At 67.6% G+C, this 56413-nt stretch carries 50 protein-coding genes, 2 tRNA genes and 3 rRNA genes (1 of these 55 cut by a window edge); 25 read left to right on the forward strand and 30 right to left on the reverse strand.

What is annotated here, in order from left to right:
* Window positions 1-35: 35 nt before the first annotated feature.
* From queC to ABJD39_RS14145, 3 genes are read right to left on the reverse strand one after another with little or no spacing between them, the layout of a single operon-like run.
* Window positions 36-818 (reverse strand): 7-cyano-7-deazaguanine synthase QueC, encoded by a 783-nt coding sequence (gene queC, locus ABJD39_RS14135; protein ID WP_431357886.1) that lies wholly within the window; start codon window positions 816-818, stop codon window positions 36-38.
* A gap of 59 nt (window positions 819-877) precedes the next feature.
* Window positions 878-1705, reverse strand: a complete 828-nt coding sequence (locus ABJD39_RS14140; RefSeq protein WP_348610018.1) for a 7-carboxy-7-deazaguanine synthase QueE — start codon at window positions 1703-1705, stop codon at window positions 878-880.
* Between the two features lie 4 nt (window positions 1706-1709).
* Window positions 1710-2201 (reverse strand): 6-pyruvoyl trahydropterin synthase family protein, encoded by a 492-nt coding sequence (locus ABJD39_RS14145; protein WP_348610020.1) that lies wholly within the window; start codon window positions 2199-2201, stop codon window positions 1710-1712.
* Window positions 2202-2333: 132 nt separating this feature from the next.
* Here ABJD39_RS14145 and ABJD39_RS14150 point away from each other — a divergent pair, with 132 nt between their 5' ends.
* Window positions 2334-2708, forward strand: a complete 375-nt coding sequence (locus tag ABJD39_RS14150; protein WP_348610022.1) for a 2Fe-2S iron-sulfur cluster-binding protein — start codon at window positions 2334-2336, stop codon at window positions 2706-2708.
* Window positions 2709-2718: 10 nt separating this feature from the next.
* Here the strand turns inward: ABJD39_RS14150 and ABJD39_RS14155 are convergent, their stop codons facing one another.
* Window positions 2719-3486 (reverse strand): sensor domain-containing protein, encoded by a 768-nt coding sequence (locus ABJD39_RS14155; protein WP_348610025.1) that lies wholly within the window; start codon window positions 3484-3486, stop codon window positions 2719-2721.
* A 166-nt stretch (window positions 3487-3652) separates the two neighbouring features.
* Here ABJD39_RS14155 and ABJD39_RS14160 point away from each other — a divergent pair, with 166 nt between their 5' ends.
* The 4 genes from ABJD39_RS14160 (at window position 3653) to ABJD39_RS14175 (ending at window position 5396) form a co-directional block, all read left to right on the forward strand.
* A complete protein-coding gene (locus ABJD39_RS14160; protein WP_348610028.1) occupies window positions 3653-3997 on the forward strand; it encodes a helix-turn-helix domain-containing protein in 345 nt (114 codons plus the stop codon).
* Entirely contained in the window at window positions 3994-4344 is a 351-nt protein-coding gene (locus ABJD39_RS14165; RefSeq protein WP_348610031.1) for a hypothetical protein, read from the forward strand. Before ABJD39_RS14160 ends, ABJD39_RS14165 begins: the two co-directional genes overlap by 4 nt.
* A complete protein-coding gene (locus tag ABJD39_RS14170) occupies window positions 4331-4615 on the forward strand; it encodes a DUF7521 family protein (RefSeq protein WP_348610034.1) in 285 nt (94 codons plus the stop codon). The genes ABJD39_RS14165 and ABJD39_RS14170 overlap by 14 nt, the downstream gene beginning before the upstream one ends.
* Window positions 4616-4709: 94 nt before the next feature.
* Entirely contained in the window at window positions 4710-5396 is a 687-nt protein-coding gene (locus ABJD39_RS14175; RefSeq protein ID WP_348610037.1) for a sensor domain-containing protein, read from the forward strand.
* Between the two features lie 238 nt (window positions 5397-5634).
* Here the strand turns inward: ABJD39_RS14175 and ABJD39_RS14180 are convergent, their stop codons facing one another.
* Window positions 5635-6513, reverse strand: coding sequence for a DUF4097 family beta strand repeat-containing protein (locus tag ABJD39_RS14180; protein WP_348610039.1), 879 nt, complete (start codon window positions 6511-6513; stop codon window positions 5635-5637).
* A gap of 210 nt (window positions 6514-6723) precedes the next feature.
* Window positions 6724-6797: transfer RNA gene (locus ABJD39_RS14185), tRNA-Tyr, on the reverse strand.
* A 116-nt stretch (window positions 6798-6913) separates the two neighbouring features.
* Between ABJD39_RS14185 and ABJD39_RS14190 the strand changes: the two genes are divergently transcribed.
* Window positions 6914-7693 carry a hypothetical protein gene (locus ABJD39_RS14190; protein ID WP_348610042.1) on the forward strand — a complete coding sequence of 260 codons (780 nt, stop codon included), beginning with the start codon at window positions 6914-6916 and terminating at the stop codon, window positions 7691-7693.
* A 31-nt stretch (window positions 7694-7724) separates the two neighbouring features.
* Here ABJD39_RS14190 and ABJD39_RS14195 read toward each other — a convergent pair whose 3' ends face one another.
* The 3 genes from ABJD39_RS14195 to ABJD39_RS14205 form a co-directional block, all read right to left on the reverse strand.
* Window positions 7725-9668 carry a DEAD/DEAH box helicase family protein gene (locus ABJD39_RS14195; RefSeq protein ID WP_348610045.1) on the reverse strand — a complete coding sequence of 648 codons (1944 nt, stop codon included), beginning with the start codon at window positions 9666-9668 and terminating at the stop codon, window positions 7725-7727.
* Between the two features lie 86 nt (window positions 9669-9754).
* Window positions 9755-10387 carry a hypothetical protein gene (locus ABJD39_RS14200; RefSeq protein ID WP_348610048.1) on the reverse strand — a complete coding sequence of 211 codons (633 nt, stop codon included), beginning with the start codon at window positions 10385-10387 and terminating at the stop codon, window positions 9755-9757.
* A gap of 132 nt (window positions 10388-10519) precedes the next feature.
* Window positions 10520-11080 (reverse strand): TATA-box-binding protein, encoded by a 561-nt coding sequence (locus tag ABJD39_RS14205; RefSeq protein WP_348610051.1) that lies wholly within the window; start codon window positions 11078-11080, stop codon window positions 10520-10522.
* A gap of 443 nt (window positions 11081-11523) precedes the next feature.
* Here ABJD39_RS14205 and ABJD39_RS14210 point away from each other — a divergent pair, with 443 nt between their 5' ends.
* On the forward strand, window positions 11524-12660 hold the full coding sequence (locus tag ABJD39_RS14210; protein ID WP_348610054.1) for a hypothetical protein: 1137 nt from the start codon (window positions 11524-11526) through the stop codon (window positions 12658-12660).
* Window positions 12661-12714: 54 nt separating this feature from the next.
* On the opposite strand, the gene ABJD39_RS14215 is transcribed toward ABJD39_RS14210, so the two are convergent.
* Window positions 12715-13053, reverse strand: coding sequence for a hypothetical protein (locus tag ABJD39_RS14215; RefSeq protein ID WP_348610057.1), 339 nt, complete (start codon window positions 13051-13053; stop codon window positions 12715-12717).
* A gap of 183 nt (window positions 13054-13236) precedes the next feature.
* On the opposite strand from ABJD39_RS14215, the gene ABJD39_RS14220 reads away from it, so the two are divergent.
* Window positions 13237-13518 (forward strand): ubiquitin-like small modifier protein 1, encoded by a 282-nt coding sequence (locus ABJD39_RS14220; RefSeq protein ID WP_348613656.1) that lies wholly within the window; start codon window positions 13237-13239, stop codon window positions 13516-13518.
* A 41-nt stretch (window positions 13519-13559) separates the two neighbouring features.
* On the opposite strand, the gene ABJD39_RS14225 is transcribed toward ABJD39_RS14220, so the two are convergent.
* The 4 genes from ABJD39_RS14225 to ABJD39_RS14240 all read right to left on the reverse strand — a co-directional run bounded on the left by ABJD39_RS14225 (window position 13560) and on the right by ABJD39_RS14240 (window position 18168).
* Window positions 13560-15266, reverse strand: coding sequence for an aldehyde ferredoxin oxidoreductase C-terminal domain-containing protein (locus ABJD39_RS14225; protein WP_348610060.1), 1707 nt, complete (start codon window positions 15264-15266; stop codon window positions 13560-13562).
* Window positions 15267-15327: 61 nt separating this feature from the next.
* Entirely contained in the window at window positions 15328-15630 is a 303-nt protein-coding gene (locus ABJD39_RS14230) for a hypothetical protein (protein ID WP_348610063.1), read from the reverse strand.
* A 370-nt stretch (window positions 15631-16000) separates the two neighbouring features.
* Window positions 16001-17482, reverse strand: coding sequence for an MATE family efflux transporter (locus tag ABJD39_RS14235; protein WP_348610066.1), 1482 nt, complete (start codon window positions 17480-17482; stop codon window positions 16001-16003).
* Window positions 17479-18168: a TetR/AcrR family transcriptional regulator gene (locus tag ABJD39_RS14240; protein WP_348610069.1), complete on the reverse strand. Its 690-nt coding sequence runs from the start codon at window positions 18166-18168 to the stop codon at window positions 17479-17481. Before ABJD39_RS14240 ends, ABJD39_RS14235 begins: the two co-directional genes overlap by 4 nt.
* Before the next feature lie 212 nt (window positions 18169-18380).
* On the opposite strand from ABJD39_RS14240, the gene ABJD39_RS14245 reads away from it, so the two are divergent.
* On the forward strand, window positions 18381-19694 hold the full coding sequence (locus ABJD39_RS14245; protein WP_348610072.1) for a phosphoribosylamine--glycine ligase: 1314 nt from the start codon (window positions 18381-18383) through the stop codon (window positions 19692-19694).
* An 80-nt stretch (window positions 19695-19774) separates the two neighbouring features.
* The gene (locus ABJD39_RS14250; RefSeq protein ID WP_348610075.1) at window positions 19775-20635 is read left to right on the forward strand and encodes an aldo/keto reductase; all 861 of its coding nucleotides are present in this window, start codon (window positions 19775-19777) and stop codon (window positions 20633-20635) included.
* Between the two features lie 78 nt (window positions 20636-20713).
* On the opposite strand, the gene ABJD39_RS14255 is transcribed toward ABJD39_RS14250, so the two are convergent.
* From ABJD39_RS14255 to ABJD39_RS14270, 4 genes are all read right to left on the reverse strand, one after another.
* Window positions 20714-20908, reverse strand: a complete 195-nt coding sequence (locus ABJD39_RS14255; protein ID WP_348610078.1) for a hypothetical protein — start codon at window positions 20906-20908, stop codon at window positions 20714-20716.
* Window positions 20909-20980: 72 nt separating this feature from the next.
* Window positions 20981-21709 carry an energy-coupling factor transporter transmembrane component T family protein gene (locus ABJD39_RS14260; protein WP_348610081.1) on the reverse strand — a complete coding sequence of 243 codons (729 nt, stop codon included), beginning with the start codon at window positions 21707-21709 and terminating at the stop codon, window positions 20981-20983.
* The gene (locus ABJD39_RS14265) at window positions 21703-22482 is read right to left on the reverse strand and encodes an energy-coupling factor ABC transporter ATP-binding protein (protein ID WP_348610084.1); all 780 of its coding nucleotides are present in this window, start codon (window positions 22480-22482) and stop codon (window positions 21703-21705) included. Before ABJD39_RS14265 ends, ABJD39_RS14260 begins: the two co-directional genes overlap by 7 nt.
* 8 nt (window positions 22483-22490) lie before the next feature.
* Window positions 22491-23072, reverse strand: coding sequence for a biotin transporter BioY (locus tag ABJD39_RS14270; protein WP_348610087.1), 582 nt, complete (start codon window positions 23070-23072; stop codon window positions 22491-22493).
* Window positions 23073-23259: 187 nt separating this feature from the next.
* On the opposite strand from ABJD39_RS14270, the gene ABJD39_RS14275 reads away from it, so the two are divergent.
* Complete coding sequence (locus tag ABJD39_RS14275; protein WP_348610090.1) at window positions 23260-24243, forward strand: winged helix-turn-helix domain-containing protein; 984 nt, start codon at window positions 23260-23262, stop codon at window positions 24241-24243.
* Between the two features lie 67 nt (window positions 24244-24310).
* Here ABJD39_RS14275 and ABJD39_RS14280 read toward each other — a convergent pair whose 3' ends face one another.
* From ABJD39_RS14280 to ABJD39_RS14290, 3 genes are all read right to left on the reverse strand, one after another.
* Window positions 24311-25099 (reverse strand): N-acyl homoserine lactonase family protein, encoded by a 789-nt coding sequence (locus ABJD39_RS14280; RefSeq protein ID WP_348610093.1) that lies wholly within the window; start codon window positions 25097-25099, stop codon window positions 24311-24313.
* Window positions 25100-25198: 99 nt separating this feature from the next.
* Window positions 25199-26347, reverse strand: a complete 1149-nt coding sequence (locus ABJD39_RS14285; RefSeq protein WP_348610096.1) for an SDR family oxidoreductase — start codon at window positions 26345-26347, stop codon at window positions 25199-25201.
* Window positions 26344-27939 carry a succinic semialdehyde dehydrogenase gene (locus ABJD39_RS14290; RefSeq protein ID WP_348610099.1) on the reverse strand — a complete coding sequence of 532 codons (1596 nt, stop codon included), beginning with the start codon at window positions 27937-27939 and terminating at the stop codon, window positions 26344-26346. The genes ABJD39_RS14285 and ABJD39_RS14290 overlap by 4 nt, the downstream gene beginning before the upstream one ends.
* A 420-nt stretch (window positions 27940-28359) precedes the next feature.
* Between ABJD39_RS14290 and ABJD39_RS14295 the strand changes: the two genes are divergently transcribed.
* Both ABJD39_RS14295 and ABJD39_RS14300 read left to right on the forward strand, forming a co-directional pair.
* Window positions 28360-29112 (forward strand): MBL fold metallo-hydrolase, encoded by a 753-nt coding sequence (locus ABJD39_RS14295; RefSeq protein WP_348610102.1) that lies wholly within the window; start codon window positions 28360-28362, stop codon window positions 29110-29112.
* 1162 nt (window positions 29113-30274) lie between these two features.
* Complete coding sequence (locus ABJD39_RS14300; protein ID WP_348610105.1) at window positions 30275-31564, forward strand: Cdc6/Cdc18 family protein; 1290 nt, start codon at window positions 30275-30277, stop codon at window positions 31562-31564.
* Window positions 31565-31771: 207 nt separating this feature from the next.
* Here the strand turns inward: ABJD39_RS14300 and ABJD39_RS14305 are convergent, their stop codons facing one another.
* On the reverse strand, window positions 31772-33427 hold the full coding sequence (locus ABJD39_RS14305) for an HTTM domain-containing protein (protein ID WP_348610107.1): 1656 nt from the start codon (window positions 33425-33427) through the stop codon (window positions 31772-31774).
* A 322-nt stretch (window positions 33428-33749) separates the two neighbouring features.
* Here ABJD39_RS14305 and ABJD39_RS14310 point away from each other — a divergent pair.
* From ABJD39_RS14310 to rrf, 3 genes are all read left to right on the forward strand, one after another.
* Window positions 33750-35221, forward strand: a 16S ribosomal RNA gene (locus ABJD39_RS14310).
* A 350-nt stretch (window positions 35222-35571) separates the two neighbouring features.
* A 23S ribosomal RNA gene (locus tag ABJD39_RS14315) occupies window positions 35572-38490 on the forward strand.
* A 116-nt stretch (window positions 38491-38606) separates the two neighbouring features.
* Window positions 38607-38728 (forward strand): 5S ribosomal RNA (rrf, locus tag ABJD39_RS14320).
* The 16S, 23S and 5S rRNA genes sit together here, the layout of an rRNA operon.
* Before the next feature lie 125 nt (window positions 38729-38853).
* Here the strand turns inward: rrf and ABJD39_RS14325 are convergent.
* From ABJD39_RS14325 to ABJD39_RS14350, 6 genes are all read right to left on the reverse strand, one after another.
* Complete coding sequence (locus tag ABJD39_RS14325) at window positions 38854-39075, reverse strand: DUF1328 domain-containing protein (RefSeq protein ID WP_348610110.1); 222 nt, start codon at window positions 39073-39075, stop codon at window positions 38854-38856.
* Between the two features lie 166 nt (window positions 39076-39241).
* Window positions 39242-39316 (reverse strand) — tRNA-Glu (locus ABJD39_RS14330).
* Between the two features lie 103 nt (window positions 39317-39419).
* Window positions 39420-40760 (reverse strand): amidase, encoded by a 1341-nt coding sequence (locus ABJD39_RS14335; protein ID WP_348610113.1) that lies wholly within the window; start codon window positions 40758-40760, stop codon window positions 39420-39422.
* 99 nt (window positions 40761-40859) lie between these two features.
* A complete protein-coding gene (locus ABJD39_RS14340) occupies window positions 40860-41015 on the reverse strand; it encodes a DUF7563 family protein (RefSeq protein WP_348610116.1) in 156 nt (51 codons plus the stop codon).
* Between the two features lie 151 nt (window positions 41016-41166).
* Window positions 41167-42315, reverse strand: a complete 1149-nt coding sequence (locus tag ABJD39_RS14345; protein ID WP_348610119.1) for a metal-dependent hydrolase family protein — start codon at window positions 42313-42315, stop codon at window positions 41167-41169.
* A 147-nt stretch (window positions 42316-42462) separates the two neighbouring features.
* A complete protein-coding gene (locus tag ABJD39_RS14350) occupies window positions 42463-43815 on the reverse strand; it encodes an ABC transporter substrate-binding protein (RefSeq protein ID WP_348610122.1) in 1353 nt (450 codons plus the stop codon).
* A gap of 121 nt (window positions 43816-43936) precedes the next feature.
* On the opposite strand from ABJD39_RS14350, the gene udk reads away from it, so the two are divergent.
* Window positions 43937-44614: a uridine kinase gene (gene udk, locus ABJD39_RS14355; RefSeq protein ID WP_348610126.1), complete on the forward strand. Its 678-nt coding sequence runs from the start codon at window positions 43937-43939 to the stop codon at window positions 44612-44614.
* Window positions 44615-44788: 174 nt separating this feature from the next.
* Here the strand turns inward: udk and ABJD39_RS14360 are convergent, their stop codons facing one another.
* On the reverse strand, window positions 44789-45118 hold the full coding sequence (locus ABJD39_RS14360; RefSeq protein ID WP_348610129.1) for a DUF5785 family protein: 330 nt from the start codon (window positions 45116-45118) through the stop codon (window positions 44789-44791).
* A gap of 123 nt (window positions 45119-45241) precedes the next feature.
* Here ABJD39_RS14360 and ABJD39_RS14365 point away from each other — a divergent pair, with 123 nt between their 5' ends.
* From ABJD39_RS14365 to ABJD39_RS14390, 6 genes are all read left to right on the forward strand, one after another.
* On the forward strand, window positions 45242-46576 hold the full coding sequence (locus ABJD39_RS14365; RefSeq protein ID WP_348613657.1) for an MFS transporter: 1335 nt from the start codon (window positions 45242-45244) through the stop codon (window positions 46574-46576).
* A gap of 103 nt (window positions 46577-46679) precedes the next feature.
* Window positions 46680-48812 (forward strand): ribosome rescue protein RqcH, encoded by a 2133-nt coding sequence (rqcH, locus tag ABJD39_RS14370; protein WP_348610132.1) that lies wholly within the window; start codon window positions 46680-46682, stop codon window positions 48810-48812.
* An 84-nt stretch (window positions 48813-48896) separates the two neighbouring features.
* Complete coding sequence (locus ABJD39_RS14375) at window positions 48897-49616, forward strand: DUF4013 domain-containing protein (protein WP_348610135.1); 720 nt, start codon at window positions 48897-48899, stop codon at window positions 49614-49616.
* An 83-nt stretch (window positions 49617-49699) separates the two neighbouring features.
* Complete coding sequence (locus ABJD39_RS14380; protein WP_348610138.1) at window positions 49700-50767, forward strand: mRNA surveillance protein pelota; 1068 nt, start codon at window positions 49700-49702, stop codon at window positions 50765-50767.
* Between the two features lie 2 nt (window positions 50768-50769).
* Window positions 50770-51375, forward strand: coding sequence for a GNAT family N-acetyltransferase (locus ABJD39_RS14385; protein WP_348610141.1), 606 nt, complete (start codon window positions 50770-50772; stop codon window positions 51373-51375).
* Window positions 51376-51489: 114 nt separating this feature from the next.
* Window positions 51490-52821, forward strand: coding sequence for an MFS transporter (locus ABJD39_RS14390; RefSeq protein WP_348610144.1), 1332 nt, complete (start codon window positions 51490-51492; stop codon window positions 52819-52821).
* Between the two features lies 1 nt (window position 52822).
* Here ABJD39_RS14390 and ABJD39_RS14395 read toward each other — a convergent pair whose 3' ends face one another.
* Window positions 52823-53821, reverse strand: coding sequence for an ornithine cyclodeaminase family protein (locus ABJD39_RS14395; protein WP_348610146.1), 999 nt, complete (start codon window positions 53819-53821; stop codon window positions 52823-52825).
* Between the two features lie 135 nt (window positions 53822-53956).
* Here ABJD39_RS14395 and ABJD39_RS14400 point away from each other — a divergent pair, with 135 nt between their 5' ends.
* Entirely contained in the window at window positions 53957-54919 is a 963-nt protein-coding gene (locus tag ABJD39_RS14400) for a mechanosensitive ion channel family protein (RefSeq protein ID WP_431357853.1), read from the forward strand.
* 66 nt (window positions 54920-54985) lie between these two features.
* Window positions 54986-56413 carry the 5' portion of a hypothetical protein gene (locus tag ABJD39_RS14405; protein WP_348610148.1) on the forward strand. Its footprint extends 198 nt past the window's final position, so 1428 of the gene's 1626 nt are visible here — the first part of the coding sequence; it begins with the start codon at window positions 54986-54988; its stop codon lies beyond the right edge, outside the window.

Consider the following 56413-nt stretch of genomic DNA (forward strand, 5'->3'; position numbering starts at 1 on the left):
GGGCAGACGCTCCCGTCGTTCAGCCGCCGGTCGCGTTACGACTCGGCGGGAGTGTCCGCCTCGCCGGTGTAGTCGGGCCGAGTCTCGTACGCTATCGGGTCCTCGATCCCGAGTCGCTGAAACGCTTGTAGGCGGAACGCACAGGCGTCGCAGGTGCCGCAGGCGGGTGCCTCCTCACGGTAGCAGCTCCACGTCAGGTCGTAGGGAACGCCCAATTCCGCGCCACGGGCGGCGATGTCGGTCTTCGAGTCCTCGACGAACGGGACGACGATCCCGATGTCAGTCTCCGGCTTCGTGCCGACGTCGACCATCCGGTCGAACGCCTCGAAGAACTCCGGCCGGCAGTCGGGATAGCCGGAGTAGTCCTCCGAGTGGGCGCCGACGAAGACGGCCTCGCAGTCGTTCGCCTCGGCGTAGGAGACGGCCATCGAGAGGAGGTTCGCGTTGCGGAACGGGACGTACGAGGAGGGGATCTCGTTCTCGTCGGCGTCGAGATCGGCGTCGTCGACCGCCATCGACGAGTCGGTAAGCGAGGAGACGCCGATGCGCGCGAGATGGTCGGTCTCGATGTGGAGGAAGCGGTCGGCCGGTACGTCCAACTCCTCGCGCAGCGCCTCGGCACACTCTCGCTCCTTCGTCTCGGTGTTCTGGCCGTAGGAGGTGTGCAGGAAATGGAGGTCGTAGCCGCGCTCTCGGGCCTCGTAGGCGGTCGTCGCGGAGTCCATCCCGCCGGAGACGAGGACGACGGCGCCGGGGCGGTCGGACTGGTTGGCGGTCGATACCACGGTGTCGGTAGGGTCGGTGGAGTCGCTGGGCATGGTGTCGGTCGGGTCTGTGGAATCGGTCGGATCCGTGGGGTCGGTGTCCGATATGGGGTTCACGTCTCGGGGGCGTCGTTCCAGATGTCGACGTGGATGCGCGGCGTGTATCGAAAGCCGTACTCGACGGCCAACTCCGCGACCGTCTCGCGTGTGCCGGCCAATTGTTCGCGGGTCCGCCCCTCGGGCATGAGCAGCACCTCGTCGTTGGGCACGTCCACGCTCGCGGCGTCGCGAACGCGGTCGACGAGTTCCGTGATCTCCGCCATGTCGTCGCGCCCGGTGACGACGAACTTCAATTGGCTCTCGTAGCGCTCCACGAGGGTGGCGAGCGCGTTGATATCGATCCGGTTCGCCTCGTGGCGGTCGGCCCAGTCGTCCGCGAGGTCGACATGGCCGTCACCGCCACCGTCGCGGTCGCGGTCGTCGGCACCGAGTGCTGCCTCGGGGACGCGCTCCGGCGTCGGCGTCGACGAGGCAAGCTTCGGGCTGATGCTGACGAGGTCGATCGGCGTTCCCTCGGGCGGGACGACGGTGCCGTTCGTCTCGACGGTGAGGTGGTGGTCGTCGGCGAGGCGATCGAGGAGTTCGAAGCTCTCCTCGTGGATCGTCGGTTCGCCGCCCGTGAGTACGGCGTGGTCCGGGTCGCGGGCGCGCACCTCCTCGACGATCTCGTCGACCGCCATCCACGCGTGCGTCGGATCCCAGGAGGTGTGATACGAGTCGCAGAACCAACACCGGAGGTTGCAGCCGCTCGTGCGTACGAACGTACTCGGGACGCCGACGAGCCGGCCCTCGCCCTGCAGGGACGCGAACAGCTCGTTAACCGGGAGCACCGAGCCCTCTGGCGCGGCGTCCGTGGCGTGGACCTCGCTGGTGACGGGCACGGCTTCAGACCCCGCCCGCGCACAGCTCGGCGGTCTCGCGCACCTCGACGGCCACCTCCGAGACGCGGTCCGGGAGCCGTTCGCGGAGCCGTTCCTCCAGCACGACCGACAGCACCTCCGCCGTCGGCGGCGCGTCCAGGACGACCAGCGCGTCGTCGTCGCCGGCGGTCTCGAACGCCTCGATGAGCGGGTCGCCCGACTCCAGGAGGAACCGATGGTCGAACTCGCGGACCGCGTCGGTCACCTCGCCCTTGTCGACGACCCACCCTTCGGCACCGAGGCCGCCGACGATCCTGACGGTCACTTCGTAGTTGTGACCGTGCGGCCGGCTGCATTTTCCGTCGTGGCGGAGCAGGCGATGCCCCGCGGAGAACCGGACCGGCCTGTCGCCGCCGACGACGAGTTCCCGCTCGCCCGCCTCGGCGAGCCGCTCGACGACCGCGCGGTCGTCGGGGGCTGTCCGCCCACTATCTTCTTCAAATATGCTTCCAGTCATACCTCAAGAATATCAAGTGGTACGTAAATAGCTATCCGAACGGACGCGGTATCGACGGTCGGGGTACTGCGGGGCCACCGTAGACACGACGCGTCGGCGACAGTTTTTGTTCGCGACGGTCGAAGGACGCTCGTGAGGTCGGACGACGACGAGACCGACAACTCCCCCAGCAGTGTTCCGGTCCGGGTTCGCCACGGCGACGACGAGGTGACGCTGCACGTCGAGCACGGCGCAAGGCTCCGGGACGCGCTGCTTGCCGCCGACAGAGACGACGCGGATCTGGATCTCTCTCCGTACGCGACGGCGACCGAACGGATCAACTGTGGCGGGCGCGGCCTCTGTGCCACCTGCGGCGTCCGCGTCATCGACGGCCCCGAGGCGTCCCACTGGCACGACCGTCTCGCCGAGCGGTTCGGGTACGCCCGGCTGTCGTGTCAGATCGTCGTCTCGGAGCCGATGACGGTCGAACTCCTGACGGAGAAGCGGGTGTGGGGCGGCCGCGAGTAGTCGTCCGAAGTCACGTGCGACTGCCGACTGTCCGCCGAACCGCCCCCGCGACGTCGTACGTTCCGTCGAGCATGAGGCGGGTGTACCATCCCGACAGACGCGCGAGCCAGTTCAGCAGTTGGAGTCCGACGAGGAGGACGAACACGCCGACGAACGCGACCGCTGCCGCCTCCACGAGGGTCGTGACACGCCAGGCATCGAGCCAGAATACCGTCTCGTAGCCGACGAGCAGGCGGTTCCAGCCGACGTACAGCGCGGGATGGAACTCCACCGGCCGATCGGCGACTACGCCGACGTATAGCCCCGGCTGATCGTAGTACAGCGGGACGAGCAGAAGGCTGACGCCGGTCGTCAGGGTGCTCGTGATCAGGGTGAACGCCGCCGCTCCGAGGATCAGTTTGGTCGGGAGGTACACAAGCGCCGTCCACGTGGTGCGGTCGGTCGCAAGCGACACGAGTCGCTCGCGGCGCGAGTCTCCGGGGAGCTCGGGCCCGGAGCGGTCTATCTCCACGTCGAGGAGCGCCGTCGCGAGCCATCGCTCGACCCCCGCCAGGCCGAGGGCGAACGCGACGAGGAGCGCGAGCAGCGGGATCCCGACGACCACGAACGCCAGCCCGATCCCCAGCGGGACGCCGACCGCGACGAGGAGGAAGTACGCGAACCCGAGCGGGACCGCCAGCGCGAGATACGTCAGGTTGCGATACGTCTGTCGGCGAAACGGCGACAGGAGAAACGAGGCGATCCCGCGCCGGGCGCCGACGCTCGCTCGGTGGGACATACACGCGAAACAGTCCGATTTGAGAACATAAACGTTCGGGTCGATCTGGAGGCGCTGCAACCGTGTGCTCGTCGTTTTGGACGTTGTCCGGGTATGTGGAGACGATGTGTCGACACCGATCGTGGATTCGGGACGCTTTTGCCGGCTGCTCGACACGACAGTGATCATGGCCGGGGACGACGGGGACGGGATCGTCGACCTCCTCGGCGACGACTACGCCCGGACGATCCTCCGGGAAACGTACGGAGATACGAAGTCCGTCGAGTCGCTCACGGAGGCGTGCGACGCCGACTCCTCGACCGTCTATCGCCGGGTTCAGCGGCTCCAGGACGCCGGCCTGCTGGAGGACGAACAGCAACTCGATCCGGATGGCCACCACTACAAGACGTATCGCGCCAGTGTCAGGGCTGTCCACCTCGAACTGTCCGACGACGGCTTCGAGGTGACGGTCGACCGACCCGAGCCCGACGCCGCGGACCGGTTCACGCGACTGTACGAGGGATTCAAATGACGGGTACGCTCGCAGCCCTGGCTACGCTCTCGGCGCTCCCGGCGCTCCAGACGGCGACCGGCGGGTCGCCGACGGTCGTCCTGCTGGTGTTCGCCATGCTGTTCGTGGCCGTCGTGCTCTCGCTGTACCTCGCCCGCCGCCTGTACGACGGCTACAGGGCCAGCGGCGGACGACGGCGGCTCCTGCTCGGCATCGGACTGGTGCTCGTGACGACGGTTCCGATCCTCCTGCGCCTGCTGCTGTCGAACGTTCCCGGAACCGACCCGGCGGTCCGCTCGCTCGCAGTGACAGCCAGCCAGCTTGTCGGGCTCCTCATCGTGCTGGGGGTGATCTATGACCGCCGTTGACGCGGGAACCCTGCTGTTCCTGACAGCCGCGGCGACGGCCCTCGCCGGTACCGCGGTCACCCTGACGGCGTACCGTGGGTATCACCGACACGACAGCGCCATGATGCGTTACCTCGCCGTCGGTATCGCCCTCGTCGCGGTCGCGCCGTTCCCCATCACGTACGGCGTCGCGCCCCTCGTCGGATTCGACGACGCGACGACGCTCCTCGCGGTGCTGTGTGCGAACGTCGCCGGCCTGCTCGCGCTGATCTACTCGCTTGACGGCACCTGACCGGGAACCCCTACTTGTACCCTTCGACGGTCCGGCGGGCGAACAGCCGGCGGTCCCGTTTTACCGGCCCTCGGACCGCAGTATCCGCCGTCGCATGACGACGACACCCTACCGGGACGCGCTCGCCTCGTTCGCCGGCGCGCCCCTCGATCCCCGCACGTACCGAAGCCTCCTGTATCTCGCGCTGGCGGTCCCGCTCGGGTTCGGCTACCTGATCGCGTTCTCGATCGCCGGGTCGCTTTCGCTGGGACTGAGCGTCACGATTCTCGGCCCGGTGGCGGTGCTGGGAACGCTGCTGCTTGCGGTCGCGGTTGTCTGGGCGGACGCGAAGCTGACAGCGGGCCTGCTCGGCGTCGAGGTGTCGCCGTGGTTCCCGTCGCGGGACCTCGGTGTCGTGGAGTTCTGCAAGCGGCTCGTGTTCGCCCGGCCGACGTGGACCGGCCTGCTGTACCTCTGCTGGCGGATGGTGCTGGCCGTGATCGCGCTCGTCGTGTTGACGACGGGTCTGTCGTTGGCGTCGGGGCTGCTGGTCGCGCCGCTCGCGTACGGCGAGTTCCTGCTGATCGACTATCAGATCGGGGTGTACCGCGTGAACACGCTGCCGCGAGCGCTCGGGGCCGCGGGGCTCGGCGCGCTCGTCGGCCTGCTCACGCTGTACGCCGCGAACCTCCTCGGACGCGTCGCCGCGGCGGTCACGTCGACGCTCGTCGGCGACGGACCCGTCGACACGAAGGACAGCGGAGACTCCGGCTCGGACGAGAACACCCGAACCGACGCCTGATACCCTGCCACGCTCTTTTCGGCTTATCGTTCCAGACGATCCACCCGTCGACCCGCACGGTCCGCCGTGGCGACCTCGACGTATGGCAGCTCGCGATCTGTGGAGACGGACGAGCGCGGATGCGACACAGTCGGCCGTCAAATGAATGCGATCAGCCCCGACGGAGAGCCATCGGCGAATCGATCGAAAACGAGGGGGAGGGCCGAAGCGAGGGGACCGCGTTCAGTTCAGCGGGGATTCAGTTCAGCGGGGAGACCGACGCGTCGCCGGTCCGGGTCTCGATGGCGAGGGCGGGGCCGCCGTCGCCGAGCGTGCCGGTCACGAGGTCGTCGCTCCGGGCTGCGTCCGACAGCGACACCCCGCTGACCGACACGTCGCCGGTGCCGGTGGTGACCCGCAAGTCGGCGTCAACGGCATCGCCGACCGCGACCGCGACGTCGCCGGTTCGAGACTCGACCCGAACGTCGCCGTCGAGATCGGGAACGTCGGCGGTCACGTCGCCGGTCTGGGTCCGGGCGCCCCGGATCGCGTCGGGACCGGTCACCGTCACGTCGCCGGTCGACGCCGCCGCCCGCACCGCCCCCGAGACGCCACGGAGGCGGACGTCGCCGGTGTCCGTCTCGGCGTCCACGTCGCCGTCGACGCCCTCGACGGAGACGTCGCCGACCGAACTCCGAACGGACGACACCGGGAGCGACCGGGGCAGCGTCACGTCGAACGACATCGACGGGCGGCCGCCGAAGAACTCCGTGTCCCCGGTGAACTCCGAACGGAGGACGAGGTCGCCCCCCGACCGTTCGACCCGAAAGGTGAGATCTGAGAGCTCGGCCGTGACGCTACTTGCTTGCTTCGTGATCCGAACGCCGATATCGTCGCGCTCTTCCGCACGGAGCGTCACGTCGCCCAGATCCGTTCGGGCGACGAGTCGCTCCGCGCCGTCGACGGGGACCGTCTCGGCGCGCTCGGTTCGCTTGCCGACGAACGGCGTCGCGCCGCTGCAGCCGGCGATCGATGCCAGGAGGGCCGTTGCGCCGCCCGCGAGGACGCGGCGACGCGTGAGGTGTCCGCTCACGTTCTCGCGTTCGACTGCCCACTCCTTCAAGCGATGACGAACCATGTTCGCTCGACAACTCGTGGCAACGTTTATATATAATCGTGATCAGCGAGCGCGAGCGACATACCGCGAGAAGTCCGGGTTCCCCGATTTGAACTCCTGCGGACGTGCTCGCTCCGCTGCGCGCGTCTTCCGTGCCCAAATCGGCTCACTGATCGCCTGCGTTGCTGCCGGCTCACTCACTTCGTTCGCTCGCGACGGCAGCAACAGAAGTCCGGGTTCCCCGATTTGAACGGGGGGCAAGCCGATCTACAGTCGGCTGCTCTACCAGGCTGAGCTAAACCCGGATACATGAACAGATACCCGCCGATTCGGACTTAAGGGTTCTCATTCGACCCCGCCTCGTCACGTCGAGTCACGGTTCCGTCGCGGGGTTTATCGCCCGCGCGAAACACCCGCAGCTATGGCCGATGACGAGAGCCGACAGGCGACGTTCGGCGCCGGCGGCGACCTCTCCGAGCGCGACCCCGACGCCGACGGCGCGAACGACTTCGGCGAGCCGAAGGGGGCCGACGAGACCGACGGCGGATACAACCGGTATGCAGTGTCGAGTCTGCTTCAGAAGGCGGTTCGGCGCTCGGACGAGGAGGTCGCCGCGTGGGCCGCGTGGGAGCTCGCGCGCTCGGGGTTCGCGTGGAACCTCTGGGACCGCCTCCACCTGTACGTCGTCGAGGACCTCCGCGCCGGGCAGGAGGTCGCGCTGCTCGTCGAGCGCTACGAGGAACTCGCGACCGAGCGCTGGGAGCCCGGCGAGTGGCGCGGCCGGATCTGTGCGGTCCACGCCGCCCTCGCGTGTGCCCGGGCGACCTCCTCGCGGGAGTCGCCGAACGCCGACGAGTTCTTCCGTAACGCCGCGGGGGCACGGACGGAGGCCCGCGAACGCGGCGAGGAACCGCAGATCGACTTCCCGGTCGGCGAGTTCGAACCCGGCGGAGAGTACGACGTCGCCTTTGACAAGCACACCGGCGAGGGCAGTCGGTTGGGCCGCGGCGGGGAGTTCTTCAAGACCCACGGCGCCCGAGTCGGTCCGGAGGGCGAGGACGACCGAAGCGCCCGCTGGCAGCGGCTGAACATGGCGCTCCACGAGGTGGACTTCTCCGAGGAGCAGATCGAGCACGCGACCGACCCGGTCGACTCGGACGCGAAGTGGGAGGAACCGTCGTTCGAGGACGGCGGGAACTAACTCGCGCGTCGAGTGGCCGGTCGGCGATGGCCTACTCGACGGTGCGCTCGTGGACGCGGACGCCCTTCTCCGCGAGGTGGTTCATCTGCCGCTGGGCGAAGTCCTCCTCGCTGGTCCCGCGGGTGGCGAGCACGTACACCAGCGCTGAGCCGGTTGGGCGCATCGTCCGGCCGGCGCGTTGGGCTCCCTGGCGGCGACTCCCGCCCAGTCCCGACGCGACGATCGCGAGCCCGGCGTTCGGCAGGTCGATCCCCTCGTCGGCGATCCGCGAGACGACGAGGGTGTCGCGCTCGCCCTGCCGGAACTCCTCGAACAGGCGCTGCCGGACGTGGTGGCGCGTCTCCCCGGAGACGAACGGGACGCCAAGCGCCGCCGCGAGCGCCTCGCCCTGGTCGAGGTAGTCGACGAACACGAGCGCCCTCGCGTCGCCGTGGCGCTCACGGAGGCGACGCACCTCGTCGGCCTTCGCGGGGTTGCGTGCGGCGGCCATGTGACGTTCACGGCCGTCGGCGCTGGCCCACTCGTTCTGTGCCTCGTCGTCGCGCCACGGCACGTACCGGATCTCGACCTCCGGCTCCTGGACGAAGCCGGCGTCGAACAGCGCACCCCAGTCGGTGCCGATCGGCGGGCCGATCAGCGTGAAGATCTCCTCCTCGTTGTCGTCCTCCCGTATCGGAGTCGCCGACAACCCGAGGCGGTGTTTGGTCTGAAGATCCGCGGCCCGACGGAATATCGGGGCGGGAATGTGGTGTGCTTCGTCCATGATCACGAGCCCCCACTCGCGGGAGTCGAACAACGAGCGGTGGCGGTCCATCCCCGCCGTCTGGTACGTCGCGATCGTTACCGGGGCGATCTCCTTTTCGCCGCCGTGGTACTCGCCGATCTGCTCGTCGTCGAGGTCGGTGTGTTCCAGCAGTTCGGCGTGCCACTGTCCCGCGAGTTCCCGCGAGGGGACGAGGATCAGCGTCTCGCCGCCGACCGCCTCCAGGGCACCCAGCGCGGCGACTGTCTTGCCCGACCCGGGCGGTGCGACGAACACTCCCGCCCGCTGCTCGATGAATCGGTCGACCCAGTCCGCCTGGTACGCCCGAAGCTCCGCCTTCAGCGTCACGTCGAGCGGGTCGCCCGACTCCAGGTCACGCTCGTCGATCACGGGGTAGCCCGCCTCGTACAGCACGCGCTTCACGTGGCCGATCTCGTGTTCGTTCACCCACGACTCCGTGTCCGAGAGGTCCGCCTGTAACACCGTCTCGTCGAGCTTCTGGCGGGCGACGTTGCCCATCAGCTCCTCCCGGTCCGCCTCGAGGATCACGTAGCCGTCCTCGTGGGTTCGCAGGCGGAACTGCCGGGCCCGCTTCCACTGGTTCTCGGCCCACTCCTCCAGATGCGGCGAGCGCCGCGGCAGCACCGACCGCATCCGCGCGAGCAACCCCGAGAACTCATCGAACGGCGCGGCCCAGACGTCCTCCTGCCGGATCTCATAGAGGTAGCCGCGGGTTCCCGGCTCCGTCCCCGTGGAGTCGACGAGGTGCGCGAAGTCGGCGAGCATCGCACGAGTGTACTGCGTCGGCTGATCGACCACGATCTGGCGCCGCGTCGGGAACATGACCACCCGCTCGCGCTCGGCGAGGTCGCCCCACGAGGTCGGGTAGTACACCACCGGATCGGGCTCCACGTCGACGCGCTCGACGGTCCCCTCCTCGGCGAGCGCGTCGAGGTGCTCGCGCGCCTCCGCCTGCGTTCGGTCGGTCTCTCGGGCGACCTGTGAGGCAGTGAGCACCGGACGCCGGGCCGCCTCGATCGCGTCGTAGAAGCCGCCGATCGTGAGGTCGGTGGCGGTCCCGTCAAGAGCGGTTTCATCGGGAACGGCCTCGTCGTCGGTCCCGTTGGCGACGCCGTCATCGACGATGTCGCCGTCCGCGCCGACGCCACCGTCGTCATCGCCCACGGGCGGCTCATCGCCGTCGTCAGTCATCACTCGCGGTTACGTCGCCGGCGCGTAAAGGAACCGTGCCTGGCGGCCGGCTTCGGATGGAAGCCGTGAAGTGGTGCTCCCCGCCGTCAGCGCGCGTCGCAGGGGAGCTCGCACAGTTCGCGTTTCGAGCGGAAGCGCGCGCCGCAGTCGACACACCCGACGTACCCGTCGCCGGCGGCGGTGCGGACGCGGTGGCCCCCGACCGCGAACGAACGGGTGACGACGCGCGGGCGGATCCGGCCGGGGATCTGTCGTTCCTTGTGCTCGGAGAGGTCCGCGCGCAGTTGGATCGTGTTGACGTCGGCGTCGTCCCAGCGGTCGGACGCCGTCGCGGCGTCCCAGTCGGCTATCTCCGTCCAGCCGGTGACGAGCACGGGAGAGGGAGTGTCCGTGTCGCCGATGACGATCACGAACCTGACGCCGTCGCGAACGATCGCGAACCGCCACCCGTCCGTGGAGTTCCACCGGAGCTGGCCGTTCCTGATCGCGTCGCCGGCGACGGGGAGCGTGATGTAGCGACCCTGCTGGCGCAGGCGATATCGGAAGTGGTCCGTCTGCGCGTACTGTCCGGGGTCGCGTTCGGGCGGGGCCGAGACGCCACGCGCCCGTTCGGGGGTCTCCGGCGTGTGGGTGCGTGCCCGGGTGTTCGTGGACGAGCCGCCGCGACCGGTGTGCGCCGACGCCGTGGGAACGTCAGCGGCGCCCTGTCGGGAAGCCACTATGTCGGGCACTGTGCACTCCGAGTATATACTTATTTCCCCGACAACACGGCGTTCCGACGCCGGTCGCGACGCGGACCGATCGGTATGGGGTCGCTAATCGCGGCGACGGGAACCAGTGGAGGGGAGGCGTTAGCCGAGGAGACCGAGCGCCTCGATGCGCTCGACGATCTCCTCGACCGCTTCCTCGGCGTCGTCGGTGCGCTTGCCGCCGGTGATGACGATCTTCCCCGAGCCGAACAGGAGGATCACCACGTCCGGCTCGTCCATCCGGTAGACGAGGCCGGGGAACTGCTCGGGCTCGTACTCGACGTCCTCGAGCCCGAGGCCGATCGCGAGGGCGTTGAGGTTGAGCTGGTGGCCCAGATCGGCCGACGAGACGATGTTCTGGACGGTGATGTCCGGGTCCTCCTCGACCGGAATCTTCAGCCCGCGGAGTTTCTCGAAGATGATCCCGAGGGCCTCGTGCACGTCGTCGATGCTCTTGGCGCCCGTACAGACGATCTTCCCGGACCGGAAGATGAGCGCGGCCGCCTTCGGTTCCTGCGTTCGGTACACCAGACCGGGAAAGTTGTCCGGGTTGAAGTCCGCGCCCGGAAGGTCCTCGGCCAGGGCTTCGAGGTCGAGCTCTTGCCCGATCCCCGTCGATGCTACAACGTTCTGAATCTCGATGGATTCTGCCGGGTCCGTCATGCGTCGTCGTTCCTCTGCGTTCCTTTATAAACCGTGGGGTTATAAAGCCGGGTGTCTCCGCGGTCGCCGCCTCCCGGTCATCGGTCGCTCGGAGGGTCGTTCGCCGAGCCGCCCGCGCCGCCACGCTCGACGAGCACCTGTCGGACCGCCGATACCCCACAGTCCGCGAGCGATGCCGCGTACGCAGGGGACAGATCGAATCGCTCGCAAGCGACGACGGCGCCGACGACGACCGGCGGCGCGCTCGCGTCGTCGCCAACGCCCTCGCCTGGGACGTGTGGTTCCGTCGCTGCCGGAGACGGTACCGGAGCCGAGCGGTCCCGCGTCGACTGCACATGGAGCCCAGTCAACGCAGTGAGCACCGCCGAGAGCGCCATCGAAGGCACACTCCGGGGCGAGTGAGAACGAGAGCGAGGCGACAGATCCGACGCGGACCCCCAGTCGTGACTGTCATCGAGCCGACCGAGTCCGCCGTCGGAGCCGGGCGGTCGTGCCCGGAGCGGCTCGAGCGCGCCGACGAGCGCGAGCGCGTCGCGCGACTCGCCGGCCGTCAGTGCGTGTTCGACGGCGGCGTTCTGCACGGCCGCGATCGGGCGTTCCGGGTCGTGCTCGCGGTTCATCGCTCGCGGACTGTGGGGAGCTCGGCGACGTGTGACATCACTTCCGAGGTCGTTCCCAGTAAATTTATGTCTGGCGCGTGTGCCGTTGATGGTAACATGTCCGGCGAGGCCGTCGAGCGTTCTGTCGGCGCGATCCACGCCGACGAGGCGTCGCTCGCGAGCGCGGCCGCCGCCGTCGGGGGCGTTCACGTCGCCCTCCTCGCCGACCGGTCGGTCGACGGGTGGCACCGCGCCGTCGAGGCGGCGGGGCCGTCCTCGTCCGGACGATCGTACCTCATCAGCGTCGAGGAGACGGTCCGCGGCGGTGCAGTCTCCCCCTCGCCAGGATCCGCCGGCCAGCCGATCGCCGGCGGAGTCGCCATCGGCACCGTCGAGGCCCCCCTCTCCGATCCGATCCAGTACCTCGAGACGGTGCTGTCCGACCTCGGCGACGACCCCGGCGCCGGCGGCACGGTCGTCGTCGACGACGTCGGCGCGCTTGTTCCCAGTGACGCCGACGTCGAGTCGATCATCTCGGGTCTCGTCGAGGCGGCCGCGGCATCGGGGCTGGAGTTCCACACGTCGACCGCGACCAACGACGACGACGCCGTCCTCTCGGCACTGTCTCGCCGGGTTCCGGCCGACGACGACGCCGAGCGGGCGCTCACGGAGCGGTTGATCGCGCACCTCCGCCGCAGCGACCCGACCAACTTCGGATACCTCCGAACCCACTGGCGCGAGGCGCGCCGGGGACTGACCGCGGTGGAGATGAGCTACCCGCAGTCGAAACAGATCCACGCGAGCATCCACGATCCGGAGACGACGCCCCGAACGCTCGGGGCGACGCTGCAGGCGCTCGTCACGCTCGGCGCGCTCGACGTGTGGGGCGACACCGTCGCGGCCAATCGGTACGACCTCACCCGGTACGACCCGACCCGCGTCGACACGATCGGGTCGCTTCTCACGAAGCCTGACGACTAGCTGACCGGCTGACGCGGCTCGTTACCGCGCACCGGCGAGGCGGTTTCCGTCGACTCACTCCTCCGGCGGGGCGAGCGAGTGGTCGACCACGTCGCCGCCGGGACGCATCGTCACCGTTCCCAGCGTCACCGTCTCTCCCTCCGCGGTCGTCCGCGCGACCGCGCGAAGCGTCTCCCGTTGGTCGAGTCGTTCCCAGGTAGCCACCTCGATCAGCCGCTGGAACTCGTCGGGGTCGCGCCATCCGGAGTCGATGTCGGAGGGGACGTGGACGACGAACCGGAACTCGTCGTTGGTCACGTGGATGCCGACGCCGAAGGTGTCGCCCTCGTCGTCGGCGGATCCCGGGGCTTCGGGGGCGGTCGGGTCGGCGTCGCCGGCGCCGTCGTCGCTCATCGATCCGAGGTTCTCAGCGGGGCCGCAAGAGTCCGTCGGGTGGGCGGCGACGCGTCGGAAGGGTGACGCGTCTGCAGTGACGGCGGCGACGCGTCTGCAGCGACGGCGGCGACGCGTCTGCAGTGACGGCGGCGACGCGTCCGAAGCTACATACCCGTTCGCGACCGACGCCGGAGTATGGCGATCGAAGTCGAGTGTCGGCTGTTCGGCCCCTTCCGCGAGGACGCCGGCGTCGAGACGGTCGTCCGTGAGACGGACGCTGCCACCGTCGGCGACCTCCTCCGGGAGCTCGAGCGGACCTACCCGGAACTCGGGAGACGGCTGGTCGACGAGGATCGGGAGACGATCGCCGGATCGACGGTGGTGACGAAGGCGAAAACGGACGTCCGCCACCTCGACGGCGTCGACACCGCGCTCGACGACGGCGACGTGATCCGGCTGGTTCCGTCCGTGTACGGGGGCTAACGCGGACGGCACCGCCGCGGCGAGTCGGCCTCGTCGCCGCCTCAGTCGTCGGCGGCGGCTCGGAATCCGACGGCGGCGTCCGAGGGCGAATCGAGCGCGTTCTCCGGGACGGTGCCGTCGGCGTTCCACCCGCGGGCCCCGTAGTACTCCGCGATCGCGGCGTCGAGGTCGGGCACCTCGTCGGCGTACGGAAGGCCGTCGTCCGCGGCGTCCGTCCCGCGCCGGTTGTTGAAGTGGCGCTCGCGGGCGACGACGCGGGCACCGATCTCTAGCAGGTGCTCGTAGTCGGTCTCCAACAGCGCGGCGAGGCGCTCGTCGGTGATATAGTCGCCGGCGAACGCGCAGACGATACCCGAGTCGCGGACGACGTTTCGGTTCTCCTCGTGGACCAGCCGTTCGGCCTTCCCGAGCGTGCCCTCGGGGTCGAGTTCGCCCGAGTACTCCAGCCCCAGCATCCCCGCGTACATGTGGTCGGCGCCGCGGTTCGCGACGGCGTACGAGAGCCCCTGCCCGTGGAGGACGCGGCCGTCGTGGGCGGCGAACTCCATCCCCTTCACCGTGTAGTCGGTCACGCCCAACTGCTCGTGGGCGCGGTGGACGCCCTCCGCGAGGAGGTCGCCGCGGTCGGTCTCGCGGGTCGCGATCTCCCGGAGCACCTCCCGTGCCAACTCGGCGTCCCCGAACGCCTCCTCGCTCTTGAGGTAGGCGGCGACCGTGACGCCCGCGGAGATGGTGTCCATCCCGAGTTCGTCACACAGCTCGTTGGCCTCCATCACGTCGACGATGTCGCCGACGCCCTGACACGAGCCGAACGCGTAGACGGTCTCGAACTCCGGCCCCTCGGTCTCGATACCGCGCTCCTCGTCGCGGGTCGGGAGCTTACACGCGTACGCACACTGCGAGCAGGCGCCCTTCCTGTACTTCTTCTCCTCGACAGCGTTCCCGCCGATGGCCGCCGCGGACTCGAACTCGTACTCGTCGAAGTAGCGCGTCGGGAGCGCGAAGTTGTCGTTGATGAACTCCGTCCCCCCGGTCGTCCCCTGGCGCTTCATCCGGTCGTCCGAGGTCGCGGCCTCCCGATGAACGTCCATCGCGGGCGGGTTCGACACCTCGATGTCGGGGCGGGCGCTGCCGTCGCCGGCGAACGTGACGCACTTCACGTTCTTGCTCCCGAGGACGGCGCCGAGGCCGCCGCGACCGAACGCCCGGGAGTCGAACGTCATCACCGAGGCGAACCGGACGAGGTTCTCGCCGGCCGGCCCGATCGTGATGCAGTGTTCCGGGCCGAGGTCGTGTTCGTCGGCCATGTACTCGGACACCGCGGACACCTCAGCGCCCGACAACTCGGGCACGCTCTCGAAGGAGACGCCGTCGTCGCGGACGTGGATCGCGAGCGGCTCGTCGCTCGCGCCGACGAACTCGACGACCGAGTACCCCGTGTCCGCGAAGTTGCGCGAGAGGTAGCCGCCGGCGTTCGTCGACGCGAGCCCGTCCGTCAGCGGCGACAGCCCCGTCATGTTCATGCGGCCGGTGAAGCTCATCCGGCTCACTTGGAGCGGTCCGGTCGAGAGGTACGCGCGGTTCTCGGGGCCGAACGGGTCGGCGTCGGCGGGAATGCGCTCGTGTGCCAGCGCCGTCGCGGCCGCGCGACCGCCGATGAACTCCGAGAGCGTCTCCGAGATGTCCGTCTCCTCGACGGCGCGCTCGGTTACGTCGACCGTCAAAAGCGGTCCCTTCGCGGTGAGCATACACGCCGGTTTCGGCGCTCGGAATAAAACGGTACCTCTGTCGACGGGGCGAGACGACGCTTCAGACGGTGTCGGTGGGGTCGTGGGCGTCCGCCATCCGATCGGCCTCCGCGGCGTAGCGCTCGCGGTTCGCCTCGTCGGTCCGACCGAGTTCGTCCGCGGTGACGACCTGCGACACCGGCGTCTCGCGCTCGTCGGTGAAACTCGTCAGCGCGCGCTCCTTGCGGAAGTAGCGCTCGCCCGTCTCGTCGGCGTACACGAGGATGACGATGTTCAGTTCGTCGTCGCCGTACGTCCGCTCGACGAGCCACACACGGATCTCCTCGCTACCGTCGGTGGCCTCCTCGCGCGGTTCAGCGCTCATGTCCGAATATCGCCGCGTCAGAGTAAAAATGACCTGTCGAGTCCCGGCGTTCGAGACTCGAAGAGTTCGGCGGTTCACACCGGGTGCAGGGGGTCACCGCGGCTGACGCGACGCGAACGTTCATCTGCGATACCGGGTGCACTCGCGGTATCACCTGAACACGATCGCTGGGTGCACGCGGGTGTGCGACGCCTCGCCCAGCGAATCGCAGCGGGAACGACGGCGCAGATCGGCCGAGCGCCGTCGAACTCGCGATACCGGCGTCGCCTGTCAGCACTCCCCGTAAGTCGAAGCGCGGCCCTCCGTTTGGGGACTCGAACAGCAGACGCTGTCTGCCGATCGCAACTCCTGACGGTCGGCGCGACGGCCGTCAGTCGTCGGTCGGTGCGACGGTCGCGTCCGAGCGATCCTCGTCCTCGTCGTCGTCGCCGACGGGTACCTCGCCGCGGGGGTCGGCGTCGCGCCAGGTTCCGCGCCGGTACCAGAGGTACGCGATGATCGCGCCGGCGGTGTTCGAGACCGCGAACGCCATCCAGATCCCGGTCGACCCGAACGCGGGCAGCGGGAGGCCGAGGATGTCGGGTCTCGCCAGCCCCAGCGCCACGGGCAGCCGGATGAACCCGAGCATCAAAACGGAGATGGCGGCGGCGGTCATGGTCTTGCCGGCGCCCCGGAAGCTGCCGGTGTAGGCGCGCATGACGCCGATAAACCCGAACGTCGGCGCGACCCAGCGCAGGAAGTCGGCGGTCACGGCGACCACCGCGGGGTCGTCGGTGAACACCGCCGCGATCGGCCGGGCCGTGAGGATCACCACGATCCCGAGGCCGCCGAGGATCGCCAACATCGTCTTGGCGGCGATCCCGGCGGCCGTCGCCGCACGGTCGGGCTTCTCGGCGCCGATGTTCTGTCCGGTCATCGTTTCGACCCCGCGGGCGACGGCGATCGCCGGGAGGAAGATGACCGAGAACACGCGGACGCCGATCCCGTAGCCGGCGACGACCGTCGTCGGGAACAGCCCGACGATGACGAGCATCAGGTTCACCGACAGCGACCGGCCGGTCCCCTCGATCGAGGCGGGAACGCCGATGCGGACGATCTTCTTCGCGTACGTGAGGTTCGGCACCATGTCCGCGGGGGTGATCTGCACGCCGCGGGTGCCCCGGAGCATGATCGCCATGCCGACGACGAACGCCAGCGCCCGCGAGAAGATGGTCGCGTAGGCGGCGCCGGCGACGCCGAGCTCGGGAAAGATCCACCACCCGAAGATGAGGAACGGGTCGATGACGATGTTCACGACGACCGTGAGCAGCATCACCAGCATCGGCGTGATCGTGTCCCCGTAGCCGCGCATGAGCGCGGTGAACACGAAGAACCCGAACATGAACACCAGCCCCGAGGAGATGACCCGCATGTAGTCCGTCGCGAGCGGGAGCACCTCGGGCGACGCGCCGAGCAGGCCGAGCAGATCCCCGACGATGAAGTAGCCAACGCCGCCGAGGACGAGCGAGACGATGATCGCGAACGAGACCGTCTGAGAGGCGGCGTACTTCGCCTCCTCCTCCTCGTCCGCGCCGATGTGTTGTGCCACGAGCACCGACCCCGCGACGGTGACCCCCATCCCGAGCGAGAACAGGAGAAACACCATCGGGAACGCGAACGAGATGGCCGCCAACGCCTCGGTGCTGTAGCGGCCGAGCCACAGCGTGTCGGCGAGGTTGTACGCCGTCTGCAGGAGATTGGTGACGACGATCGGCAGCGAGAGGTAAAACAGCGGCTTGCCGATGCTCCCGTCGGTGAGATCGAACTCGTCTCGCCCCTTGAACACCGACGAGAGGCGGTCCGGAACCGTCATCCGGATCCCACCACGTCGTCCGATCCGTTACCCGTGATCGCGTCGCCGTCGGCCGTCGCGGTCGCCTGCTCGCCGGTCGCCTCGACGCCGATAGGAACGGTCGCGTCGTCGACGAGCAGGTCGAGCAGGTCCTCGACGAGGTGCTCGCGCATCGTCACCACGTCGGCGCCGATGGCTGCTGCACGCGTCCACGTCCCGTGGATATAGGTGAGGACGTGTTCGGCGACCGCTTCGGGCTCCGTCCCTTCGTCGTACTGTCCGTCCTCGATCGCCTCCCGCACCAGGTCGGCGATCTCGGTGCGGAGATCGGAGTCGAATCGGCGCAGGATCTCGCGGTAGCCGTCGCGGTACGGCGCCTGCGCTTTGATCTCCATGAACGCCGTATTGAAGTGGTGTTCGGACCCCTCGTCCACGGGATCGAGCACCCGGCGAACGAGCGCGACCAACTGCTCGACCGGGGTCCCCTCGGGGTGATCGGCGATCTTCTCCGCGAACCCTTCGTGAAGGTACGCGAGGAACTCCCGAAAGAGGTCGTCCTTCCCGTCGAAGTGGTAGTGGAGGGCCGCCTTGCTCTTGTCCGTCTCGTCGGCGATGTCCTGCATGGTGAGGTCGGCGTACCCGTGCGTACACAGCGCGCGGTACGTCGCCTCCATGAACGCCGTCCGTGTGTCCTGCTCTTGACTCATCGTGAGGTTCGAAGTGCGACAGCGAGGTCCCGACGGACCGGTCGTCGCGTCTATCCTAGCTAACTGGCCAGTCAGTCAAAAATGGTTCGGATTCGGAGAGGTTCGGGATACGCTGTCATGCGTCGTTCGCTCTCTTCCCGTCGGTTGGCACCGTCGATGTCACACCTCGGGCACGTCGCCGGCTATAACTGCGTTCGTGTCGCCGTAGCGGTATGGGCGAGCACAGGTTCCTGTTTGTCTCCGCCGACGCCGCACTGATCACCGACCTCGCGTGGCAAGTTCACAAAGAAGGCCACGACGTCAAGTACTACATCGAAGCCGAGAGTGACACGGAGATCGGCGATGGTTTCGTGCCCAAAGCCGACGATTGGCGCGCGGAGGTCGAGTGGGCCGACGTCATCGTTTTCGACGACATCTGGGTTGGATCAGATATCGGGACAGGCAAACTCGCTCAGGAACTCCGTGAGCAAGGCAAAGCTGTCGTCGGTGGGACGCCGAACACCGATCACCTCGAAGAAGATCGCGGCTACGCGATGGAGATCCTCGAAGCGCACGGTGTCAACACCGTCGAGCACCACATCTTCCACGACTTCGACGCAGGCATTCAACACGTTCAGGAGAATCCGGCTCCGTACGTCATCAAGCCACTCGGCGAAGTCCAGAACGTGAAACGACTGCTCTACGTCGGCAACGAGGACGACGGCAGCGACGTCGTAGACGTGCTTCGGGCGTACAAGAAGGCGTGGGGCCACCGGATGAAGGGGTTCCAGCTCCAGCGGAAAGTCGACGGTGTGGAGATCGCCATCTGCGGGTTCTTCAACGGCAACGAGTTCATCGATCAGGTCAACTTCAATTTCGAGCACAAGAAATTGTTCCCGGGAAACATCGGCCCCCAGACCGGCGAGATGGGCACGTCGATGTTCTGGGCCGGGCAGAACAAACTGTTCAAAGAGACCTTCGGGAAACTCGAAGAGTGGCTCGCGGAGGAGGGCTACGTCGGGAGTATCGACATCAACTGCATCGTGAACGAGACCGGCATCTATCCATTGGAGTTCACGCCGCGGTTCGGGTATCCGACGATCGCGTTGCAGGAAGAGTCGATCGAGTCGTCTACTGGCGAGTTTTTCTACGACCTCGCACACGGCAACAACCCCGAACTAGAGGTGCACAACGGATACCAGATCGGCGTTCGGGTCGTCCTCCCGCCGTTCCCGTTCGATGACGAGAAGACGTACGACGAGAACTCTCGAAACGCGGTGGTGGTGTTCGAGACGGACAGCCGAGAAGGGATCCACCTAGAAGACACGAAGAACGTCGATGGCCAGTGGCGGGCGGCCGGTAACAACGGGATGCCGATCGTCGTGACGGGCAAAGGAGATACGATGCACGCGGCGCGCGAGCAGGCGTACGACCGGATCGACGACATCGTCATGCCCAACATGTACTACCGCGACGACGTCGGCGAGCGCTGGATCGACGGCGACGGCGACCGCCTTCAGGCGTGGGGATACCTCGGACCGGCGTAGGCCGTTCCGCGAGTACCGCTCCCGGCTCCGTGAGGTCCCGCCGCCGCGACTATGTTGACGGGTGACGTTCACGACTACGTATGAGTAAGACACCCGACGCGGCGACCGCGGGGACGTTCGATCTGGACGGCGAGACGACGGTGAACCGGCTCGGATTCGGCGCGATGCGCCTGTGCGGCGACGACATCATCGGCGCCCCGGACGACGAGGAGAACGCCCGCGAGGTCGCCCGCAGCGCCGTCGAGTTCGGCGTCGACTTCGTCGACACGGCCGACTCCTACGGACCGGGCACCTCCGAGCGCCTGCTTCGGGAGTCCGGGATCGTCGACGACGCGGTCGTCGCCACGAAGGCGGGGCTGCTCCGGGAGGCCGGCGGCGACTGGCTCCCCCACGGCGATCCCGACTACATCCGTAACCAGGTGCTCGTCAGCAAGGACCGCCTCGGCGTCGACGCCATCGACCTGTACCAGTTCCACCGCCCGGACCCGGACACGCCGTTCGCCGACAGCGTGGCCGCGTTCGCCGAGCTAAAAGACGAGGGACACGTCGAGCACGTCGGCCTCTCGAACGTCACGGTCGAGCAGTTGGACGAGGCGCGCGAGCACGTCGAGATCGCGACCGTCCAGAACCAGTACAACGTGGCCAACCGGGAGGACGAGACGGTCCTGGAGGCGTGTGCGGACGCCGGGATCGGCTTCATCCCGTGGTACCCGCTCGCCGCCGGCGACCTGGGCGCCGTCGGCGACGCGCTCGATGCGGTCGCCGCGGCGCACGACGCGACCCGCCGACAGGTCGCGCTCGCGTGGCTGCTCGCTCACTCGGACGTGACGATCCCGATCCCGGGCACCTCCAGCGTCGACCACCTCCGTGAGAACGTCGCCGCGGCGTCGCTGTCGCTCTCGGATGACGAGGTCGCCCGGCTCACCGACGCCGGAGAGTAACTGTCGCGTTCGGTCCGATCGGTGGGTTCGGCCGGTTCGGTGGGTTCGGCCGGTTCGACCGGTTCGATGCGTCCCGTCTTACGCCGTCCGCCACGACCGCAGGTCGATGATGATGACCGCCGTGACCGCCGCGAGCGCGACGACCGCGCCGGCGGTCACGGCCATACTCGGCGCAAACACGAGCCCGTAGATGAGCATCAGGAGGGCCGTCGCAGCGACGACCATCACGACCAGATACCGGATCAGCCAGTCCTCAGCCTCGCGTTCACTCATTGTTGTGGGAGGTTGCTCCGCGATCCGATAAAAGCGCGTCGGCATCTACCGCGCCGACCAGCCACCACGGCGTCACCACACCGCCGCGGTGAACGACGGCCACAACGCCCATAGTACGAGCACCGTAGCAAGCGCCAGCGCCAGCACGTCGTCCCGTCCGAACGTCGCCTCCGGCGGCGTGGGATTCCACGAGAGACATCGCGCGCGCAGCGCGACAGCCAGCCGGTCCGTGCGGGAGAGCACGCGGGTCAATCCCGCGGTCGCGACGAGTCGCACGCGGTCGCGCAGCGGACGCCGGTCGCCGAGTCGTGCGGCCATCGCCTCGCGTGTCCGGGCCAGATCCGCCTGCAGAACCGGGAGAAACCGGAACACGAGCCCGACGCCGAGCCCGAGAAGCCGTCCCGGCTTGCCGGGGACGAGCCGCGCGACGGCGGCCTCCGACTCCCGAACGGGCGTCGTTCGGACGTACGCCGCGACGAGCGCGAGGAGGAGGAGCGTGCGGTACGCCGCAAGCGCCGGATCGACGGCTGCGGCGGGGTCGATCCAGGGGGCTCCGAACCGCAGCGACTCGATCGCCGGCGCCGCCGCCAGAAACGGGAGCACCCCGCGGTACTCGCCGAACACGACTCCCGGCGTTGTCGATGCGAGCGCGATCAGGACCACCGTGAGCCCGGTGAGCACGACGAGCCCGGCCGGGTCGGTATGCCCGAACGCCGCCGCCGCGAACGCCGCCTGCAGCAGCAGCTTGCTCCGCGCGTCGAGGCGATGTCCCACGGAGTCGCCCGGCTCGTACGTCAGCATCGCTCGGGCCGGCGCACCGGGCGGTCCTCGAGGGCGTCGAGGCCGGCGGACGGGGGCGCGTCGACCGCGATCTCGCCGTCGGCGAGGACGACGAGCCGGTCGGCGTGGTCGAGCACGTCCCGCAGGTCGTGGGTCACGAGCACGATTCCAGTTCCGTCGCCGTGGAGTTCGAGGAGGTGGGCGAGTACCGACTCGCGGGCCGACTCGTCGAGCCCCGTGAACGGTTCGTCGAGGACGAGATGGGCCGGGTCCATCGCGAGCGCGCCGGCGATGGCGACCCGCTCCTGTTCGCCCCCCGAGAGCCGGTTGATGCGCTCGTCGCCGCGGTCGGCCATGTTCACGGCCGCGAGCGCGCGCTCGACCCGACGGTCGATCTCCTCACGGGGTAACCCGAGGTTCTCCGGGCCGAACGCCACGTCGCGGGCGACCGTCGCGGCGACGAAGCAGTCGCGCGGCTCCTGAAACACCATCCCGACGCGCGTGCGAGCGGCGACGAGGTCGTCGACGACCGGGGTTCCGTCGACCAGTACCTCGCCCTCGTCGGGCGTGAGCAGGCCGTTGAAGTGTCGAACGAGCGTCGACTTCCCGGAGCCGTTGGCGCCCGCGAGCACGAGGAACTCCCCGTCGGGAATCTGAATCGACACCTCGCGGAGGGCGCTCGACCCGGCTTCGGCGTCGGTATCGGCGTCGTCATCGGTACCGACGTTGGCGTCGTCATTGCTACCGGCGTCGCCGGCGCCGTACCGATGTGTGAGTTCGCGAACCTCGATCACGGCTCGGGTTACCGCGCGATGACGGCGTCGCTGCGAACGATCGCCACCGTCGCTGCCGCCTTGATCGCCTCCGCGGGGACGAACGGAACCGCCGCGGCCAGCACCGCGGTCACGAGGCTCACATCGCCGACGAGCGCGTAGCCGACGGTTCCGAACGCGTAGATCACGAGCGTCCCGGCGGTCATCGCGCCGACGAGGCGACCGAGGCCGACCGAACCCGGGTCGGTCAGATCGCCCGCGCCGTGGACTCCCACGCCGACGACGGCGGCGGCGAACGGGTACGACCACAGGTATCCCCCCCACTGTCCGAACAGCGACCCGAGGCCGGCGGAGCCGTAGGCGAACACCGGCGCACCGACCGCCCCGGCGACGACGTAGATGATCAGTGACGCCGCGCCCCACACGGGGCCGAGGAACACGCCGGCGAGGAACACGCCTAACACCTGCAGAGTGAACGGCACCGAGGTCACCGGAAGCTGGAACGAGATGTACGCGAACACGCCGGTCAACGCCGCGAACAGCGCCGCCCGCGCCACGTTGGCGACGATCTCGTCGCCGACGAGGTCGACGTCGTCCGTTGCGGTACTCATGTGCTCTCCCGTAAACCAAGCGTGTTGTTAGACTTTACGAGACGTTCGGGTGACTATCGGTGCCTGCTGCGGCGTCGAACCGTGGTCGTCGTTCCGGCTGCTCGCTGGCTTGCTGTCGTCCGGAACTGTCCGCCCGAAACGGTCGTGTTGGGCCATGCTTATGACCGTCGACCGTCGAGTCCGGGGCATGTCGGACGACGCTTCCCTCAGCGACACTCGAGAAGCCGCCGAAGGGGAGACGCCCGCAGTCGTCCAGGAGGACCGACAGTCGCCCGAGGACTCGTTTGCGGTCGTCGGCAACGAGACGCGGCTGTCGATCCTCCGCGTACTCCACGAGCGCGTTTCGGTCGGCGATCGCAGCGAGTACACCGTCCCGTTCACCGAGCTTCGCGAGGCGGTCGGCGAGGCCGACAGCGGGAAGTTCAGCTACCACCTCAACCAGCTGCTCGGGGAGTTCGTCGAGAAACGCCCCGAGGGCTACATGATCCGATACCCCGGCAGGGAGCTCGTCCGAACGGTGAAAAGCGGCGCCGTCGCCCCAACCGAGTGCGCCGTCTCCGAACCGACCACTGCGTCGTGTTACCTGTGCGGGGCGCCGGTATGCGTGTCGTACACGAACGGGTTCGTCTCGGCGCGGTGCACCGAGTGCCCGGGGGCACTCGGCTTCGATTACATGCCGGAGGGGACGCTGAGCTCGATTCCCGTCCCCGGCGGCGCCGTCGGCGACGACATCGACGCCGCGCCGGAGGCGCTCTTGGACCGCGTTCACAGCAGATACTGTCACCGCGCTCGGACGTTCGGGGACGGAAGCTGTCCGCGCTGCGGCGGCCCGACCGAGTCACGGCTCCGCGAGTGCACCGATCACGACGCGAGCGACGGCCCGTGTGCCGAGTGCGGCACGAGCATGCCCGCGACGGTCAGGGTGGTCTGCGAGGTGTGCTCCGAGGGCGGGATCTCCCCCGCGGCGTTCATGGTCAGCCATCGAACGCCCTTCCGCGAGGCGCTGGCGGCCGCGGGAGTCGACGAACTCGGCTACGACGCCTTCGCCGTCACGGCCGGGTGGCCGATGCACGTCGTCGACGGCGACGAGCCGGCCGTCGAGTACGACCTTCCCTCGGGACGGGTGCGGGTGACCGTCGACGGCGACATCCGGGTTCGTCCGGTGGAGTGAGCGAACGCGGACCCGAGTTCGCCGCCATATTGTCGGTGTCCCGACGCCACAGCGACGCCGCAGCCGGTCAGTAGCGCGCCGCGAGCGCCTCGAACCGATCGAGGTCGTGGCCGTACAGCACGTCCGCGTCGGTCCGCCGCTCCAACTCACGGAGCGTCTCCAGACTCTCGCGCCAGTCCCGCTCGCTCCACAGCAGCCCCGGGCCCAGCGGCGCGCCGTCGGCGTAGTTGGCGTCGACGTAACACTCGTCGCCGGCGACGAGGAGGGTCCCCTCCGACGTTTCGATCCGAGCACCGAGGAGGCCCGGGGTGTGGCCCGGCAGGTGGAGCAACTCGAACCCGTCCGCGAGCGTGTGACGATGGCGGTGGACCACGCGCCAGTTCAGGTCGCCGTCGAAGTCCGACGCCAGATAGGCGATCGACCCCTCCTCGGTGTGCGACGAGTAGAAGGCGAACTCCAGTTCCTCCCGGTGGACGTACACCGGGGTGTCGGTGCCGGCGAACGCGTCGAGTTCCCCAGCGTGATCGAGGTGGAGGTGGCTCATCACCACCGCGTCGATGTCGGCGAGCTCGTACCCCGCGTCCGCGAGGTCGCTCTCCAGGGAGTGCTCGCTCGCGTCGTACGCCTCGAACGCGCCGTACAGCGGCTCGGGCCAGTACTCCGCGGCGTCGGTGGGCACGCCCGTGTCCCACAGGTACGTCCGGCCGCCGGCCTCGATCACGGCGTTCCAGACGACGAACTCGATGCGGGTGTGCTCGGGATCCGGTTCGGCCGCGCTGGCCATCGACGCGCCGTCGACGACGTACGCCTGGTCCGCGCGGACGCGACCGCGGTCGACGAGGGTGACCTCGGGCATGCCCGTTCACACGACCGCCGGGGGCTTCAACGTACGCCCGGCGTCGCGCTTCCGCTCCCCACCGAGGTCGTGTTACTGGATTCTCATCTCGCGCCGGCCTCACACCATCGCGTCCGGCGTCACCTCGGGATGGTCGCGGACGTACGCCACGAGGGTGTCGACGTACGACTCGAACGCCGGCGGCTCGATCCCCGTTCCGGCGAGCGCCGTTCGCGTCGCACCGTCGGCGTACTCGGTCGGGTGCGTGAGGTACGGCACGGTCTCCGGTTCCAACCCGAGGATGTCGCCGATGAGCGGCGCCTCGCAGGCCGCCTTCGCCACGCGCGCCGTGGTCGGGACCGGCACGATCCGGCGCCCGGTCGCGCGGCCGAACGCCCGGTACAGCCCCGCGATCGTCGGGGGGTTCGGGTCGCACAGCTGGTAGGTTCTGCCGACGGTGTCGGCCATCCCGCTGAGCGCGTCGATCGCGTCGACGACGTAGTCTCGCGGGACGAGGTTCAGCGTCGTCGCCCGCGGGTCGCCGATCCGCGGGACGAACGCGACCCGTCGCTGCCGGCGCACCAGATCGAGCAGGTAGTAGGGGCCGTCGTACTTCTGCGTCTCCCCCGTCGTCGAGTCGCCGACGGCGATGGCCGGCCGGTACACCGTCGCCGGGAGGTCGCGCTCGGTCAGTGCCTCGCGAACCAGCACCTCGGCGCGGTGTTTCGTCGCCTCGTAGTGGTTGTTGAACGGTCCCGCCTCCGCGAGCATCTCCCCCGTGAACGTCCCCTCGTATCGACCGCTGACGTAGCAGGTGCTCACGTAGTGGAGGCGGTCGAAGTCTCCAGATTCACGCGCGTCGACGCAGAAATCGAGCACGTGACGGGTACCGTCGACGTTGACCGCCTCCGCGAGCTCGCGCTCGACGCCGAGGTCGTACACGGCCGCGAGATGGTACACGAGGTCCGTCCGGGCGGCGAGCGCGTCGCGCCGGTTGTCGCCCGAGTCGCCGAGCGCGAGGTCGCGCTCGGTGATATCCCCCTCGACGAGGTCCACGCTCGGAAGATCGGGGTCCGAGTCGGGGGCGCGCTCGCGTCCGCCGGCCGCGGCAGCCGACAGCAGCGCGTCGCGGCGACGTTCGGCCGCCTCGCGGTAGCGCGGCTGCACGAGGAGCACGAGCGCGTCCTTGTCGCCGTGGCGGTCGAGCAGTCGCTCGACGAGCGCGGAGCCGAGGAATCCCGGGAAACCGGTGAGCAGGACGGTCGTCATCGGGGCCCTCCGCGGCCCACGAACGGCAGACGGCGGACGATCCGCGAGAGGCGATTCGCGCCGCGAAGGAACGCGCTTCCGACGCGGACGGCCGGCCCGCGCCACGGCGGGCCGGGGAGCGAGAGTTGGCCGGCCCGGGAGACCGCGACCGTCTGCGCCTCCGTGTACTTCGACAGTCCCTCGCGGCCGTGACGGCGGCCGACTCCGGAGTCGCCCATGCCGCCCATCGGCGCGTCGACCGCGCCGTACGTCGAGATGTACGCGTCGTTCACCGAGACCGTCCCCGTCCGGATCCGCTCGGCGACACGCTCCCCCCGCGCGGCGTCGCGAGTCCAGACGGACGCGTGGAGTCCGTACGCGGAGTCGTTCGCCCGGTCGATCGCTTCGTCGGCGTCGGCCACACGGTGGAGCGTCGCGACCGGGCCGAACGTCTCCTCGCGAGCGATCGCCGCGTCGTCGTCGACGGCCCCCAGCAGCGTCGGTTCGTACACGTACGGTCCCACATCCGGACGGTGACGCCCGCCGGTGAGCACCCGCGCGCCGTCCGCGATCGCGTCGTCGACGGCGTCACGGACGCGGTCGAGTTGATCCGGGCCGATCAGCGAGCCCACGTCCGCGTCGTACGAGAAGCCGACGCCGAGATCGAGCGCTCGGGTCGCCGCGACGAGCCGATCGCGGAACTGTTCGTAGACGGCGTCCGCGACGTAGATCCGCTCGAGAGCGACGCACAACTGGCCCGCGTTGGGGAAACAGCCGGCGACCGCGCCGTCGACGGCGTCGTCCAGATCGGCGTCCGCGAGCACGACCATCGGGTTCTTCCCGCCGAGTTCGAGCGAGGCGTCGACGAGACGGCGCCCGGCCGTGGCGGCGACCTCCCGGCCGACCGCGGTGCTTCCGGTGAAGCCGACGAAGTCCGCACGCTCGACCAGCGCGGTGCCGGCAGTCTCGCCGGTCCCCGGGACGACGTGGACGCACTCGGACGGCACGCCGGCGTCGATCAGGAGCTCTCGTCCCGCGAGCGCGGTGTACGGCGTCGCCTCCGCCGGCTTGATCACGACGGTGTTGCCGGCCGCGAGCGCCGGGAGGGCGTCGGAGACGGCGAGCGTGAGCGGGTAGTTCCACGGCGTCACGAGGCCGACGACGCCGATCGGGTGACGATGCTCGGTCGTTCGGGTCGCTCCCGGGATCGCAGCGGCGCGGCGGGTCGACGCCAGCAGTTCCGGCGCACGCCCGGCGTAGTACTCTGCGTTGGCGGCGATGTCCCACACCTCGTTCACGGCGCCCTCGCGCTCTTTGCCCGTCTCTGCCTGGACGACATCCGCCAGCGCCGCTCGCCGGTCGAGCACCAGATCTGCCACCCGTTCGAGGACGGTCGCTCGCGCGGACGGCGAGCGTGCGCTCCACGAGCGCTGCGCCGCCCGTGCCCGATCGATCGCCGCGGCGACGTCGTCGACGCTCGCGGCGGGCAGCGGTCGGAGCGTCGTTCCAGTGTGGGGCGACGGCTCGCGCAACAGGTCGCGAACCCGGTCGTCTGCGGGGGTGTGTTCGACGACGCCACGGCTGTCACCTGCGTCGGTGACATCGGCGCCCACAGTGACATCGTCTACGGCGATAGAATCGCTTCCGACGGTGGTCTCGTCGCCCCGTTCGTCGGGAGCAGCGCGTGTCGCGAGGGCGCCGAGTTCGGCCAAGCGCGATCGTGAGAGGCGGGACTGAAGGCGTCGAGATCGCCGGTCAGCGGCGGAACGCGTCATCGTCTGTGACACACGACGAACCGTTGTAACTGCACGGGTGGTGGGGCGAGTCGGTCGATCCGTTCGGTGTGAACGCGGCGGACGCGGACGGCGGACACGCAGTCGCCCGACCAACGTCAGATCGACGACGGAGTCGACAACTGGGGCGAAAGCGGCGACAGCGGCGTCGATGGAGATTCCGGCGTCGACAGGGATACCGACGTCGACAGCGATGCCGGCGCCGATAGCCACATACCTCCCGCGGCCGCGGTCACCTCCATGTCGGGAGATCCGGTCGCAACTGTTCAGCTCGTCCGTCACGCAACACTCCTGGTCACGGTCGGGGACACGACACTGCTCGTGGATCCCATGCTCGCAGCTCAGGGTGCCGATCCACCTGTCGAGAATACACCCAACCAGCGCCGTAACCCCCTCGTCGACCTGCCGCCGGTCGACCTCGATCACGACGCGGTGCTCGTCACCCACCGCCACAACGACCATTTCGACGACGCAGCACGTGACCGACTCGACGCTGACGTGCCGTTGATCGTCCACCCCGAGCAGGTCCAGGAGTTCGAGTCAGAGGGGTTCACCGATGTCCGTCCGCTCGACGGGGAGCTCGCGGTCGGAGACTTGAGACTCTCACCCACCCCCGCTCGTCATGGCCATGGAGATCTCGCGGCGGCGATGGCGCCTGTGACTGGGGCGATCGTGCGCGGTTCGGACGCGACCCCCTCGATCTACCTCACCGGCGATACCGTCTGGTACGACGAGGTGGCGGAGACGCTCTCGGAAACCCGACCGAACGCCGTGATCGTGAACACAGGCGGCGCGCGCTTCCGCGAGGGCGAGCCGATAACGATGGACGGCGACGATGTGAGGCGCGTTCGTGAGGTCGTCTCGGACGACACGACGGTCGCTGCCGTGCACATGGATGCGATCAACCACTGTCTCGTGACGCGCAGCGACCTCCGTGGCGCCGTCAACGATGTCATGATCCCCAGCGACGGCGACGTGCTCCGGATCGAGTGATTCGGTCGGGTTCCGCCGGGGTCGCTGATAGCCGGGTTGCGGCGGCGACCCCATCCCCGGCACCCCCGAAAGCACTCGAAACACGGTGTTGACCGCCGCGAACGTGTCGACGCGGAGACGAGACGCTGGCGGTGGCGCCACTTCTGCCGGTCCCACTCTGTGAAGCACTCGCAAAGTGGTGTGGAACGGGGACTCCCTGACACCAGTTTTCGTGTGCTTTCCTCACGGAAGGGAGGGTTGGGTCCGGAGCGAGGCGCTCTCGCGTATAATATATCGTTATCGATCCTAGCTAGAAGAAGAAGAAGAACAGCCGTGTACCCGGCGAATTCGCTAGTCTCTTGCGATAGTATATGACCTCTTACCAACACTATCTCGGCATTTATATATCAAGATCTCAGCGATCTCTGGTCGGGCAGACCGAACCCACACTCGACTGATCCAAGCACTCGAAATACGGTGTGAGGGTGGCCGGCGAATCAGTCCGACAGATCTATCGGAGATCTTACGACTCACTGCGCGGTCATCATCCAGAAACCCGTTTACCCGCCCGAAACTCCGGTTCATACGTCCTTACCTGGCTTATACGAGTTTCGAGCGAGGAGAGCACACGAAATCCGGTGTCGTACCCCTCGGTCGTCGGGTGACTCGACACCTCGTCCGTGCGCCGACCTGAAAGCACTCGAAAACTGGTGTGTGTCCATGGACGTGACGGGTATTCGTGGGCGTGGTGCGTTCTCGGATGTGGCCGTTCCGGAAAACTGGACTGTCCCGAGAAGCGTCCACACGCCTCTGTGTATGCCGAACGGTTGTGCATACACCTACGTGGTCCCAATAGCCGGCGCTTGTTGATGCAGCCGGCGCTTGTCGACGCAGCCGTCATTCAGTCAGTCGCTAGAAGTCGGGACTCCGCCGTTGACACGCGACAGTCGGCGACCGATCGTGTTGCGACGTTCCCATTCTCAGTCACACCGCAACGCTCCGATCATCCCGCTGAAGCACTCGAAAACCGGTGCTTCCCCCGTGTCGTCAGCCGGAGCACTCGCAGTCACCTGCAGTCACTCGCAGAGCACTCGCAACTACCCGGTGTAACACTCGAAAGCACGCGAAAGCATTCGAACTTCCATAGCCTTATCACTCGGGTGGCCGGACTGGGTGGTGCGACATGGGGTCGAGTTCGATATTCGAAGACGACGTGGAGATAATCCGAAACGCGGATCTCTTCACAGAGGAGCACACCCCGGCGGAGATCCTCTGCCGCGACGACGTGATGCAGGACTACGTGAACGCCCTGAAACCGGTGTACAAAGGGAGACCTCCGAGAAACGCCTTCCTCTACGGCGACACGGGCGTCGGAAAGACGGCGGCGACGAAGTACCTGCTTCAGGAACTCGACGCCGACATCGACTCGCGCAACGCCGATGCGCCCGGCGACGAGCGTGGGTTCACCTACGTTCGCGTCAACTGCCAGAACCTCGCGCCTGCCGACGGAACCGCCTCCTCCTATCAGGTCGCCATCGCGCTGGTCAACGAACTGCGCGACGGCGAGACCGTCTCGTCGACGGGATACGCCGCGCGCGAGGTGTACGAGATGCTGTACGACGAGCTCGACGCCATCGGCGGCACTGTCCTTATCGTGCTCGACGAGGTCGACCGCGTCGGCGAGTCGGATACGCTGCTGTACGATCTCCCGCGTGCGCGCGACATCGGCTACGTGGAGAACACGCGGATCGGGCTTATCGGGATCTCGAACGACTACACGTTCAGGTCGAACCTCTCCCCGAAGGTCCGTGACACGCTGTGTGAGACGGAGATCAAGTTCCCGGCGTACACCGCCGAGGAACTGGAGGAGATCATCGAGGCGCGCGCCGAACGCGCGCTCCACCCCGACACGTACGGGAAAGAGGTACTCTCGCTGTGTGCCGCACTCGCCGTTCGCAACTCCTCCGGGAGCGCGCGTCGCGCGATGGACCTCCTCAAACAGGCGGCCGAACACGCCGAGAACGAGGGGCACGTCCCGATCGAACCCGACGACGTGTACGCGGCGAAAGAGGAACTCGACTACGGGGATATGGTCGAGTCCGTCGCCGATCAGGACCAGCACAAACAACTCATCCTTTCGGCGGTCGCGCGCCTCGACGCCGACGGCCGAACGCCGGTGCGGACGAAAGCTATCCACGCGGCGTACCGCCGCCTCGCGCAGGCCGCGGGCGACGATCCGCTGAGCCAGCGCGGGATGTACAACCACCTCACCCGACTCGACATGCTCGGGTTCCTCCACTCGTACCAGAACAACGAGGGCCTCCGCGGCGGCCAGTATAACACCTACGAGCTGTCCGAGGCGCTCACCGTCGAACAGGTCCGGGACGCCATCGCCGAGTCGGAACTTCCACTCGACGGCGTTTCGCTCGACATCGAACGGATCCTCCGTGATGCCGGGCTTATCGACACCTGAGACCTCCTCGTCGTGTGACTCGGTCCCGTTCCGCTCTCGCATACTCTGTTCGGTTCTCTACCCACACCAACACCGGTTTTCGAGTGCTTCCGGCGTGATCTGACGGGGACGCTCAGCTCGCACGTACTCGCTCCCATCGGGTGCACATCGCGCGCGCTCAGCAATACTGTATCCGCCACTCAGTGTTATGCTACTGTATCCGGCCGCTCAGCACGTATGCGTCCGAACCCGCACTTCCCGCACCGGCTCCGTTCTGCTCAACCGAGTCGGTTGCGACAGCACGTGTACGGTGAGTGTTTCGACGTGCGTCCGATGGGCCGTGTTCCACCGCCCACACAGCGCGGACGCGAACTGTTCGTGCAGCGTGTCGTCACCGTTCCACCGGACGACCTCCAGGTACTTGCGCCATCGCGCGCTGGGATAGGTACTCCACCGACGATCCGATCGCTGCAGACTCGGGTCCCCGCCGTGGATCACGTCCACCTCTTCACCGGATTCGAGTGTCCCGACGGCGACGTACCACACGTCCTCGGTCGGCGGCGACGGGGCGAACATGTCCCACCTGGTCTCTTGCGGACTCACCTCGATCGTGTCCATCTCGGGGGTGTCGACGTACCCCAACGCGGCAGCGTTCCACAATACGACGACGAGCAACAGCACCGTCGCGACGCCGCGGCCCGTGTGTCTCACGGCCGCGGCGATCCACGCGCGATCGACGGACCCGAGAGGTCTCGCTCCCCTACGTCCATCTTCGGCCCCGGTCCAACCCGGGACGACTCTGCACAACGGTGATAGAGCCGAACCGAGTTCCACGATATCCGCTCGCACGCCGGTACTGAGTCGGCGTATGAGCCGCCGCCCCGATCGGATCGTCCGGTCCGTCAGGGTCCTTCCGATTGTCCGCTCCGTTTCGACCGCTCGAGTCGTCCCGACCGCCCAACCCGCCCCAGCCGTCAAAACGCTCCCCGTCGTCCGAACGGTCCGGTTCCACCGCCTTTCGATCGACTCCCACACGGCTGGAGGAAGATACGGGACCAACGCGGCGAGACTGACGAGCGGGAACAATCCGACTCCGAGCGTGACTGCCATTCCTGTGTGTGCGGCCGCGAACGCCGCGACGACGGCAGTTCGTCTCCGGCCGGTGGTGAGCACGAGCAGCGGCGAACAGCACAACAGGATTACCCATGCGGTACCGAGCCCGGCAAGCAGACCCGGATACGCCGCGAGTCGCTCTCCGAGGAAGACAGTCAGCGAGTCGATACTGAACACCATCCGCACCGCTCGTCCGCTCGGCCACGCGTCTCCCCGCAGCTTGATCACTGCGTTGACCACGTAGAGGACCACCGGCTGAATCAACAGGGCGACGGCGGCCGGATGCCGGCTCTGTGTCCGATCATCGAGCACCAGACCGGAGCCGAGCGGAAGGAAGAGACTCCACAGCAGGGTTCGTCGCAGCAGCGAGTCGCCTCCGTTCAATACGATCGGGTTCCGTGCGTGAAGCGAGACGAGGAGGACCAGCGAACAGACCGCCGCTACCTTGGTACGGTAGCCGAACGCGAGCGCGAGGGCGGCGATACCGGCGGCCACAAACAGGAGTGTAATCCACCAGGGTTCTCCGAACCAGGCGTGCACTGAGAGGGTCGCCGTGATCGGGTAGCGGGTGAACAGTACCGACCGCGGAAGCGCGCCCGCATCCGTGTAGAAGAATGCTAACGACCGTGCGCGCAACAGGAGATCTGCGAGCAACAATGCCCCCAGCGCGACTCTAAGGGCGACGAGCGCCCGTCGGTCGACGAACAGCCGGCGAGCGAGTACGGACCGGACGCCGCGACCGGCGGCTGTGAGATGCGTTCGGAGGGCCACATGGCCGAGATTCAGTCACCAAGTTGAATAGTTTGTGACGAACTGCTCGTCGGAACCGTCTGCCGCTGGACGGAGACTGTGAGATACGTACCCACGTGGTGCAGTACCTCGCCGACCCCGAGACGACGGGCTTATACGTACCACTGCCATTCGATGTGATGTGAAGCGCGCCGCGGTCGGCGCGGCGACACGCTATGAGGATTCCGCCCCTGCGGTCCGCCGCAAGACGGTATCTGATGTGAGCCCCGATAGTTCGGTGACATCTGGTCGGTTCCACGATGTCGCCACGATATGACCCGCCACCCTCCCTTCACGGGGAGACATTCCGGTTGATCCTGCCGGAGGTCATTGCTATCGGAGTCCGATTTAGCCATGCTAGTCGCACGGGTTTAGACCCGTGGCGAATAGCTCAGTAACACGTGGCCAATCTGCCCTACAGATCGCGATATCCTTGGGAAACTGAGGTCAATAGCGAATACGGTCCCATGCTTTGAACAGCCGGGACCGGAAACGCTCCGGCGCTGTAGGATGAGGCTGCGGCCGATTAGGTAGACGGTGGGGTAACGGCCCACCGTGCCAATAATCGGTACGGGTTGTGAGAGCAAGAACCCGGAGACGGAATCTGAGACAAGATTCCGGGCCCTACGGGGCGCAGCAGGCGCGAAACCTTTACACTGCACGACAGTGCGATAGGGGGACTCCGAGTGCGGAGGCATAGTGCCTTCGCTTTTGTGCACCCTAAGGCGGTGCACGAATAAGAGCTGGGCAAGACCGGTGCCAGCCGCCGCGGTAATACCGGCAGCTCGAGTGATGACCGATTTTATTGGGCCTAAAGCGTTCGTAGCCGGCCGGGCAAGTTCGTCGGGAAATCTACCAGCTCAACTGGTAGGCGTCCGGCGAAAACTGCCCGGCTTGGGACAGGGAGACTCGAAGGGTACGTCCGGGGTAGGAGTGAAATCCTGTAATCCTGGACGGACCACCGATGGCGAAAGCACTTCGAGAGAACTGATCCGACGGTCAGGAACGAAAGCTGGGGTCTCGAACCGGATTAGATACCCGGGTAGTCCCAGCTGTAAACGATGTTCGCTAGGTGCGACGCAGACTACGAGTCTGTGTTGTGCCGTAGGGAAGCCGAGAAGCGAACCGCCTGGGAAGTACGTCCGCAAGGATGAAACTTAAAGGAATTGGCGGGGGAGCACTACAACCGGAGGAGCCTGCGGTTTAATTGGACTCAACGCCGGACATCTCACCAGCCCCGACTGTTCGAATGACGCTCAGTGTGATGAGCTTAGCAGACGATCAGAGAGGAGGTGCATGGCCGCCGTCAGCTCGTACCGTGAGGCGTCCTGTTAAGTCAGGCAACGAGCGAGACCCGCGTCCCTAATTGCCAGCAAGACCCACGAGGTCGTTGGGTACATTAGGGAGACTGCCGCCGCCAAGGCGGAGGAAGGAACGGGCAACGGTAGGTCAGTATGCCCCGAATGGGCTGGGCTACACGCGGGCTACAATGGTCAGGACAATGGGTTCCTACCCCGAAAGGGGACGGTAATCTCAGAAACCTGGTCGTAGTTCGGATTGTGGGCTGAAACTCGCCCACATGAAGCTGGATTCGGTAGTAATCGCGTGTCACAAGCGCGCGGTGAATACGTCCCTGCTCCTTGCACACACCGCCCGTCAAAGCACCCGAGTGAGGTCCGGATGAGGCCTGGGTTGCCAGGTCGAATCTGGGCTTCGCAAGGGGGCTTAAGTCGTAACAAGGTAGCCGTAGGGGAATCTGCGGCTGGATCACCTCCACAGAACGGGACCAGGCCGACGCGCCTGGCCCACCTAGAGGTCTTCGTGGCACTCGTGGATGCGACCAGACACCTTCGAACTATCGGGGCTCGTCTTCAGACCTCGTTGGTACCTCGACAGGGTTCGATTCCCTGTAGGTCACTCTCGTACCGCGATTCGAATCGTGCCCCTTAAGTGTGGCACGAGGAGATGAACTGGTACACACGATCGATGCACCATCCCGCGAGAGCGGGGATGGGAAGGGTCGATGCACGCTCGCGTGACACCCACGTGACGTGCGATGACGACCGTATGTACGTGCAATCCAGACACCCACTGAACCCGATTCATCGGGTCCATTGGGTTCCACTCAGTATTGGCTACTGTGCCAGCTGGTGGATGGCTCGGCTCGAGAGCCGACGACGGACGTGCCAAGCTGCGATAAGCCGTAGGGAGCCGCATGGAGGCGAAGAACTACGGATCTCCGAATGGGAATCCCTCTACAATTGCTTTGCGCAATGGGGAACGCTCCGAATTGAAACATCTCAGTAGGAGCAGGAAGAGAAATCAAACCGAGATGTCGTTACTAACGGCGAGTGAACGCGACACAGCTCAAACCGAAGCCCTCACGGGCAATGTGGTGTTCGGGCTGATATCAAGCGAACTCGATCGACGAGAAGTCTCCTGGAACGGAGCACGATACAGGGCGACAGTCCCGTATCGTCGATAGAGTCCGCGGATCAGTTCCCAGAGTAGCGGGGGTTGGATATCCCTCGTGAATATCTCAGGCATCGACTGAGAAAGCTAAACACTCCTCGAGACCGATAGCGAACAAGTAGCGTGAGCGAACGCTGAAAAGCACCCCGAGAAGGGCGGTGCAATAGGGCCTGAAATCAGCTGGCGATTGAGCGACGGGGCTTGAAAGGCCCCGCACAGAATGACCGAGACGCGAGTCTCCAGTAAGACGTGCGGGGAGCCGAAGTTCCGTCGTGCGTTTTGAAAAACGAACCAGGGAGTGTACTTCTCCGGCGAGTCTAACTCGATCATCGAGGAAGGCGCAGGGAAACCGATATGGCCGCAGTCTTACGACGAGGGCCACCGTGTTCAAGCGCGGGGAGTCGACGAAGTACGACCCGAAACCGAGTGATCTACTCCGAGGCAGGATGAAGCGTGCCGAAAGGCACGTGGAGGTCCGTTAGCGTTGGTGTCCTACAATACCCTCGCGTGATCTTGGAGTAGGGGTGAAAGGCCCATCGAACTCGGCAACAGCTGGTTCCGACCGAAACATGTCGAAGCATGACCTCTCCTAAGGTAGTTCGTGCGGTAGAGCCACCGATTGAGAGACCCGCCTCCGAGAGGAGTCGGCCTCTCTGTCGAACTCCGAACGTACGAACGCTGTCGACGGAGGGAGTCCGGTGTCCCGGGGTAAGCTTGGGCACCGTGAGGGGAACAACCCAGAGTTAGGTTAATGACCCAAAATGTGGATTAAGTGTAATCCTCAGAAGGTAGTCTTGAGCCCTAAACAGCCGGGAGGTGAGCTTAGAAGCAGCTACCCGCTAAGAAAAGCGTAACAGCTTACCGGCCGAGGTTCAAGGCGCCCAAAATGAACGGGACTCAAATCCACTTCTGATACCTAACCGCCCCCATCACAGGGGGACCGTGTAGGTCGGCGTACTGTGCGGATGGAAGCGCGGGCTAGAGCTCGCGTGGACCGCTCAGTAACGACAATCCTGGTCACAGTAGCAGCGATATTCGGGTGAGAACCTCGAAGGCCTAAAGAGTAAGAGTTCCTCGGCACTGCTAATCAGCCGAGGGTTAGCCGATCCTAAGTCCGGCCGCAATTCGAACCGGACAAACGGGGAACTGGTTAATATTCCAGTGCTACCACGCACTGAAAGTCGACACCTCCGGAACCGTCTGGCTGGGCACTCGCCCAGTCGAACTCGTGAATTCCGTGGAAGCCGTAACGGCACGAAGCGGAAGAAGACGAGAACAGCGAAAGCAGGCGTTACCAGGGGTCCGTGAAAAGACGAGCGTGGTATTCGTATCGAGATCCGACACAGGTACTCTGGCAGAGCAAGCCAAGGCCGACGGGAGCAACCGACGTTAGGGAATTCGGCAAGTTAGTCCCGTACGTTCGCAATAAGGGATGCCTGCCCTCGACGGGGCAGGTCGCAGTGACTCGGTGGCTCCGACTGTCTAGTAACAACACAGGTGACCGCAAATCCGCAAGGACTCGTACGGTCACTGAATCCTGCCCAGTGCAGGTATCTGAACACCTCGTACAAGAGGACGAAGGACCTGTCAACGGCGGGGGTAACTATGACCCTCTTAAGGTAGCGTAGTACCTTGTCGCTTCAGTAGCGACTCGCATGAATGGATCAACGAGAGCCACACTGTCCCAACGTTGGGCCCGGTGAACTGTACGTTCCAGTGCGGAGTCTGGAGACCCCCAAGGGGAAGCGAAGACCCTATAGAGCTTTACTGCAGGCTGTCGCTGAGACGTGGCCGCTGACGTGCAGGATAGGTAGGAGTCATCACACAGGTACCCGCGCCAGCGGGCCACCGAGACATCACTGAAATACTACCCGTCAGTGGCTGCGACTCTCACTCCGGGAGGAGAACACCGGTAGCCGGGCAGTTTGACTGGGGCGGTACGCGCTCGAAAAGATATCGAGCGCGCCCCAAGATTTCCTCACGCGGGACAGGAACCCGCGGAAGAGCGCAAGAGCACAAGGAAGTCTGACAGTGTCATTCCAAGCGAGTGACGCTGACGCGAAAGCGTGGTCTAGCGAACGGATCAAGGGCCTCAATGGCCCGGATTTACGACAGAAAAGCTACCTTAGGGATAACAGAGTCGTCACGCGCAAGAGCACATATCGACCGCGTGGCTTGCTACCTCGATGTCGGTTCCCTCCATCCTGCCCGTGCAGAAGCGGGCAAGGGTGAGGTTGTTCGCCTATTAAAGGAGGTCGTGAGCTGGGTTTAGACCGTCGTGAGACAGGTCGGCTGCTATCTATTGGGGGTGTTACGGTACTTGACGGGAACGTTCGTATAGTACGAGAGGAACTACGAATGGTTGCCACTGGTGTATCGGTTGTCCGAAAGGGCAGCTGCCGAGAAGCTACGCAACACGGGGTAAGAGCTGAACGCATCTAAGCTCGAAACCCACCTGAAAAAGAAGTACCACGGAGGTCACTCGTAGAAGACGAGTTCGATAGACTCGGGGTGTACGCGTCGAGGCAACGAGACGTTCAGCCCGCGAGCACTAACAGACCAAGCCACACTCATATACTGGAGCCCGATGTTCCGTTGAATCGGGTTCAGGTGTTACCTGGATTGCACGTACATTATCGGTCGGAGACCGACGCAGGCGTTACATCGGATCGTTCCCGATGGTCGGCCTTCGGGCGGCCACAGCGGCGGGGCACCACCCGTACCCATCCCGAACACGGAAGTTAAGCCCGCCAGCGTTCCGGTAAGTCCTGGAGTGCGAGAGCCTCTGGAAACACCGGTTCGCCGCCCACCACTCATACTACACAAGCCCACCAGCATCCCGCTGGTGGGCTTTTTCCATTTACACAACCGTCGAACAGTGACAACGCCGATCGACGGAGGCTGTCCGCGACCGGCAGGTCCCCGATTACCGTGATTCAAAGCACCAGCGAGACGATCGCGAGGACGATGAAGACTATCACGAGCCACTTCGCTATCGTCATGCTCATTCCGGCGATCCCTCTCGCACCAAGTACAGCCGCGACGAGCGCCAGCACGAAGAACACGATCGCGTACTGGAGGAACTCACCGCTGAAAAACTGAAGCGGCGTGCCGATCGCTACCGGATCGAGTCCGACTTCTCCACCTGTAAGCGACATGTGTATCTATCAACACAGTACAGACGGATTGTTATGACAGACGTACGGCGTGACTCATCGCTGAGCAGGAAATACACATGTCGCACTGACCGATCCGGAGCTACCTGGAGTGAACACACGACAAACTGAAAGAAGGGTGTAGTTACCGAGCAGAAGTATACGAGAATGCTCCGGCAGGGATTTGAACCCTGGTCATTGCCGTGAGAGGGCAATATGATTGGCCGGACTACACCACCGGAGCGCGGTGATGCACTGCGTGTGTGCATCTCTGCGTATGCCTGTGGACTGTAAAACGGTGTCGGTTCGCCACCGCCGTGTGTGGGTTTGGCGTGCTGGCTGGCGGGTTAGACGGCGTCGCCGACGGCGCCGGCGACCTCGTCGGCCCAGGCCAACAGCCGTTCGTCCGCACCGAATCCCGCGGCGACTTGCACACCCACGGGAAGGCCGTCCACGTTCCCGGCGGGAAGGCCGACCGTCGGGAGTCCGGCGTGTGTCCACGGGAGATTCATCGCCGGATCCCCGGTGTCGTCGATCCCCTCGGGCGCGGGGCCGGGCGCCGCCGGCGCGATCCACGCGTCGATACCGTGTTCGTCGGCTGTCGATGCGAGCGAGTCGCGCAGCGCGTCCCGTCCGCGTCGGCCCCGGACGAGCGCCGACACCGGCGCGGACCGCCCGTCCTCGATCAGTTCGCGGGTCGCGTCGGCGTACTGATCGGCGTACTGGTCGTACCATTCTCCGTGTGCGAGCGCGGCTTCGGCGGCGACGAGCGTGTCGTGTCGGTCGTTCACGTCGTCGATATCGGGGATCGCCTCGACGCGGACCAGTTCGTATCCGTCGTTCGCGAGCGCATCGAGAGCCCGCTCGAACGCCTCACGCCCCACCTCGGACGCCTGGTCGAGATACGGACCACTCGGAACGCCGAGCGTTGGCGGCCCGGTCGGTTCCTCCCCGCGCCGATCGTCCCAGCCGTCGAGGAGGACCGACGCCGCCAGTGCCGCGCCGGCGACATCGCGCGTGAAGGTACCGACGTGATCGACCGACGCCGACAGGGGGATCACCCCGTCGGTCGGGAGGCGACCGCGGGTGGGTTTGAACCCGACGACGCCGCAGAAGGCGGCGGGCCGGATGACTGACCCGACGGTTTGTGTGCCGAGCGCGAGCGGTGCCGTCCCGCTCGCGACTGCGGCCGCGGATCCGCTCGACGATCCCCCCGGTGTGTGGTCGAGGTCGTACGGATTTCGTGTCGGCGCGGGGGCGAAGTACGCGAACTCGGTCGTATGCGTCTTCCCGGCGACGATCGCCCCGGCAGCTCGAAGCCGTCGGACGGCGGTCGACTCCTGGCCGGCGAGCGCGCCCTGCGGAAGCTCGGACCCGGCGCGTGTCGCCAGTCCGTCGACGTGAAAGATGTCCTTCACGCCCACGGGAACGCCGAACAGCGGGGGCCGGTCTGTGTCCTCGGTTGCGTCGGTTCCCGACTCGGTTCGCGGATGGCGCGCGCGAAGGGCGTCCGTTTCGGCGGTCAACCACGCGCGGGATTTCGCCGCGTCGACCCACGCGCGTACCTCCGGGTCGCGGTCTTCGATCCGATCGCGGAGCGTGTTCGCGTACGCCGTCGGGTCTCGTTCGCCAGTCCGGAACGCGGCGGCGAGCGGTGCGAGCGCCTCACCGGTTCGATCTCTGTCCATGCGGACGGCTTCTGGGGGCTCGGTAGTAGTTCTTCGGAGCCGTCCCCTCGGTCGAAGTTCACGGTGAAACCGAGACGGCGACTCGACGATCTGATCCGGTCAGGTTCGCTTCGAGCGTGCCTCACGCACGTCCGCACCGTCTCGAAGCTTGTCCTCGCAGTTCGGACACACGCGAACGGTCTCGCGTTCGCCGGGCGCGAACACCCGAACGTACCCCTCGGTTACGAACCCGCCACAGTTTGCACACTCCGGCATCGAACGAACCCATTCGTTTGATCGCTAAAAAGGCACCCCCCGACTCGTCCCGTTCACCCGCCGAATGCCGGATGCACCACGATCGTCGACGACGACCGCCGACGGATACGGTCGACGGAACTCCGGTCGACGAAAGCGCCGTGGGCGCCGGTTACGCGACGCGGTCGCCGCCGGCGAACACTGCGGCCGGGTCCTGCCACGCGTCGGCGTCCGCGGCGGGGTTGTCATCGAGGACGAGCAGATCCGCCCGGTGATCCTCGGCAATGCGACCGACATCGTCGAGCCCGCACAGCTCCGCGGCGGTGACGGTCGCGGCCTCTAGCGCCGCCTCGGGGCTCATTCCGAACTCGACCATGTACGCCAACTCGTCGGCGATGTTGTCGAAGTAGTTGAACGGCGTGCCGGCGTCGGTACCCATCGCGATGTCGACGCCGGCGGCCTCGGCGTGCTCGAACGAGGAGGCGAACGCCTCGCTGGCCTCGACGGCCTTGTCCATCGCCGACTCGGGGATCCCAGCGCCGGGGTTCTCGACGATGTTCTTGAGGGCGGCGGCCGTCGGTACCCAGTAGGTCCCCTCGGCGGCCATCGCCTCCGCCGCTTCCCGGTCCATGAACGTTCCGTGCTCGATGCTCGTGATGCCGGCGTCGACGGCGTTGAGCAGCCCCTCTTTCCCGTGGGCGTGCGCGGCCGTCGGGACGCCCTTGGCGCTGGCGGCGTCGACGAGCGCCTCCAGTTCTTCGTCGGTGAGCTCCGGCGCGCCGGTCTGAGCGCCCTCCGTGAGCACGCCGCCGGTCGCCATACACTTGATCACGTCCGCGCCGCGTTTGAGCTGTTCACGGGCGGCCCTGCGGACCTCGTCGGGGCCGTCGGCCTCGCGGCCGAACCAGTAGCCGTGCCCCCCGGTCATCACGACGTTCTCTCCGCACGCGAGCACGCGCGGGCCGGCGAGCCGTCCCTCGGCGACCGCGCGGCCGGCGTCGAGCGCAAGCGTCCCCGAGGCGCCCAGGTCTCGGACGGTGGTGACGCCCGCCTCCACGGCCTTCCGGAGGTTCGCGGCGGCGATATACGCGTGGTCGAAGTCGCTCTCGTCTATGGCGGTCGCGACGTCCGGACGCCCGTCCATCATCAGGTGAACGTGCGAGTCGATCAGGCCGGGGGCGACGAACTGTCCGCTCACGTCCGTCTCGGAGTCGCCGCCTCCGACGTCGCCGACGGCGACGATGTCGCCGTCCGCGATCGCCACGTCGGCTTCTCGGGTTCCCTCGGCGTCGACGACCGTGCCGTTCCTGAGTACGTGCATACCCTGGCTGAGGCCGGGGAGGGCCTAAATCCGAGGGTCGCGGCGGTCGAGGGGAAAGCGGGGCCGAGTCGGGGGCCGGTCGCCGGGCGGACCGACGGGTGTGGACGTGTATAAAAAATCCGAACGCGGTCGACCGCGGCCGGCCGCTCAGGCCTCGAAGTCGATTGTGCTGATCGTCTCGATGTTGCCCTCCATGTCCGTGTTGTACTGGAGGAACGCGTACGTGACGGCCGTCATGTCGCCGTTCTCGTCGAAGTCGACCGAGGAGGAGGCGCCCTGGTAGTAGACGTCCTCGCCGTTCGCGACGGCGCGGAGACCCTCGGGGAGGTTCCCGGGCGTGACCTCCATTCCGTCGTTGGGGTTGGCCACCGCGCGCATCTCCTCTTTGATCACGTCGCCGTCGTTCTCGCCCGCCTTGACGTTCGCGAGCAGGCAAACGGCCGAGGCGTCGTACGCGTGAGCGTTGAACACGCCGGGGGAGCGGTCGTACTCGTCCTCGTACAGCTGGCCGAACTCCTCCTGTCCGGGACCGGTCGCCTGCGGCGTCGTCGCGTAGACGTTCGCCATGTCGTTGCCGACCTCGTCGGGAAGGGTCGGGTCGACGAGGCCGTCGGTCACCAGGACGTCCGTGTCGTTGCTGTAGTTGGCGTAGAAGTCGCGGAAGATCTGGATCCCCGAGGCCGGGTAGCCGATGACGACGAGCATGTCCGGCGAGTCGCCCATCGCGGTCGACAGCGGCGACGTGTAGCTGGACTGCTCCTGCTCGAAAGCGACCTGTTCCTGGACGGTTCCGGAGTACTCCTCCTCGAACGACCCGGCGAAGGATTCCGCCAGCGCCTGCCCGTAGTCGTTGTTGACGTACAGGACCGCGGCGCTGGAGTTACCGAGCTCGCCGTCGGCGACCTGCGCCATCACCTGCCCCTGAAGCGCGTCCGAGGGCGCCGTCCGGAAGATCAGGTCGTCGTCGTCGAGGGTCGTCACGTTGGGCGACGTCGAGGACGGCGAACAGCCGATCATCCCGTTGGGGATGAACACCTCGCGGGTAACCTGGAGGTTCACCCCCGAGGAGGCCGGTCCACACACGGTCGGGTAACCGGCGTTCGCGAGGCCGTTGGCCGCCTGGATCCCCGCCTGCGGGTCGGTCTGGGAGTCCTCGACCGTCTGGTCGAACTCGACGGGCATGTCGCCGGCCGCTTCCAGCTGCTTCACCGGGAGGGTCCCGCCGTCGCGGATCGGGCCGCCGAGCGACGCGAGGTCGCCCGTGAGCGGCATCAGCACCGAGTGCATCACGGTGCGCATCGACTCGGAGTCGTCGGGCGCCTCGGTGGTCTCCCCGTCGGCTTCGGTCTCCTCGTCGTCGCTACCGCCGCCGCCGTTGCCGTTGCCTCCGCCGCCGCCGTTGCCGCCCGAGTCGTTCTGGGTGATACATCCTGCGAGTCCGACAACGCCTGCCGTGCCGGCGCCCTTCAGGACGTCACGGCGATCGATCTTGCGTGCCATGTGAGAGCCAATGCCGTAGCCGTTTATAAAGTTGACCGAACGTGAACAGTACACACGGGAGACCGAGTATGAGGCCCGCGGACCGACACGCCCAAGCCGACGCGCGGGGGATGACCAGCAAATGACCTACCCCTCGTTCGTCGTCGGTATCGCCGGGGGGACCGGCGCGGGGAAGACGACGGTCTCCCGGCTGATCACCAAGCGCGTTACCGACTCTGTGACTCGGATCCCGCTGGACAACTACTATCGGGACCTCTCACATCTCGACCTCGAGGAACGCGCGGAGGTGAACTACGACCATCCGGACGCCTTCGAGTGGCCGCTCCTTCGCGACCACCTCGAGACGCTGCTGTCGGGCAACAGCGTCGAGATGCCGCAGTACGACTTCGAGATCCACAACCGGAAAGAGGAGACCGAGACTGTCGAACCGACCGACGTGATCATTCTCGAGGGGATCCTCGCGCTGTACGACGAGGAGATCAACGACATGTTGGACCTCCGCTTGTACGTCGAGACGGACGCAGACGTGCGCATCCTCCGGCGCATCGAGCGGGACGTGGTCGACCGCGGCCGCGACTTGGAGGGCGTGATCGACCAGTACCTCTCGACGGTGAAGCCGATGCACGAACAGTTCATCGAGCCGAGCAAGAAGCACGCGGACCTGATCATCCCCGAAGGGGCCAACCGCATGGCGATCAATCTGCTCGAGGAGAAACTCCAAAACGAGGTCGAGGGCGAGGGGACACGCACGTGGGAGCGCGAGGACTTCGAACGCGAGATCGGCGGGCAAACGCGCTGAAGGGGGCGGGCGGCGGAACCTGACCACCCCCGGACGAGGCGTCCGGTCGGTTCGATCGGCATCCGCGCAACGGTCGGAGGCGATCGATCGGACGCGATAACTCAGCAGGGTACGCGACGGCTCAGCCGGACGCTCGAGGAAGAACGTCGAGGATCGGTTCGAGCCGACGGCGCGCTATCCGCGGGTACGGGTGAACGCGTCGGCGCCCTCGTACGTCCAGAGGTCGTTGGCGCGCATCGTCTCGCCGACGGCCTTGTGGAAGGTGATGATGTCCTCGAACTCGGTGTCGTCGTCGATGTCCTGGAAGACCTCATCGACGGAGACGACGGTGTCCGCGTCGAGCCGCACCGGGTGGTCGGCGAACTCCTCGCGATAGTCGCCCGCGCGCAGCGGGAAGTCCTCCTCCTCGTCGACCTTCTTCACCAGCACCGCGTGCCCGTACTTTCGGCGTCCCTCGCTTCCCTGTTCGCCGTCGGGGTCGTGGGGCCAGTCGTGCGCACTCATTATACGGCGGTAGTCGCGGGGGGCGATTAGTCGTTTCGTTCCCCGCACCACTCCTCGGTGGATGCTGATCCGACGGCGGTCCGTGGCGATTCCACGGCGGTCCGTGCCGACACCGACGCGTACATGGCGTCGGAGCAGTCTCGTTCGCGTGTGAACCGGAACGACAGATCCATCGTCGGGCTCACCATGCTGGCCCACGGGATGGTCCACACCTACGAACTGTCCATCCCGATCTTCATCCCCATCTGGCTGGCGGAGTTCGACGTGGTGGCGCTGGGCCCGGTCGAGGTCGCGGTCACCTCCGCGACGCTCGGCCTGCTGGTGACGGTCGGATACGGCCTGTTCGGCCTGGGCGCGCTCCCGGGGGGCGTGCTCGTCGACCGAGTGGGATCGAGCCGTCTCATCACCGCCTGTCTCGTCGGGATGGCGGCCGCGTTCGTTTTGCTCGGGGCCGCGCCCGGACTGGTGTCGATAACCCTCGCGATGGTCGTGTGGGGCGTCTCCGCGTCGGTGTATCACCCGGCGGGACTGGCGCTGCTCTCGAAGGGCGTCGAGGAGCGGGGCACCGGCTTCGCGTACCACGGCATCGCGGGCAACCTCGGGATCGGCCTCGGGCCGCTGCTCACGACGCTCATGCTGCTGGTTCTCGACTGGCAGACGGTCGCGGTGATCCTCGCGGCGCCGGCGCTGTTGGCGGCGCTGTACGCCGTCCGCGCGAGCTTCGACGAGACCGCGGCCGTCGAGGCCGCCGCCGACGGCGGCGAGGACGCGGGCGACTCGAAGGCCGACGCCGGCGTCGAGTCGCTAACGGAGTTCATCGCCGAGTCACGCGTGCTGTTCACGGGGAGTTTCGCGCTCGTGTTCCTCGTCGTGATGATGTCCGGGCTGTACTACCGCGGCGTGCTCACGTTCATGCCGGAGTTGCTCGATGGCCTCCCCGGCTTCGAGCCGGTGGTCGTCAGGTCGCTGCTGCCCGGCGGGATCGTCGATCCCCTCGGCGGACTCGCGGCTCGGGAGGTGTCGCCCGCGAACTACGTCTACTCCGGGCTGCTCATGATCGGCGTCGTCGGCCAGTACGTCGGCGGGAAGCTCACAGACCGCATCCCCGTCGAACGCGGTATCGCGCTCAGCTTCGGGCTGCTCGGCGTGCTGGCGCTGTTGTTCCTCCCGGTCGCGAACCTCGGGTTCGCGCCGTTCCTCGTCTTCGGGGCGGTGCTGGGTGCCGCGCTGTTCGTCGTCCAGCCGTTCTACCAGGCGACCGTCGCCGAGTACACCCCCGCGGGCACCCGCGGGCTGTCGTACGGCTACACCTACCTCGGCGTCTTCGGCGTCGGCGCGCTCGGCGGCGCCGTCGCCGGAACCGTGTTGACCTACGCGAACCCGCCGATGCTGTTCGGTGTGCTCGCGACCTTCGGATTCGTCGCGTCCGCGACGGGCGTGGTGCTGGCACGGCGATAGTCGCGGGAGGACCGCGGCGACGTCGACCACTTCCGACGGACCGTCCGGGGCGACGCGTCCCGCAACGCCCAAACACCTACCCCGACTACCCGAATCCGATCAGATGGACCCGAAAACCGAGATGACGAGCGTCGACCTCGCGGCCCTCGCCGGGGAGCTCTCCCGGTACGAGGGGGCGAAGGTGGACAAGGTCTACCTCTACGGCGACGACCTCGTCCGTTTCAAGCTCCGCGACTACGACCGCGGGCGGGTCGAGCTCCTCGTCGAGACGGGCGACGTGAAGCGGTGTCACGTCGCCGACCCCGCGAACGTCCCCGACGCGCCCGGTCGCCCGCCGGAGTTCGCCAAGACCCTCCGCTCGCGGCTGGCGGGCGGCGAGATCGCGGACGTGGAGCAGTACGAGTTCGACCGCATCCTCTCGTTCGACTTCGAGCGGCCCGACGAGAACACGCGCGTCGTCGCCGAGCTGTTCGGCGAGGGCAATCTCGCCGTCCTCGACGAGACCGGCGAAGTCCAGCGCAGCCTGGAGACGATCCGGCTCAAGTCGCGGACCGTCGCGCCCGGCAGCCAGTACGAGTACCCGCAGTCGCGGATCAACCCTTTCGACGTGCGCTATGAGGTGCTCGAGGCCCGGATGGAGGAGTCGGACACCGACGTGGTCCGCACGCTCGCCACGCAGCTCAACATGGGCGGCCTCTACGCCGAGGAGTTCTGCACCCGCGCGGGCGTCGAGAAGACGCTCGATATCGCCGACACCGGGGAGGAGCAGTATCGCGCGATCTACGACGCGATCCAGCGGATGGGCGAACGCCTCCGCTCCGGGGATCTCGACCCCCGCGTCTATCTGGAGGACGACGCCGTCGTCGACGTGACCCCGTTCCCGCTGGAGGAGCGCGAGGGGATGGAGGCGGAGGCGTACGACGACTTCAACGCGGCGCTGGACGAGTACTTCTACCGGCTCGACCTCACGGAAGACGAGGAGGTCGACGACTCGCCCGACTTCGAGGCGGAGATCGCCAAGAAACAGCGGATCATCGACCAGCAGGAGGGCGCGATCGACGACTTCGACGAGCGCGCGGCCGCCGAGCGCGAGAAGGCCGAGGCCGTGTACGCTCACTACGACCTCGTCGCCGACGTGCTCTCGACGATCCAGGCCGCCCGCGAGGAGGGCCGGGGCTGGGAGGAGATCGACGAGACGTTCCTCGAGGGCGCCGACCGCGGCATCCCCGAGGCCGAGGCCGTCCGCGGCGTCGACGGCTCGGAGGGGACCGTCGACGTCGACCTCGACGGGACGGTCGTCACCCTCGAGGCCGGCACCGGCCCGGAGAAGAACGCGGATCGGCTGTACAAAGAGGCCAAGCGGATCGAGGAGAAGAAGGAGGGCGCGCTCGCGGCGATCGAGAACACCCGCGAGGAGCTGGCCGCGGTGAAACAGCGCAAGGAGGAGTGGGAGCGCGATGACGGCGACGAGGGGGACGACGGCGGTGACGCCGACGGCGACGACGCCGGAGACGGGGACGGCGACGCCGACGACCGCGCGGACGTCGACTGGCTCTCCCGGCAGTCGATCCCCGTCAGACAGCAGGACAACTGGTACGACCGCTTCCGTTGGTTCGAGACGAGCGACGGCTTCCTCGTCATCGGCGGACGCAACGCCGATCAGAACGAGGAACTGGTGAAGAACTACATGGAGGGTCGGGACCTGTTCTGTCACGCGCAGGCCCACGGCGGTCCGGTCACGCTCATCAAGGCGACCGACCCCTCGGAGGCCGCCCGCGACGTGACGATCCCCGAGCAGTCGCGGAAGGAGGCCGCCCAGTTCGCCGTCTCGTACTCCTCGGTGTGGAAGGACGGCCGCGGCGCCGGCGACGCGTACGTCGTCACGCCGGACCAGGTGTCCAAGACGCCCGAGTCGGGCGAGTACATCGAGAAGGGCGGGTTCGTGATCCGTGGGGAGCGCGACTACTACCGCGATATGCCCGCGGAGGTCGCTGTCGGCGTGCAGGTCGAGCCCGAGACGCGGGTGATCGGCGGCCCGCCGAGCGCGGTCGAGCCGCGCGCGGCGACGACGATCCGACTCACCCCGGGGCGGTTCGCCCAGAACGACGCGGCGATGAAGTGCTACCGGCAACTCAAGGATCGGTTCGCCGACCAGGGGTTCGTCCGTAAGGTCGCCTCCGCCGACCGGATCCAGGAGTTCCTCCCGCCGGGCGAAAGCGACATTCTCGGGGAGTAAGCGGCTCCAGGAGACGCTCCGGTATTCGCTCGGGGCCGCGGAGTCGGTGGAAACCGTTAACCACGACGCTGGTGACGCTCCGGTATGTTGGAAGACGCGCTCGGGTACCCCCTGCGAACCGACGACCGCGTCGCCACGCTGATCGTCGGCGGCGCGCTGATCGTCGCGAGCGTGTTCGTGTTGCCGGCGTTCGTGCTGCAGGGGTATCTCGTCCGAGTGCTGCGTTCGGCGGCGTCCGGCGAGCGGGAGGCGCCGTCGTTCACCGACTGGGGAAAGCTGTTCGTCGACGGAGTGAAGCTCGTCGTCGTGCAGGCGGCCTACGGCCTCGTTATCTCGATCCCGATCGTCGCGGCGGTCGCCTCGTTCTTCCTCGGCGGTGTGACCGGAAGCGAGGCGGGGATCGCCGCGTTCGGGACGGTCAGCCTCCTCCTGCTCCTGCTCGCGGCGCTGCTGTCGATCCTTGTCGCGTACGTGCTGCCGGCGGCGATGACCAACTTCGCGCTCGCGGGCGAACTGAGCGCGGCGTTCGACGTCGAAGCGCTGCGCGAGGCCGCCCTCTCCGGGCGATACCTCGTCGGCGTTCTCTTCGGCGTCGTGCTCGGGGGCGTTATCAACATCGTCGCGAGCCCCTTCGCGTTGATCCTGATCGGGATCCCGGGGCTGTTCTACGGCCAGGTCGTCGCCCACTACTGCTTCGGCCGCGGGTTCGCCGAGGCGACCGACGCGGTAGACGGAGAAGAGACGAGCGGACCGACCGGCGTGCACGGCAGGTCCGGACAGGAGCACCCCCGAGTGGGCCGATGAAGTCGATCTGAGCCGGGCGCACACACCCCGGCGAGAGTCCGCGTCTCGGAGGGCCTTTGTACGCGCCCGACGCACTCGCTGGTATGCGAATCGACTCGCGCGGCCGCGGCGAGGAGGGGCGCGAGCGCCTGACGGTCACGCCCGAGACCACCGACGACCTGTGGCACCTCTCGCACGTCCTCGAACCGGGCGATCACGTCGAGGCGGACACGACTCGCCGGGTCACCCGCAACGACGACCAGCTCCGTGACAAGGGCGGCGAGCGCGAGCACATGCGCGTCACCATCGAGGTCGAGGACGTGGAGTTCGCCCGCTTCGCCAACCGCCTCCGCGTCGGGGGCGTCATCGTCGGCTGCTCGCGCGAGGACGAGATCGGCCACCACCACACGCTCAACGTCGAGGAGCGCTCGGAACTCACCGTCGAGAAGCACTTCAAGCCCGACCAGATCGAGCGCATCGAGGAGGCCGAGGAGGCCACCGGCGCGCCCGACGTGGCCATCGCCACTGTCGAGGAAGGGGCGGCGTTCATTCACACGGTCCAGCAGTACGGCACCGAGGAGTACGCGAGCTTCACCAAGCCGACCGGGAAGGGCGAGTTCTCCCGTCCGCGCGACGAACTGTTCGACGAGCTCGGCTCGGCGCTGTCACACCTCGACCCCGAGGCGATCATCCTCGCGGGGCCGGGGTTCACCAAGAACGACGCCAACGACTACATCGACGAGCACTACCGCGACCTGAGCGACCGCGTCACGGTCGTGAACACCTCCGCCGCGGGCGACCGCGGCGTCCACGAGGTGCTCAAACGCGGCGCCGTCGACGAGGTGCAACGCGAGACGCGCATCGCCCGCGAGGCGGAACTCATCGACGAGCTCACCGGGCGGATGGCCGAGGGCGCGAAGGCCACCTACGGCGTGAACGAGACGATGGAGGCCGCCGAGTTCGGCGCCATCGAGACGCTGCTCATCGTCGACGAGCGCCTGCGCGCCGAGCGCCAGGGCGAGGGCGACTGGGACATCGACGTGAACGACCTCGTCGAGACCGCCGAGCAGAAGGGCGGGGACGTGGTCGTCTTCTCGCAGGAGTTCGCGCCCGGCCAACAGCTGAAGAACCTCGGCGGCGTCGCCGCACTCCTGCGGTACCGACTCCAGTGACGATGGGCGACGACGACGACGCCCCGACCGACACGGACGACACCACGACCGACGCGGACTTCTCCCCGGCCGACGCCGACTGGACCGCGACGCTGGCCCTCACCGAGGCCGACTGGGACGCCGTCGTCGATCTCCGGATGCGCGTGTTCGTCGACGAGCAGGGCGTTCCCGAGGAACTTGAACTCGACGAGTACGACGAGGACCCGCTCGACTCGGACGTGGATCACCTGCTCGTGCGCGACAGCGACGGGAGTGGGGGCGACGCCGACTCGGAGACGGACGAAACCCGCACGGTCGAGGTCGTCGCGACGGCTCGGATCCGCGCGGTCGACGCCGCCGAGTACGGCGCGCTCGATGAGGCCGCCGAGCGGATCGCGAAGGTCGAACGGGTCGTCGTCGCCCGCGACCGCCGCGGCGAGGGATGGGGCGCGCGCGTGATGGCGGCCGTCGAGGACCGCGCTCGAACACGGGGACTGAACGAGGTGGTGCTCCACGCACAGACCCGGGCGGCCGGCTTCTACGAGCGCCTGGGGTACGCCGTCGACGACGCGGTCGGCACCTTCGACGAGGACGGGATCGAGCACGTCCGGATGCGGCGCAGGATCTGAGTCGCTGCTTTCGGTCCGGCCTCCCGCGCCCCCGCTGTGCCCGTCCCCGCCGCCGGCGATCACGTCGCCGTGGCCCGAAGCTACAAGCCCCGGTGTGAAACACAGGGGCATACAATGGCGACCTCGCGCCGATATCGACGCCACCTCATGTGGGCGACGCTCGCGTTCGGCTTCCTGTTTGTCAACTTCTTTCGCAACTCGACAGCGGTGCTGTCGGGCGATCTCGCCGCGGTATTCGACGCGACCGGTTCCGAGTTGGGCCTGCTCCACTCGTCGTTCTTCTACGTGTACGCGGCCGCACAGCTTCCGTCCGGGCTGCTCGTCGACCGGTACGGCCCACGCCGGGTCGTGTCGATCGGGCTCGTCGGCATGGCCGTCGGAGTCGCCGGATTCGCCGCGGCCGACTCGCTCGCGATCGGGTTCACCGCGCGGTTTCTCGCGGGGCTGAGCGGGGCGTCGATCTACGTGGCCGTCCTTCGATTCTGCGCCAACTGGTACGCGCCCGAGGAGTTCGCGACGATGACGGGCTTCACCATCGCCGCCGCGGGGATCGGCGGCGTGCTCGCGACGACGCCGCTGGCGCTGGCGGCGGAGGCCGCCGGCTGGCGCGCGGTGTTGTACGCCGCCGCCGTGGGTGTCCTCCTCGCGGGCCTCGCCGTCGGCGCCTTCGTCCGGGACCGACCGGCCGACCCGACAGACCGTCCCGAGGGCGCCGACTCCGGGACGGAGACCGACTCGATGCGGGAGGTGTTTGCGGGGGCGCGGCGCGTGCTCGGCGACCTCGACACGTGGCTGATGGGGACGGCGCTGTTCCTCATCTTCGGGCTCAACTTCACCGTCGTCGGACTGTGGGGAGTGCCGTACATCGTCCACCTGTACGACGTGCCCGTCTCGAGGGCTGCTCTGGCGGTGCTCGCGGCGAACATCGGCTTCGCGGTCGGCTCTCCCGCGTTCGGCGCGCTCTCGGATCGCACCGGCCGCCGGACGGAGGTGATCGTCGGCTCGTGTCTCGCGTTCGTGATCGCCTACGGCGTGGTGTTCGTCACCGTGACGCCGCCGCTGTTCGTCGTCGCGCTCGCGCTGTTCGTCGGGATGGGGATCACCGGCGGCGCGTCCGTGGCCTACACCGTCGCGAAGGAGCGTCATTCCGAGGACAGCGGCGCTGCCACGGGCACGGTCAACGGGATGGCGTACTTCGGGGCGGCCGTCTTCCCCGCGGTGCTCGGCGCCGCGCTGGACGCCTATTGGACCGGCCGCGTGGTCGACGGCGCGCGCGCGTACTCCGTCACCGGCTACCGCGTCGCGTTCGGGATCGTCGTCCTCGGCGGCGTGATCGCGACGCTGTGTGCGATCGCGCTCCACGTGCGCGTCACCAGGCGCGAACGGCGGAGGAACAACGCCGCGGCCGCCCCCGGCGGAGTCCCGACCGACGGCGTCGACGACTGATCTACTCGCCGGTCAGCGCCTCGCTCGCGGGCGCGAAGTCGATGGTTTGTCCGAGCCCGGCGTCGACGGCCTTCTCGTACAGCAGGTACGCCGAGGCGGCCGTCTCGATCCCGGTGCCGCCCGAGTCGAAGACGGTGATCTCGGCGTCGCTCGTGCGCCCCGGCTCGACGCCGGCGACGACCTCGCCCAGCTCGGCGTGGACGTGGTCCTCGTCGACGACGCCGGCCTCCAGCGCCGAGAGGAACGAGCCGGCGTCCTGCAGCGCCCGGGCGCGCAGATCGGGGACGTACGTCGCGCGCTCGATCGTCGCGTGGTCGAGCTCGCGCTTGTTCTCGTTATACTGGCCCATCGCGGTGACGTGTGTCCCCGGCTCCAGCGCCTCGCCGTCGAACACCGGTTCGGCGGCGTTCGTCGCGGTGATCACCACGTCGGCGTCCTCGATCGCGGCGGCCGCGCTCGCGACGGCGGCGACCGAGGCGTCGAGCGACCCGTTCATGTCGCCCGCGAACGCCTCGCGATGCTCCTTCGTCGGCGAGTACACCCACACGGTCTCCAGATCGCGAACCGTCGCCGTCGCTTTCAGCTGTCCCCGCGCCTGCGCGCCCGAGCCGATCACCGCGACGGAGCTCGCGTCCTCGCGCGCGAGCGCGTCGACGCCGACCGCGCCGGCCGCGCCCGTCTTGTACGGGTTCATCGACGCGCCGTCGAGCAGCGCCAGCGGCTCGCCCGACTCCGCGTCGAACAGCGGCGTCATGAACCACGCGTCCCGCGCGCCGAACCCGGCGGAGTAGGTGTACCCGCCCATCGCCCCCGTCTCGGGCAACACCGCGGCGTAGGTGGTGAGAAAGCCCGGCGGCTCGGCGTTCACGAGCTTCGTCCGCGGCTCCGCAGGGGCGCCCTCGCCGATCTGGCGGTAGGCGTCGCGGACGGCGTCAACGTATTCGGCGGGGTCCGCGAGCCCGGCGACTTCCTCGCTCGTCAGGAACAGCGTCTCCGTCATGGGCGAAGATTGGACGCCAGTCGGTAAAAGCGTGGGCGGCGCAGGCGGGCCGATTCAGTCGGCGTTCTGTGGTCCGCCGGGAGCGCCACCGGCGTCGATGCCAACGGTTTTGCTCCCGCCGGGACAGGTGGGGCCGTGCGACGACACCTCGGGTACGCGTCGTTGGTGGCGGCGGTCGCGGCCGCGGCGGCCGCCGGCTTCGTGCGGGCCACCACTCCGCTGGCAGATCTGGCCGTACCCGCCCTCGGCGACATCTCCCCGGACGCGGCGGCGACGACGGCGCTGTTGGCCGTGGCGGTGGTGCTGGCTGCCAACGGAGCCTACTTCGTCGTGTACGAGCTCGCCGCCCGGCGGGCGACGAAACGCCGCGCCCACGACCTGCGCAACGTCCTGCGACTCGGCTTCGGGGCGCTCGCGCTCGTCGGGCTCCTCGGCGTCCTCGCCGACCAGTGGGTCGGTCTCCTCGTCTCGCTGGGCGTGGTCGGCTTCGCGATCACGTTCGCGCTCCAGCAGCCCCTACTGTCGCTCGTCGGCTGGTTCTACCTCATGCTGAAGCGACCGTACGCCGTCGGCGACCGCGTTCAGATGGGCGAGGTGAGCGGCGACGTGATCGAGGTCGACTTCTTCGTCACGACGCTGTGGGAGATCAACGGCCCGCTCGTCTCCACGAACCAGCCGTCCGGCCGCGTGGTCACCGTCCCGAACAGCCAGGTGCTCTCCTCGGAGGTGGTGAACTTCTCCGGCGTCGGCTTCCCGTACGTGTGGAACGAACTCTCGGTGCAGGTGGCCTACGAGACGGATCTGGCGTTCGCCCGCGAGCGCATGACCGGCGTCGCCGACGACTACCTCGGCGACGAGATGGCCGACGCTATCGACCGATACCGCGACCGCCTCGCCGACACCGCCGTCGAACTCGAGGTCGCCGAGCGTCCCTCGGTGAACGTCGTCCAGCGCGAGTCGTGGGTCGAACTCCGCTTGCGCTATCTCGTTCACCACCGACGCGCGACCCGCGTCCGAAACGACCTGTACGAGCGCGTGCTCGCCGAGTTCAACGAGACGCCTGACCGTGTCGCGTTCCCGGTCAGCCGGAGCCGCTGAGGCGGCAGTCGCTCGCCCGTCCCCCAGCGCCCGCGGACTTTTGCTACTCCGTGTCACAGTGCGGGCATGGACAGGGGTCGACTCGGCGCGGTCGCGGCCCGGACGGCCCCCCCGGCCGGCGTCGGACTCGCGGCGACGCTCGGCGGCGGGCTGTTGTATCTGCCGGGTGGCGTCGCACAGGGTGCCGGCCCGCAGGCGCCGCTGGCGTACCTCCTCGCGGGCGGCGGCGCCGTCTGCCTCGCCGTCGCGTTCGCGGTCGTCGCCGCCGGCCCGTTCGCCGAACGCGGTCCCGTGTACGGCGCGGTATCGCATGTGTGGGGGTCGCGACGGCTCGGTGCCCTCGCCGCGTGGTCGGCGCTCGCGGGGTACGTGGCGCTGCTGGCGCTGTTGGCGGAGTGGCTCGGCCGACTCGCCCCGCTTCCGGCGACTACGGGCGCGTACGTCTCCGGCTCCCTTGGGGCACCGACGGGGCTCGCGGCGCTTTCGGGAGTCGGCTTGCCCGCCCCGCTGGTGGGTGACGCGCTCGCGGTGACCGTCTGTCTGTTCGCGCTCGGCGTCCACCTCGCGGGGACGCGCCGTGCCGCCGTCGCCGCAGCCGTGCCAGCCTGGGGGGTCGTCATCGGTGTCGGCGTGCTCCTGCTCGCTGCGTTCCTCCCCGGTGTCGGCGAGTTCGTCCCCGCGAACTTCGACCCGCTGTACCCGACATCCGGCCTCCAACGGGCTCCCCTCCGGAGCCTCCTCGGCGGCGTCGGTGTCGCGCTGTTCGCGTTCGTCGGGGTCGAGGCAGCCGCCTACGCCGCCGCGGTCGACCGGGCCGATGAGGGCGCCGGCGAGGACGGAGACGTCCGGGACAGCGTCGCCGCGTCGGCCCCCGTCGTCGCCGCCGCGGTCGCCGGTGCGCTCGTGACCCTGACGGCGCTCGTCGCGCTGGGGATCATCGACTGGACCCGGCTCACCCTCGCGGACATCCCCGCCGCCGACGCGATCGCCGCGTACCTCCCGGTCGACCCGGTCGCGCTGACAGTTGTGGTCTCTACGGCGGCGGGCCTCGCCGCGCTGGTTGCGCTCGGCGTCCCCGCCGCACGCGCGCTCGTCGGGCTGGCCGAACTGTACCCGCCGCTGGAGCGTGGTCCCGCGGAGCCGCCGGTCGTCGCGCTCGTCGTCGTCTACGGCGCCGCCGCCGCGCTCGCGGTCGCGGACCTCGTCGCCCCCGCGCTGTACGTCGCGGTCCCCGGCCTCGCGCTGTCGTATCTCGCGGTCGCGACGACCGCGGCCGCGATGCCCGTTCGCCGGCCCGACCTGTGGGCCGAGTGTGGCGTCCGTCCAACGGGCGCGGTCGGCCGGGTCGCGCTGGCCGGCGGCGTCGCCGTCGCGGCCGCGCTGCTCGGCGTGACGCTCGCGAGCGACCCCGCGACGACGCTCGGCCTGACGCTTCACCGGGTCGCGCTCGCGGTGTTCGAGTTCGAGCTGGTATCGGATCCGCTCGGCGGGGTC

This window comes from Halobaculum rarum, assembly GCF_040025155.1.
GTDB classification, from domain to species: domain Archaea; phylum Halobacteriota; class Halobacteria; order Halobacteriales; family Haloferacaceae; genus Halobaculum; species Halobaculum rarum.

Bases quoted from the DNA above. Each gene is read 5' to 3' on its own strand.
- queC (WP_431357886.1), bottom strand. From the start codon at position 818: ATGCCCAGCGACTCCACCGACCCTACCGACACCGTGGTATCGACCGCC.
- ABJD39_RS14145 (WP_348610020.1), bottom strand. From the start codon at position 2,201: ATGACTGGAAGCATATTTGAAGAAGATAGTGGGCGGACAGCCCCCGAC.
- ABJD39_RS14155 (WP_348610025.1), bottom strand. From the start codon at position 3,486: ATGTCCCACCGAGCGAGCGTCGGCGCCCGGCGCGGGATCGCCTCGTTT.
- ABJD39_RS14160 (WP_348610028.1), top strand. From the start codon at position 3,653: ATGGCCGGGGACGACGGGGACGGGATCGTCGACCTCCTCGGCGACGAC.
- ABJD39_RS14165 (WP_348610031.1), top strand. From the start codon at position 3,994: ATGACGGGTACGCTCGCAGCCCTGGCTACGCTCTCGGCGCTCCCGGCG.
- ABJD39_RS14170 (WP_348610034.1), top strand. From the start codon at position 4,331: ATGACCGCCGTTGACGCGGGAACCCTGCTGTTCCTGACAGCCGCGGCG.
- ABJD39_RS14175 (WP_348610037.1), top strand. From the start codon at position 4,710: ATGACGACGACACCCTACCGGGACGCGCTCGCCTCGTTCGCCGGCGCG.
- ABJD39_RS14180 (WP_348610039.1), bottom strand. From the start codon at position 6,513: ATGGTTCGTCATCGCTTGAAGGAGTGGGCAGTCGAACGCGAGAACGTG.
- ABJD39_RS14190 (WP_348610042.1), top strand. From the start codon at position 6,914: ATGGCCGATGACGAGAGCCGACAGGCGACGTTCGGCGCCGGCGGCGAC.
- ABJD39_RS14195 (WP_348610045.1), bottom strand. From the start codon at position 9,668: ATGACTGACGACGGCGATGAGCCGCCCGTGGGCGATGACGACGGTGGC.
- ABJD39_RS14205 (WP_348610051.1), bottom strand. From the start codon at position 11,080: ATGACGGACCCGGCAGAATCCATCGAGATTCAGAACGTTGTAGCATCG.
- ABJD39_RS14215 (WP_348610057.1), bottom strand. From the start codon at position 13,053: ATGAGCGACGACGGCGCCGGCGACGCCGACCCGACCGCCCCCGAAGCC.
- ABJD39_RS14225 (WP_348610060.1), bottom strand. From the start codon at position 15,266: ATGCTCACCGCGAAGGGACCGCTTTTGACGGTCGACGTAACCGAGCGC.
- ABJD39_RS14230 (WP_348610063.1), bottom strand. From the start codon at position 15,630: ATGAGCGCTGAACCGCGCGAGGAGGCCACCGACGGTAGCGAGGAGATC.
- ABJD39_RS14235 (WP_348610066.1), bottom strand. From the start codon at position 17,482: ATGACGGTTCCGGACCGCCTCTCGTCGGTGTTCAAGGGGCGAGACGAG.
- ABJD39_RS14240 (WP_348610069.1), bottom strand. From the start codon at position 18,168: ATGAGTCAAGAGCAGGACACACGGACGGCGTTCATGGAGGCGACGTAC.
- ABJD39_RS14245 (WP_348610072.1), top strand. From the start codon at position 18,381: ATGGGCGAGCACAGGTTCCTGTTTGTCTCCGCCGACGCCGCACTGATC.
- ABJD39_RS14250 (WP_348610075.1), top strand. From the start codon at position 19,775: ATGAGTAAGACACCCGACGCGGCGACCGCGGGGACGTTCGATCTGGAC.
- ABJD39_RS14255 (WP_348610078.1), bottom strand. From the start codon at position 20,908: ATGAGTGAACGCGAGGCTGAGGACTGGCTGATCCGGTATCTGGTCGTG.
- ABJD39_RS14260 (WP_348610081.1), bottom strand. From the start codon at position 21,709: ATGCTGACGTACGAGCCGGGCGACTCCGTGGGACATCGCCTCGACGCG.
- ABJD39_RS14270 (WP_348610087.1), bottom strand. From the start codon at position 23,072: ATGAGTACCGCAACGGACGACGTCGACCTCGTCGGCGACGAGATCGTC.
- ABJD39_RS14275 (WP_348610090.1), top strand. From the start codon at position 23,260: ATGTCGGACGACGCTTCCCTCAGCGACACTCGAGAAGCCGCCGAAGGG.
- ABJD39_RS14280 (WP_348610093.1), bottom strand. From the start codon at position 25,099: ATGCCCGAGGTCACCCTCGTCGACCGCGGTCGCGTCCGCGCGGACCAG.
- ABJD39_RS14285 (WP_348610096.1), bottom strand. From the start codon at position 26,347: ATGACGACCGTCCTGCTCACCGGTTTCCCGGGATTCCTCGGCTCCGCG.
- ABJD39_RS14295 (WP_348610102.1), top strand. From the start codon at position 28,360: ATGTCGGGAGATCCGGTCGCAACTGTTCAGCTCGTCCGTCACGCAACA.
- ABJD39_RS14300 (WP_348610105.1), top strand. From the start codon at position 30,275: ATGGGGTCGAGTTCGATATTCGAAGACGACGTGGAGATAATCCGAAAC.
- ABJD39_RS14325 (WP_348610110.1), bottom strand. From the start codon at position 39,075: ATGTCGCTTACAGGTGGAGAAGTCGGACTCGATCCGGTAGCGATCGGC.
- ABJD39_RS14335 (WP_348610113.1), bottom strand. From the start codon at position 40,760: ATGGACAGAGATCGAACCGGTGAGGCGCTCGCACCGCTCGCCGCCGCG.
- ABJD39_RS14340 (WP_348610116.1), bottom strand. From the start codon at position 41,015: ATGCCGGAGTGTGCAAACTGTGGCGGGTTCGTAACCGAGGGGTACGTT.
- ABJD39_RS14345 (WP_348610119.1), bottom strand. From the start codon at position 42,315: ATGCACGTACTCAGGAACGGCACGGTCGTCGACGCCGAGGGAACCCGA.
- ABJD39_RS14350 (WP_348610122.1), bottom strand. From the start codon at position 43,815: ATGGCACGCAAGATCGATCGCCGTGACGTCCTGAAGGGCGCCGGCACG.
- udk (WP_348610126.1), top strand. From the start codon at position 43,937: ATGACCTACCCCTCGTTCGTCGTCGGTATCGCCGGGGGGACCGGCGCG.
- ABJD39_RS14360 (WP_348610129.1), bottom strand. From the start codon at position 45,118: ATGAGTGCGCACGACTGGCCCCACGACCCCGACGGCGAACAGGGAAGC.
- ABJD39_RS14365 (WP_348613657.1), top strand. From the start codon at position 45,242: ATGGCGTCGGAGCAGTCTCGTTCGCGTGTGAACCGGAACGACAGATCC.
- rqcH (WP_348610132.1), top strand. From the start codon at position 46,680: ATGGACCCGAAAACCGAGATGACGAGCGTCGACCTCGCGGCCCTCGCC.
- ABJD39_RS14375 (WP_348610135.1), top strand. From the start codon at position 48,897: ATGTTGGAAGACGCGCTCGGGTACCCCCTGCGAACCGACGACCGCGTC.
- ABJD39_RS14380 (WP_348610138.1), top strand. From the start codon at position 49,700: ATGCGAATCGACTCGCGCGGCCGCGGCGAGGAGGGGCGCGAGCGCCTG.
- ABJD39_RS14385 (WP_348610141.1), top strand. From the start codon at position 50,770: ATGGGCGACGACGACGACGCCCCGACCGACACGGACGACACCACGACC.
- ABJD39_RS14390 (WP_348610144.1), top strand. From the start codon at position 51,490: ATGGCGACCTCGCGCCGATATCGACGCCACCTCATGTGGGCGACGCTC.
- ABJD39_RS14395 (WP_348610146.1), bottom strand. From the start codon at position 53,821: ATGACGGAGACGCTGTTCCTGACGAGCGAGGAAGTCGCCGGGCTCGCG.